The sequence below is a fragment of the Rhizobium leguminosarum genome (genome assembly GCF_002953715.1).
Lineage (GTDB): Bacteria > Pseudomonadota > Alphaproteobacteria > Rhizobiales > Rhizobiaceae > Rhizobium > Rhizobium leguminosarum_V.
On the sequence record NZ_CP025012.1, the window covers coordinates 4,363,220 to 4,420,890 of the forward strand.

At 60.8% G+C, this 57,671-nt stretch carries 50 protein-coding genes (2 of these 50 running past the window's edge); 14 read left to right on the top strand and 36 right to left on the bottom strand.

Annotated features, from left to right (window positions below; translation table 11 throughout):
- Both CUJ84_RS21660 and CUJ84_RS21665 read right to left on the bottom strand, forming a co-directional pair.
- Window positions 1-547 carry the 5' portion of a thiamine diphosphokinase gene (locus CUJ84_RS21660; protein ID WP_199788745.1) on the bottom strand. The gene continues 110 nt to the left of window position 1, outside the view, so the window shows 547 of its 657 coding nt (coding positions 1-547); the start codon lies at window positions 545-547; its stop codon lies off the left edge, out of view.
- Between the two features lie 102 nt (window positions 548-649).
- Window positions 650-1,177, bottom strand: coding sequence for a MarR family winged helix-turn-helix transcriptional regulator (locus CUJ84_RS21665; RefSeq protein ID WP_027682431.1), 528 nt, complete (start codon window positions 1,175-1,177; stop codon window positions 650-652).
- Window positions 1,178-1,293: 116 nt separating this feature from the next.
- Here CUJ84_RS21665 and CUJ84_RS21670 point away from each other — a divergent pair, with 116 nt between their 5' ends.
- Both CUJ84_RS21670 and CUJ84_RS21675 read left to right on the top strand, forming a co-directional pair.
- Window positions 1,294-2,832 carry an MDR family MFS transporter gene (locus CUJ84_RS21670; RefSeq protein WP_105007697.1) on the top strand — a complete coding sequence of 513 codons (1,539 nt, stop codon included), beginning with the start codon at window positions 1,294-1,296 and terminating at the stop codon, window positions 2,830-2,832.
- A gap of 387 nt (window positions 2,833-3,219) precedes the next feature.
- Complete coding sequence (locus tag CUJ84_RS21675; protein ID WP_105007698.1) at window positions 3,220-4,764, top strand: M48 family metalloprotease; 1,545 nt, start codon at window positions 3,220-3,222, stop codon at window positions 4,762-4,764.
- 152 nt (window positions 4,765-4,916) lie between these two features.
- Here the strand turns inward: CUJ84_RS21675 and CUJ84_RS21680 are convergent, their stop codons facing one another.
- The 5 genes from CUJ84_RS21680 to CUJ84_RS21700 form a co-directional block, all read right to left on the bottom strand.
- The gene (locus CUJ84_RS21680) at window positions 4,917-5,780 is read right to left on the bottom strand and encodes an RNA polymerase factor sigma-32 (RefSeq protein ID WP_018244054.1); all 864 of its coding nucleotides are present in this window, start codon (window positions 5,778-5,780) and stop codon (window positions 4,917-4,919) included.
- 377 nt (window positions 5,781-6,157) lie between these two features.
- A complete protein-coding gene (locus tag CUJ84_RS21685; RefSeq protein ID WP_003543775.1) occupies window positions 6,158-6,730 on the bottom strand; it encodes a CarD family transcriptional regulator in 573 nt (190 codons plus the stop codon).
- A gap of 393 nt (window positions 6,731-7,123) precedes the next feature.
- Window positions 7,124-7,462 carry a ferredoxin FdxA gene (gene fdxA, locus CUJ84_RS21690; protein WP_012759433.1) on the bottom strand — a complete coding sequence of 113 codons (339 nt, stop codon included), beginning with the start codon at window positions 7,460-7,462 and terminating at the stop codon, window positions 7,124-7,126.
- A 194-nt stretch (window positions 7,463-7,656) separates the two neighbouring features.
- Entirely contained in the window at window positions 7,657-8,061 is a 405-nt protein-coding gene (locus CUJ84_RS21695) for an RNA-binding S4 domain-containing protein (RefSeq protein ID WP_012759434.1), read from the bottom strand.
- Window positions 8,062-8,063: 2 nt separating this feature from the next.
- A complete protein-coding gene (locus CUJ84_RS21700) occupies window positions 8,064-11,312 on the bottom strand; it encodes a helicase-related protein (RefSeq protein WP_105007699.1) in 3,249 nt (1,082 codons plus the stop codon).
- Window positions 11,313-12,176: 864 nt separating this feature from the next.
- Here CUJ84_RS21700 and CUJ84_RS21705 point away from each other — a divergent pair.
- From CUJ84_RS21705 to CUJ84_RS38390, 3 genes are all read left to right on the top strand, one after another.
- Window positions 12,177-12,332, top strand: coding sequence for a DUF3309 family protein (locus CUJ84_RS21705; protein ID WP_071414346.1), 156 nt, complete (start codon window positions 12,177-12,179; stop codon window positions 12,330-12,332).
- 27 nt (window positions 12,333-12,359) lie between these two features.
- A complete protein-coding gene (locus tag CUJ84_RS21710) occupies window positions 12,360-12,617 on the top strand; it encodes a YMGG-like glycine zipper-containing protein (protein ID WP_018244057.1) in 258 nt (85 codons plus the stop codon).
- A gap of 192 nt (window positions 12,618-12,809) precedes the next feature.
- Window positions 12,810-12,983 (top strand): hypothetical protein, encoded by a 174-nt coding sequence (locus tag CUJ84_RS38390; protein WP_199788746.1) that lies wholly within the window; start codon window positions 12,810-12,812, stop codon window positions 12,981-12,983.
- Window positions 12,984-13,060: 77 nt separating this feature from the next.
- Here the strand turns inward: CUJ84_RS38390 and CUJ84_RS21715 are convergent, their stop codons facing one another.
- Together CUJ84_RS21715 and CUJ84_RS21720 are read right to left on the bottom strand one after the other, a co-directional pair.
- Window positions 13,061-13,786 carry a beta-ketoacyl-ACP reductase gene (locus CUJ84_RS21715; protein ID WP_105007700.1) on the bottom strand — a complete coding sequence of 242 codons (726 nt, stop codon included), beginning with the start codon at window positions 13,784-13,786 and terminating at the stop codon, window positions 13,061-13,063.
- A gap of 71 nt (window positions 13,787-13,857) precedes the next feature.
- Window positions 13,858-15,039 carry an acetyl-CoA C-acetyltransferase gene (locus tag CUJ84_RS21720; RefSeq protein WP_027682425.1) on the bottom strand — a complete coding sequence of 394 codons (1,182 nt, stop codon included), beginning with the start codon at window positions 15,037-15,039 and terminating at the stop codon, window positions 13,858-13,860.
- 239 nt (window positions 15,040-15,278) lie between these two features.
- Here CUJ84_RS21720 and phaR point away from each other — a divergent pair, with 239 nt between their 5' ends.
- Window positions 15,279-15,851: a polyhydroxyalkanoate synthesis repressor PhaR gene (gene phaR / locus CUJ84_RS21725; protein WP_003543798.1), complete on the top strand. Its 573-nt coding sequence runs from the start codon at window positions 15,279-15,281 to the stop codon at window positions 15,849-15,851.
- Here the strand turns inward: phaR and CUJ84_RS21730 are convergent.
- The 5 genes from CUJ84_RS21730 to mtgA form a co-directional block, all read right to left on the bottom strand.
- Entirely contained in the window at window positions 15,846-16,253 is a 408-nt protein-coding gene (locus CUJ84_RS21730) for a hypothetical protein (RefSeq protein WP_105007701.1), read from the bottom strand. The genes phaR and CUJ84_RS21730 overlap by 6 nt on opposite strands.
- A 144-nt stretch (window positions 16,254-16,397) precedes the next feature.
- Window positions 16,398-16,583, bottom strand: a complete 186-nt coding sequence (gene rpmF / locus CUJ84_RS21735) for a 50S ribosomal protein L32 (protein ID WP_003543812.1) — start codon at window positions 16,581-16,583, stop codon at window positions 16,398-16,400.
- Between the two features lie 155 nt (window positions 16,584-16,738).
- Complete coding sequence (locus CUJ84_RS21740) at window positions 16,739-17,386, bottom strand: glutathione S-transferase family protein (RefSeq protein WP_105007702.1); 648 nt, start codon at window positions 17,384-17,386, stop codon at window positions 16,739-16,741.
- A 13-nt stretch (window positions 17,387-17,399) separates the two neighbouring features.
- Window positions 17,400-18,122, bottom strand: coding sequence for a DUF1868 domain-containing protein (locus CUJ84_RS21745; protein WP_105007703.1), 723 nt, complete (start codon window positions 18,120-18,122; stop codon window positions 17,400-17,402).
- 208 nt (window positions 18,123-18,330) lie between these two features.
- On the bottom strand, window positions 18,331-19,068 hold the full coding sequence (gene mtgA, locus CUJ84_RS21750; RefSeq protein ID WP_105007704.1) for a monofunctional biosynthetic peptidoglycan transglycosylase: 738 nt from the start codon (window positions 19,066-19,068) through the stop codon (window positions 18,331-18,333).
- A 135-nt stretch (window positions 19,069-19,203) separates the two neighbouring features.
- On the opposite strand from mtgA, the gene CUJ84_RS21755 reads away from it, so the two are divergent.
- Complete coding sequence (locus CUJ84_RS21755; RefSeq protein WP_105007705.1) at window positions 19,204-20,118, top strand: polyprenyl synthetase family protein; 915 nt, start codon at window positions 19,204-19,206, stop codon at window positions 20,116-20,118.
- A gap of 65 nt (window positions 20,119-20,183) precedes the next feature.
- Here CUJ84_RS21755 and CUJ84_RS21760 read toward each other — a convergent pair whose 3' ends face one another.
- Both CUJ84_RS21760 and CUJ84_RS21765 read right to left on the bottom strand, forming a co-directional pair.
- On the bottom strand, window positions 20,184-20,618 hold the full coding sequence (locus CUJ84_RS21760) for a DoxX family protein (RefSeq protein WP_105007706.1): 435 nt from the start codon (window positions 20,616-20,618) through the stop codon (window positions 20,184-20,186).
- Window positions 20,619-20,687: 69 nt separating this feature from the next.
- On the bottom strand, window positions 20,688-21,182 hold the full coding sequence (locus CUJ84_RS21765; protein ID WP_105007707.1) for a cupin domain-containing protein: 495 nt from the start codon (window positions 21,180-21,182) through the stop codon (window positions 20,688-20,690).
- A gap of 71 nt (window positions 21,183-21,253) precedes the next feature.
- Here CUJ84_RS21765 and CUJ84_RS21770 point away from each other — a divergent pair, with 71 nt between their 5' ends.
- Window positions 21,254-21,853 carry a TetR/AcrR family transcriptional regulator gene (locus CUJ84_RS21770; protein WP_105007708.1) on the top strand — a complete coding sequence of 200 codons (600 nt, stop codon included), beginning with the start codon at window positions 21,254-21,256 and terminating at the stop codon, window positions 21,851-21,853.
- A gap of 17 nt (window positions 21,854-21,870) precedes the next feature.
- On the opposite strand, the gene hisC is transcribed toward CUJ84_RS21770, so the two are convergent.
- From hisC to CUJ84_RS21790, 4 genes are all read right to left on the bottom strand, one after another.
- Window positions 21,871-22,932, bottom strand: coding sequence for a histidinol-phosphate transaminase (hisC, locus tag CUJ84_RS21775; protein WP_105007709.1), 1,062 nt, complete (start codon window positions 22,930-22,932; stop codon window positions 21,871-21,873).
- 16 nt (window positions 22,933-22,948) lie between these two features.
- Window positions 22,949-24,199 carry a flavodoxin-dependent (E)-4-hydroxy-3-methylbut-2-enyl-diphosphate synthase gene (ispG, locus tag CUJ84_RS21780; RefSeq protein ID WP_105007710.1) on the bottom strand — a complete coding sequence of 417 codons (1,251 nt, stop codon included), beginning with the start codon at window positions 24,197-24,199 and terminating at the stop codon, window positions 22,949-22,951.
- 199 nt (window positions 24,200-24,398) lie between these two features.
- Window positions 24,399-25,589, bottom strand: coding sequence for an MFS transporter (locus tag CUJ84_RS21785; protein WP_105007711.1), 1,191 nt, complete (start codon window positions 25,587-25,589; stop codon window positions 24,399-24,401).
- Between the two features lie 62 nt (window positions 25,590-25,651).
- Window positions 25,652-26,428 carry a DeoR/GlpR family DNA-binding transcription regulator gene (locus tag CUJ84_RS21790; RefSeq protein ID WP_027682417.1) on the bottom strand — a complete coding sequence of 259 codons (777 nt, stop codon included), beginning with the start codon at window positions 26,426-26,428 and terminating at the stop codon, window positions 25,652-25,654.
- A gap of 212 nt (window positions 26,429-26,640) precedes the next feature.
- Here CUJ84_RS21790 and CUJ84_RS21795 point away from each other — a divergent pair, with 212 nt between their 5' ends.
- The 4 genes from CUJ84_RS21795 (at window position 26,641) to CUJ84_RS21810 (ending at window position 30,075) form a co-directional block, all read left to right on the top strand.
- On the top strand, window positions 26,641-27,510 hold the full coding sequence (locus CUJ84_RS21795; protein ID WP_105007712.1) for a DMT family transporter: 870 nt from the start codon (window positions 26,641-26,643) through the stop codon (window positions 27,508-27,510).
- A gap of 150 nt (window positions 27,511-27,660) precedes the next feature.
- Complete coding sequence (locus tag CUJ84_RS21800) at window positions 27,661-28,434, top strand: amino acid ABC transporter substrate-binding protein (protein WP_105008272.1); 774 nt, start codon at window positions 27,661-27,663, stop codon at window positions 28,432-28,434.
- A gap of 202 nt (window positions 28,435-28,636) precedes the next feature.
- Window positions 28,637-29,317, top strand: coding sequence for an amino acid ABC transporter permease (locus CUJ84_RS21805; RefSeq protein WP_018244073.1), 681 nt, complete (start codon window positions 28,637-28,639; stop codon window positions 29,315-29,317).
- Entirely contained in the window at window positions 29,314-30,075 is a 762-nt protein-coding gene (locus tag CUJ84_RS21810) for an amino acid ABC transporter ATP-binding protein (protein WP_105007713.1), read from the top strand. The genes CUJ84_RS21805 and CUJ84_RS21810 overlap by 4 nt, the downstream gene beginning before the upstream one ends.
- Before the next feature lie 157 nt (window positions 30,076-30,232).
- Here the strand turns inward: CUJ84_RS21810 and CUJ84_RS21820 are convergent, their stop codons facing one another.
- From CUJ84_RS21820 to CUJ84_RS21830, 3 genes are all read right to left on the bottom strand, one after another.
- Window positions 30,233-30,805 (bottom strand): NADPH-dependent FMN reductase, encoded by a 573-nt coding sequence (locus CUJ84_RS21820; RefSeq protein WP_027682413.1) that lies wholly within the window; start codon window positions 30,803-30,805, stop codon window positions 30,233-30,235.
- 197 nt (window positions 30,806-31,002) lie between these two features.
- On the bottom strand, window positions 31,003-34,467 hold the full coding sequence (pyc, locus tag CUJ84_RS21825) for a pyruvate carboxylase (RefSeq protein ID WP_105007715.1): 3,465 nt from the start codon (window positions 34,465-34,467) through the stop codon (window positions 31,003-31,005).
- A 217-nt stretch (window positions 34,468-34,684) separates the two neighbouring features.
- Window positions 34,685-35,440 carry a helix-turn-helix transcriptional regulator gene (locus CUJ84_RS21830; protein ID WP_105007716.1) on the bottom strand — a complete coding sequence of 252 codons (756 nt, stop codon included), beginning with the start codon at window positions 35,438-35,440 and terminating at the stop codon, window positions 34,685-34,687.
- Window positions 35,441-35,760: 320 nt separating this feature from the next.
- On the opposite strand from CUJ84_RS21830, the gene CUJ84_RS21835 reads away from it, so the two are divergent.
- Window positions 35,761-37,524, top strand: a complete 1,764-nt coding sequence (locus CUJ84_RS21835; protein ID WP_105008273.1) for a glucan ABC transporter ATP-binding protein/ permease — start codon at window positions 35,761-35,763, stop codon at window positions 37,522-37,524.
- Between the two features lie 83 nt (window positions 37,525-37,607).
- Here CUJ84_RS21835 and CUJ84_RS21840 read toward each other — a convergent pair whose 3' ends face one another.
- Entirely contained in the window at window positions 37,608-37,904 is a 297-nt protein-coding gene (locus CUJ84_RS21840) for a helix-turn-helix domain-containing protein (RefSeq protein WP_158686953.1), read from the bottom strand.
- A gap of 478 nt (window positions 37,905-38,382) precedes the next feature.
- Here CUJ84_RS21840 and CUJ84_RS21855 point away from each other — a divergent pair, with 478 nt between their 5' ends.
- A complete protein-coding gene (locus CUJ84_RS21855) occupies window positions 38,383-38,736 on the top strand; it encodes a VOC family protein (protein ID WP_105007719.1) in 354 nt (117 codons plus the stop codon).
- Between the two features lie 49 nt (window positions 38,737-38,785).
- Here CUJ84_RS21855 and CUJ84_RS21860 read toward each other — a convergent pair whose 3' ends face one another.
- The 12 genes from CUJ84_RS21860 to CUJ84_RS21910 form a co-directional block, all read right to left on the bottom strand.
- Entirely contained in the window at window positions 38,786-40,024 is a 1,239-nt protein-coding gene (locus tag CUJ84_RS21860) for an OpgC family protein (protein WP_105007720.1), read from the bottom strand.
- 100 nt (window positions 40,025-40,124) lie between these two features.
- On the bottom strand, window positions 40,125-48,644 hold the full coding sequence (locus CUJ84_RS21865; RefSeq protein ID WP_105007721.1) for a GH36-type glycosyl hydrolase domain-containing protein: 8,520 nt from the start codon (window positions 48,642-48,644) through the stop codon (window positions 40,125-40,127).
- Window positions 48,645-49,216: 572 nt separating this feature from the next.
- Window positions 49,217-49,381, bottom strand: coding sequence for a hypothetical protein (locus CUJ84_RS38395; protein WP_018244083.1), 165 nt, complete (start codon window positions 49,379-49,381; stop codon window positions 49,217-49,219).
- 127 nt (window positions 49,382-49,508) lie between these two features.
- The gene (locus CUJ84_RS21870; RefSeq protein ID WP_105007722.1) at window positions 49,509-49,697 is read right to left on the bottom strand and encodes a hypothetical protein; all 189 of its coding nucleotides are present in this window, start codon (window positions 49,695-49,697) and stop codon (window positions 49,509-49,511) included.
- 162 nt (window positions 49,698-49,859) lie between these two features.
- Window positions 49,860-50,609 (bottom strand): ABC transporter ATP-binding protein, encoded by a 750-nt coding sequence (locus CUJ84_RS21875; RefSeq protein WP_105008274.1) that lies wholly within the window; start codon window positions 50,607-50,609, stop codon window positions 49,860-49,862.
- Window positions 50,606-51,439 carry an ABC transporter ATP-binding protein gene (locus tag CUJ84_RS21880; protein ID WP_018244086.1) on the bottom strand — a complete coding sequence of 278 codons (834 nt, stop codon included), beginning with the start codon at window positions 51,437-51,439 and terminating at the stop codon, window positions 50,606-50,608. The genes CUJ84_RS21875 and CUJ84_RS21880 overlap by 4 nt, the downstream gene beginning before the upstream one ends.
- Entirely contained in the window at window positions 51,436-52,371 is a 936-nt protein-coding gene (locus tag CUJ84_RS21885; protein ID WP_026230976.1) for an ABC transporter permease, read from the bottom strand. The genes CUJ84_RS21880 and CUJ84_RS21885 overlap by 4 nt, the downstream gene beginning before the upstream one ends.
- Complete coding sequence (locus CUJ84_RS21890; protein ID WP_018244088.1) at window positions 52,368-53,435, bottom strand: ABC transporter permease; 1,068 nt, start codon at window positions 53,433-53,435, stop codon at window positions 52,368-52,370. Before CUJ84_RS21890 ends, CUJ84_RS21885 begins: the two co-directional genes overlap by 4 nt.
- Before the next feature lie 19 nt (window positions 53,436-53,454).
- The gene (locus tag CUJ84_RS21895) at window positions 53,455-55,098 is read right to left on the bottom strand and encodes an ABC transporter substrate-binding protein (protein WP_105007723.1); all 1,644 of its coding nucleotides are present in this window, start codon (window positions 55,096-55,098) and stop codon (window positions 53,455-53,457) included.
- Window positions 55,099-55,135: 37 nt separating this feature from the next.
- On the bottom strand, window positions 55,136-56,194 hold the full coding sequence (locus CUJ84_RS21900; RefSeq protein ID WP_105007724.1) for a dipeptidase: 1,059 nt from the start codon (window positions 56,192-56,194) through the stop codon (window positions 55,136-55,138).
- Window positions 56,195-56,461: 267 nt separating this feature from the next.
- Complete coding sequence (locus CUJ84_RS21905) at window positions 56,462-57,487, bottom strand: ABC transporter permease (RefSeq protein WP_105007725.1); 1,026 nt, start codon at window positions 57,485-57,487, stop codon at window positions 56,462-56,464.
- 34 nt (window positions 57,488-57,521) lie between these two features.
- Window positions 57,522-57,671, bottom strand: partial view of a sugar ABC transporter ATP-binding protein gene (locus CUJ84_RS21910; protein WP_027682403.1) — the 3' end only. The gene runs 1,392 nt beyond the window's last position; only the last 150 of its 1,542 coding nucleotides appear in the window; the start codon falls outside the window, past its right edge; its stop codon occupies window positions 57,522-57,524.

Here is a 57,671-nt window from a genome sequence, read left to right on the forward strand (position 1 = left end):
AAGGCAGATGGAAATCCGCCAGCGGATAACGCGCATTCTCGATGGTAAGCCCTCTCAGCTCGCTGAATCCGGGCACGGAAAACAGGCTGCCCTTGGGAAGGTCCAGTTCGATCGTACCGGCAACCAGCGGCACTGCCTCTTCCTTGCCCGAGGTCAGCAGCAGGTCAAAACCCTCTTCCGCCAGGCTGACAGCCGACAGCAGATGCTGAAGCGCATGGTCGGAGCGTTCGCCGCCGAGCGCGCCGGCGAGGATGAGCCGCCGCGCGCCCCGCGCGATTGCTTCCGCCACGGCGATTTCGCCGTCCGTCGCCGCCTTCGCTGCCGGATAAGGCTGTTTCGGCACATTGGGAAATGCATCCGCGAGATCGGCCGGCGTCGAATCGAAATCACCGACCCAGAGCTCCGGCGTAATACCGAGTGCTGCCGCATGCCGCATGCCGCCATCGGCCGCAATGAAGCGGCTGTCGGCGATGGCATGGCGCAGGCGCTCCGTCAGGCTGAGTTCGCCGCCAAGGAGAATGGTGAAGGTGGATTGGCTCATGGGCATTGCCCTTAGCGCAAACGGGGGGTCGAGGGGAAGGGGCGCCGCTTGCCTGAAAGCGCTGCGCGTCCAACACCAACAGGACGCCCGATCACTTTGAACTGCCGCCTAGCCCGGCGTATCCTTGTCGCGCGACAGGAAAACCGCCTCGTAGCCGCCGATGAAGCGCTCGAAAAGCGCTGCGAAGCGCTCGACATCTTCCTGCGGCCAGTCGGAAACGATCTCGGAAATGATCGCAAGCTTCTGCGCGACGATCTCGGCAAGCAGGTCCTGGCCGACCTCGGTCATGACGACGACGATCCGCCGCGCATCGGCCTGCGAGGCCTCGCGGCGCAGCACGTTGCGCCCGACCATGTCGGCGACCACCCGGCTTGCCCGTGACGGATCGATGCGCAGCATCTCCGCGATCATGCCGACCGTGACCTCGCCGGCAGGCTGCGCCCTCCGCACGGCATCGAGCACGTCGAGATGCGAAAGCTCAAGGCCTGGTGCAGCACTCTGGATCGCCAGCCGGCCGATCAGCCGCCGCCCGGTCATCAGCCGCATGCGCGCCATGCTCCGGCCGATACGCGGCACGTTTTCACGATCCGGCTCGGCCGGCTCCGCAGAAAGGGTCTTGGTCAGGACTTCGCTCATCACAGGACCATAACAGAGCCGATTCGAAAATTGAATATGCCGATGTCATTAATGTGCCATTGACAACTATATGCTGTTAGCACATAAAAGCACATCAACCCGGAACGATGCCTCCCATGGATATGCAACTCGCGCCTGCGCCGCTCGTGACGGATCCTCGTCGCCGGCTTATCCTCTTCTTTTTCCTGATGACCGCCATGTTCATGGCGACGCTTGATAATCAGATCGTCTCCACGGCTCTGCCGACGATCGTCGGCGAATTCGGCCACCTCGAGCGCTTCGGCTGGATCGGCTCGGCCTATCTCCTGTCGCTGAGCGCCGTCATGCCGCTCTATGGCAAGCTCGGCGACTTGTTCGGCCGCAAATACGTGATGATGACGGCGATCATGATCTTCACCGTCGGCTCGGCGGTCTGCGGCCTTGCGGTCTCGATGAATACGCTGATCGCCGCCCGCGTGCTGCAGGGCCTTGGCGGCGGCGGCATCATGGTGTCGATCTTCGCCGTCAACGCCGATCTCTTCGAGCCGCGCGAGCGGGCTCGCTACCAAAGCTATTCCAGCCTCGTGCTGATGGCATCGGGCGCGATCGGCCCTGTGCTCGGCGGCACGATGAGCGATCTCTTCGGCTGGCGCTCGATCTTCCTCGTCAACGTGCCGATCGGCTTCCTCGTGCTCACCGGCCTTGCCTTCATGCTGCCCTACCGCAAACCGCATCGCCGCCCCAAGATCGATTATGCCGGTGCGCTCCTGCTTGCCATGACGACGACAAGCATCGTGCTTGCCACCGACAGCAGCGAACTGTTCGGCGCATTGATCTCGCCTGAGAGCATCGGCATCGTCGCCTTCGGCGTCATCTGCGCCGTCACCTGGGTGTTCGTCGAGCGCCGCGCGCCGGAGCCGATCGTTCCCCTGCAGCTGTTTCGCAATTCGACCTTCAGCCTGCTCCTGGTGATCTCGATCATGGGCGGCGCCATCGCCATCGGCATGGTCAATTATCTCGCTCTCTTCCTGCAGACCACGACCGGCCTTTCGCCGTCGGCCGCCGGCCTGCTCTTCATCCTCCTGACCGGCGGCCTCGTCTGCGGATCGCTGACAGCAGGCCGGATCATCTCGAAGACGGGGCGCTACAAGCCCTTCGCCATCGCAAGCCTCACCTGCAGTGCCACCGCCTTTGCCCTGATGTCGCATATCCACGCCGGAACACCGATCGTCTTCATCGGCGCGATCATGATGCTGCACGGCATCGGCATCGGCCTTGCCCAGCAGGTTCCCGTCATCGGCGTACAGAATGCAGCACCGGCCCGCGACGTCGGCGCCGCCACCGGCTCGGTGACGCTGTCGCGCATGGGCGGCGCCTCGATCGCTATTTCCATCTACGGCGCCATCATCGCCTCTGAGCTCGGCAAGGTCGGCGTCTCCATTCCCGGCGTCGCCGATATCGAGCAGCTGACGCCGAAAATGATGGCCGCCCTTCCCGAAGCGAGCCGCCAGGCCGTCGCCGATACCTATGCCGCTGCCTTCTCGCCGCTCTTCATGACCTCCTGCGCCATTGCGCTGATCGGCCTTGCGGCCGCCATCATGCTGAAGCCTGTGCAACTGCCCCGCGCCGGCGAGACGACGAAGCCGCAACCGGCGACGGCGGAAGCTGCCGAATAGTCGAATCGCCCCGCGGAAATGCCTTACCAAGAGGCGTTCCTTCACCAAAAGCACATTACTGGTTGCAATTTTCACGCAAGACTGTCGCTGTCGAGCTGGTTATTTCAATCGGCCCGTTCTTTTTCCGCGCCGTCGACGAATCTCCGCTTTGTGACGGAACTTTCGCCATAATTTCATCCGAGCGAAGGGAGGCCTTAATGCCTGAGGCTTGCCAAAATGCAACGGCGCCACATTTAAGCAGAGTCTCGCTATGCAACCGATGCGTAAATCAGCTACAGCAAAGACTTGTATCGGCCGATTGTGCAGCGCGAGATCAGGGGTGCGCACCTGTTGAATTCCCTTTGCCATGGTCGGTCCGAATCTGCGGCAAACCGGCAAAACAGCGACATGATGCGGAGAAACAGACTGGACAGCTTGACGACGTGGAAATCGCCCGCGCTTTCCAGTGATGCCATCTCCGCGCCGCGGCGCTTCGCGCGTCGCCTGATGCTGCTTTCGGCCGTCGCAATGGCGCTGAATGGCTGCCAAACGCTGATCGACCAATCCTATCAGCCGAGTGTTTCGCCGTCTTCCAATCCACAGATCGTCGACGAGGTGCAGAAGAACGACCCGCGCGCGGCGATGGGCGCCCGCGAGCATCCGCGCATCGTGGCAAGCTACGGCGGCGAATACAAGGACGCCAAAACCGAACGCCTCGTCGCCCGCATCGCCGGCGCACTGACGGCGGTGTCGGAAAATCCGAGCCAGTCCTACCGCATCACCATCCTGAATTCGCCGGCGATCAACGCCTTTGCGCTGCCGGGCGGTTATCTCTACGTCACCCGCGGCCTGCTCGCCCTTGCCAACGACGCCTCGGAAGTTGCCGCCGTGCTATCGCACGAAATGGGCCATGTGACGGCAAACCACGGCATCGAGCGGCAGAAGCGCGAAGAGGCTGAGGTCATTGCCAGTCGCGTCGTCGCCGAAGTTCTTTCCAGCGACATCGCCGGCAAGCAGGCACTTGCCCGCGGCAAGCTGCGGCTCGCCGCCTTCTCCCGCCAGCAGGAGCTGCAGGCCGATGTCATCGGTGTGCGCATGCTCGGCGAAGCTGGCTATGACCCCTATGCCGCTGCCCGTTTCCTCGATTCCATGGCGGCTTACAGTCGCTTCATGTCGGTTGATCCCGAAGCCGACCAGAGCCTCGACTTCCTGTCGAGCCATCCGAATTCGGCGCAGCGCATAGAGCTTGCCCGCACCCACGCCCGCGCCTTCGGCCAGGAAGGCTCAGTCGGCGACAAGGGCCGCGATTATTATCTCGACGGCATAGACGGACTGCTCTACGGCGACAGCCCGGAAGAAGGTTATGTGCGCGGCCAGACCTTCCTGCATGGCGGCCTCGGTATCCGCTTCGACGTGCCGCCGGATTTCCACATCGACAACAAGGTCGAGGCCGTGATGGCCACCGGTCCGAACGACATCGCCGTCCGCTTCGACGGCGTCGCCGACAATCAGAACCAGAGCCTCACCAACTATATCTCCAGCGGCTGGGTAACCGGACTCGACCCGTCGACCATCCAACCGATCACCATCAACGGCCTGGAAGCAGCCACCGCGCGCGCCAGCGCCGACCGCTGGGATTTCGATGTCACTGTGATCCGCAACAATTCGCAGATCTTCCGTTTCCTGACCGCCGTGCCGAAAGGCAGCGACGCCCTCGAGCCAACGGCCAATGTGCTACGCGCGAGTTTCCGGCGCATGACGCCGGCAGAGGCGGCATCGCTGAAGCCGCTGCGTATCCGCGTCGTCACCGTCCGGCCGGGTGAGAATATCTCGACGCTCGCCGCCCGCATGATGGGCACAGACCGCAAGCTCGATCTCTTCAAGCTCATCAACGCCCTGCCCACGGGTGCAGCCGTTTCAACAGGCGATCGCGTCAAAATCATCGCCGAATAAAAAAGGCCCGGCTTACGCCGGGCCAGTCTGTGCTGCTGGAGGGGACAAGCATGTCGCGTAAAACCGTGCAGCGGTTTTGCGATCACGACATGCATAAAACAAACACCTAAAGCGCGACCGGCGAATCTGAAAGATCTCGACGCGCTTTAGGTTCAAGCGTAGGCCGCCATATGCGGATCGGCGCTGACGAGGGCGCTGCGGAGTTTTTCCATCGCCCGGCTTTCGATCTGACGCACACGTTCCTTGGAAATGCCGAGATCGGCACCGAGTTCTTCAAGTGTCGCACCGTCTTCCGCCAGACGCCGGGCGCTAATGATCTTCATCTCGCGTTCGTTGAGATGTTTCAGCGCCGAGGCGAGCCAGACGCGGCGGCGCTCGCCGTCGATCATGTTGGAAACCTGCTCGTCCGGCAGAGGATCGTCGCTGACGAGGAAGTCCATCTTCTCCGCGCTCTCGGCATCGCCGGAGACCGAAGGCGCCTGCAGCGAAGCGTCGTTGCCGGAAAGCCTGGCATCCATCGTCTGCACATCGGCGAGGCTGACGCCGAGGGCCGCAGCGATTTCCTGGTGAATGGATTGCAGCGTCAGCTGTGTGTCACCCTTGGCGAGCTTGGCGCGCAGACGACGCAGATTGAAGAACAGCGCTTTTTGCGCGGAACTCGTGCCACCACGCACGATCGACCAGTTGCGCAGGATATAATCCTGGATCGAAGCCCGGATCCACCAGCTTGCATAGGTCGAAAAACGCACGTCGCGTTCCGGCTCGAAGCGGGCGGCGGCCTCCAGCAGGCCGACATAGCCTTCCTGCACCAGATCGCTCATCGGCAGGCCGAAATTGCGGAACTTGCCGGCCATGGATATGACGAGGCGCATATGGGCCATGGCGATCTGGTTGCGCGCACCGCGGTCGTCGTGATCCTTCCAGCGGGTGGCGAGATCGTGCTCTTCCTGACGGGCAAGATAGGGGGCGGCCATCGCGATTTTGATCATGCGCCGATCTGCAGACATGTTCTTCATTTCGATCTCCCGAAGCAGGCCTCTCGCCCTGAAATGAACAATAAAACTCATATTCCGGAACATCGCTGTCCGGATTGAATGGGTTCTGAATGCATAAAAGCCTCGCCCCTGGACTTTTCAGGGGGAGGCCCTATTTTTCATCATGTGCCGGTAAGACGGCTGGGCCGGACCTGTTTCTTCACCTTGCCGGATGGGCAATATAGAAAAGGCATGATCCGCTCCTCATTGAACATTGACGGAACAGCAGTTCGCTCGTTGAGGCCATTGCCCGACGAGCAGTCCGCAATTACGTATGATAAACGCGGCAGTCGGGAAAAAGTTCCAATAAAAAAACCCGGCACGAAGGCCGGGTTTTTTGACAGAAAAACAGGGTCGCTTTATGCGGCTTCGTCCTGCGAATCGTCTTCTTCAATCGCCTTGCCGCGCTTCGGACCCTTGTTGAGATTGGTCTCGACCAGACGGACGGCTTCGGTTTCCGACATTTTGTTGACAGCGGCGATTTCGCGCGCCATGCGGTCGAGCGCAGCCTCATAGAGCTGGCGCTCCGAATAGGACTGTTCGGGCTGGTTCTCGGCACGATAGAGATCACGCACCACTTCAGCGATGGAAATCAGGTCGCCGGAATTGATCTTCGCATCATATTCCTGGGCGCGGCGGGACCACATGGTGCGCTTGACACGCGCCTTGCCCTGCACGACCTTCAATGCACGCTCGACGAAATCCGTTTCCGAAAGCTTGCGCATACCGATGCTCATGGCCTTCGCAACCGGAACCTTCAGACGCATCTTGTCCTTCTCGAAATCGATAACGAAAAGTTCGAGCTTCATGCCGGCAACTTCTTGCTCTTCGATAGCGGTGATGGTACCGACGCCATGAGCGGGGTAGACGATCGATTCACCGGTCTTGAAGCCGTGACGTGCTGTAGAAGGCTTTTTCTGCTGAGTCGTCATTCTATTCAAAAACTCCCTGTTACGCTTCCGGCGGCGGCCGGAGCCGGGTCAGTCAGGCCCGGGTGAGACGGTAGTATCCGTCGGGTGACTTCACTCTGATCCCATCGGGCAAAAGCAAAGACTTCTTGCGCGCGATCTTGGGACCCGGCGCTCAAAGCGTTGATATGTCACGGAAACCGCGTACGGATTTGTTTTGCTTTCGTGATGGTTTTGGGCATGCGTCATGCCACAAATGGAACAGTAGCCGAAACCTATCATAAAAATATGAGGAAATCAATAATTTGCTTCGCTTGAGTCATGCGGGCAACACATGTCACCCATATGCCTCACGCAACTTTTAAAACGTTTCGGCCCGCGGTCGCCCGAATCCGGCGACCGAATGTAGGCACTGTTTCAATCGCCGGAACCAGGCTTCTCCGAGAAATACTTCTCGAATTTTCCGGTCTCGCCATCCATGTCCTTGGCCTCAGGCAACGGCTCCTTCTTGACCGTAATATTCGGCCAGATCGTCGCGTATTCGGTGTTGATCTTCAGCCATTTGTCGAGGCCAGGCTCGGTATCGGGCTTGATCGCCTCGGCGGGACATTCCGGTTCGCAGACGCCGCAATCGATGCATTCGTCAGGATGGATGACGAGGAAATTCTCGCCCTCATAGAAGCAGTCGACAGGGCAGACTTCCACGCAATCGGTGTATTTGCACTTGATGCAATTGTCGGTCACGACATAGGTCATGAAGAACTCCAGGATTTCCATGCGGATGGGGCCGGGCAACCTGGAACGTCGCGCCTATCCCCGTGCCGGAGGAAAAGCGTGAGCAGGCTTGGGAGGCAAGCACGCTTCCGGCAGGTTGTCAGTGACCTATCGGCTTTATCGCCGGATTTCAAGGATAAACGATCTGCAAAAGCCGCCGCCGCAGACAGAGTTTTCTAATCCTCGTCCGACATCAGCCTGTCGATTGCACGTCTTTCCTTTTTGGTCGGACGGCCGGTGCCGGTCGCCCGGATTGCCTGCTCGTAGGGCGTGAGACGTTTTGCCTCATCGGGCGGCGGGGATTGGTCGTCGTAAAGCAGGCGCGCCTGCTCGTAAGGCCCCCGTCGCTCGCCGGCAAGGCGCACGACGAGAACGACATCGCGCCGCTCCAGCGTCAGCTCGATACGGTCACCCGGCTTGACCATCTGGCTCGGCTGGCTGCAGCGCTCGCCGTTGATGCGCACATGGCCTGATTGGATATGGCTCTGCGCCACCGAGCGTGACTTCGCCATGCGCGCGAAGAACAGCCACTTGTCGATGCGCTGGCGCGAACCGCTTGTCGGCTGTGTCTCCCCGCTCATGACTACTTCTTCATCTGCTCCTTGAGGGCTGCGAGCTTGGCGAAAGGCGAATCCGGATCGATCGGCTTCTCCTTGCGCGGCGGCTTGGCCTCGAAGCGCAGCGGCTGCGAGCCGCCGCGATTGTTGTTGCGGTCATTGCGATCGTTGCGGTCACCGCGATCCTTGCGATCGCCGCGGTCCTGCCGGTCACCACGCGGCTGGTCGCCCCGTGGTTGGTTGTTGCGGTCGCCCCTTGCCTGCTGCGGCCGGCCGCCGTCGCGACCACCACCGTCCTTACCGCGGTTCTGGCGATTGTTGTCACGGCCTTCGCCGCCGCGATTGCCCTCGCCGCCTTCACCGCCGCCGGGCCGGCGATTGCGGTCGCCGCGTTCCTGGTTCTGACCGCGCTGCTCGCCCTGGCCGCCACGGCGTTCGCCATGACCGCCGCGCGCCTGGCGCTGATTGTCGTTGCGGCCGCCGAGACGCCACAGAAGAACCGGCTTCGGTTCCACCGGCTCGCCGGCTTCCCCAGGAGCAGGCGCTGCTTCCTCGGGAGCGTGCACTGCTTCTTTAGACGCTTCCACCGGAGCCGATGCCTCGATCGCTTCGACCGGAGCGGGGGTTTGGACCGCTTCGGCCACGGGCGCGTCAGCAGCTGCCGGAGCCGCCTCGGTTGCAGACGCTTCGGCAGCAGTCTCTTCCGCCGCACCGTCGGCATCGTCGTGGTCGGCCTTTTCGGCTGTCTCTTCCGCAGGCGTTTCCGCAGTGGCAGCAGGCACTGAGGCCGCATCCTGCGTCGCAAGATGTACCGATGCCTCTTCCGCCTTCACGGCATCGGCGCGATAGCCGAGACCCTTGAGGATTTCTTCCATGTCCTCGAGCGTCGCACCGAGGATCGACAGCATCGCCGTCGTCGTCGTGAAGCGGCGGCCGTCATAGGCGCCCTCCGGACGGTTGTTTTGACCGGGCTTCCATTGCAGCAGCGGCCGGATGATGTCGGCAAGCCGTTCCAGAATGTCGATGCGCACGGCACGCTTGCCGAGGAAACGGAAGCCGGCGAGCTTGTAGAACATCCGCTCGAAGCTCGGATCGGTGACGACGGAGGTGCGGCCGGCGGCAAGCACCGGAATGAGATCGCCATAGCCCGCCTTGTCGAGACCGTCATTCTTCAGCGCCCAGAGCAGCGTGATGAGCTCGGCCGGGGCCGGCTTCAGAAGCGCCGGAACGAAGATATGATAGGCGCCGAAACGCACGCCGTAGCGGCGCATGGAGGCACGGGCCTCCTGGTCCAGCGACTTCACCTCCTCGGTCACGTCGCGGCGGAAGAGCACCCCGAGATTCTCGACGAGCTGGAAGGCAAGTCCCTTGGCGAGACCCTGCAGGTCCTCGGCACGCGACAGATCATCGAGCGGCTTCAGCACCGTGCTGATATGATGATTGACGAAGCGCTCGATGCGGGCGGCGACGTGATCACGGGCATTGCCCGTCAGTTGTTCGTCGGCCAGCAGGATCACGCGCGGACGCATGATGTGATCGCTGCCCGAAAGCCGCGCCACCGGGTCGCCCAGCCAACGGATCAACCCATCCGAACCGATCACCAGATCGCTGTTGCCGGCGGCATGCATCCGGGCCGCGCGGGCTTCGAACTCGAGCCCGAGCGCCTTCTGCGACGCAGCCTGAACCGCCTTGGCATCCGGTCCGTCCGTTCCCGCCACCGGCGTGAAACGGAATCCGCTCAACTGCCCTACATGATGTCCTTCAACGAAGACATCGCCATTCACACTGATTTCAGCTTCCAGCATCGCATTCTCTCTCAGGCGCTTCATGAGCACAGATGTCCTGCGATCAACAAAGCGTTTCGTCAACCTTTCATGTAACGCGTCGGACAATCGATCTTCGATTTCCCGCGTCTTTTCCTGCCAGTGTGTCGGATCGGCAAGCCAACCGGGCCGATTCGAAACGTAGGTCCAGGTCCTTATCTGCGCGATTCGCGCCGAAAGCGTGTCAATTTCCCCATCTGTTCGATCGGAGCGATGAACCTGCTCCGCAAGAAACTGCTCGTTCACCGTGCCATAGCGGACGAGATCGGAAAAGAGGGTCGCGATAAGATCGGCATGTTGTGCTGGGGTGATACGCCGATAGTCGGGAAGTGCGCAAGCCTCCCAGAGTTTTTCAACGCGCGCCGGCCTGTCGGCGAGATCGATGACCTCGGGATAGCGCGAAAGCTGTTCCAACGCCTGCTGGTCGACGGCAGGCAGCGCCCGCGTCAGCCCCGGCACGCGCGGTCCCACCTCAAGGCTGGCGCGCAGCGATGCGATTGAGGAGAAGTCCATCTCCGTCGTCCGCCACTGCAAAACCTTGACGTTGTCGAACTCGTGCCCCTCGATGCGCTGCACCAGCTCATCGTCGAAGGGCGAGACCTGTCCGGTGACGCCGAAGGTCCCGTCCCGCACGTGCCGCCCGGCGCGCCCGGCGACCTGGCCGAGTTCGCCTGGATTGAGATTGCGGAACTGGTAACCGTCGAACTTCCGGTCCTGGGCAAAGGCAACGTGATCGACATCGAGGTTGAGGCCCATGCCGATCGCATCGGTCGCCACCAGATATTCGACGTCGCCTGCCTGATAGAGCGCCACCTGCGCATTGCGGGTGCGCGGGCTGAGCGCGCCAAGCACGACCGCCGCCCCGCCGCGTTGCCGGCGGATGAGCTCGGCGATGGCATAGACCTCGTCGGCTGAGAAGGCGACGATGGCCGAACGCTGCGGCAGCCGGGTGATCTTCTTCTGCCCGGCGTAGAAAAGATGCGAAAGCCGCGGCCGCTCGACGATATTGATGCCGGGCAGGAGTTGCAGCAGGATCGGCCGCATCGTCGCCGCACCGAGCAGCAGCGTTTCCTCGCGGCCGCGAAGATGCAGGATGCGGTCGGTGAAGATATGGCCGCGCTCGAGATCGCCGGCGAGCTGCACCTCGTCGATCGCGACGAAGGCGGCTTTGGTCTCGCGCGGCATCGCTTCGACGGTGCAGACGGAAAAACGCGCATTGGGCGGCGAAATCTTTTCCTCGCCGGTGACCAGCGCCACATTCTGCGCGCCGACCTTCTCCACCACCCGCGTATAGACCTCGCGCGCCAGCAGCCGGAGCGGCAGGCCGATCACGCCCGTCCCGTGCGCGACCATGCGCTCGATGGCATAATGGGTCTTGCCGGTATTGGTCGGCCCGAGCACCGCGGTCACACCGCGCCCACTCAGAATCATCGGCTGCGAAGTCAGAGTCATAAGTCCATGCAAATGAGGCGGGTGGCCCCAGGAAAATCTCGGCTCCTCGATGGAAGCCAGAGAACACATGGACAGCTGCCGCCGCAAACGCAAGGGCAGATTTCAAAATGCCTCGGGGATTACGACCTTTGCGAGTCCCGTGGAACGCCCGAATTTCCGATTCGGAACAGCGTGAGAACGAATCAGCGACGAATCGGTGACTCCAGCTGATTCAGCTTTTGTTCACGGCTAAGTATTGATTTTGAATCACTTTTTCCCACTAGATGCTGAATCATGAGACTCTCTCTTGTTCGCATTTTCGCCATCGTGAGTGACCGATTCCCGCCCGATCTTGAACAGGCGAAAATCCGCCCGAAATTAACCTCTCGACCAAAGCCGGAACGAATCGGAGACGAATCGATGACTCAGCCGTTTTCGCCTTTCGTTCGCGGCCACATCTGGTAGCGGCTTCGGGTCCGGGCGCTAGATGCGGATCGGCGGCAGGGGCCTTCATTCCACCTCGCCGCACCGGCATTAATCTTTCGGGAGCCGGATTCAGATCGCGTTAAACTGCGGCAGCCGATAGGGGTGCCGAGTGCAGGCGCCGATCAAAGAGGGAACGAATCGCTGACGAATCGGCGACATCACGATTTTCCCGCTTTGTTCACCGCAACATATTGTATTTAAACGAGTTTTTAACCATACAGGTGATTTCCCGGAATGGTCGAATTCGACCGATGCTGCCGAGCGTTTGCGAAAGCGGCCATGCGCCTCAGAAAACTACAAACAAGGTTTCGTCACATTTCGAGAGCTTAGCCGGGAACAAAAATCGCCAATAAGTGTTTCTCGTCCATTCGAATTGCAGATGAAATGAAGGGAACGCACATGCTCGGCACGATACTTCTTATTATCCTTATTCTGCTTCTGATCGGAGCCCTGCCGAATTGGGGTTACAGCCGCGGCTGGGGCTATGGACCTTCTGGCGGTTTGGGGCTAGTTCTCGTCATTATCATTATCCTTGTACTCATGGGCCGCGTCTAAAGGCCTACTAACCTGGGGAGTTACGACATGATGAAGAAGATTGTTCTTATTGGTGCGCTCGTCGGCGCTCTGGCATCCTGCACAGCGACCGAGCAAGGTACGGCGATCGGCGCCGGCACCGGTGCGGTTATCGGCGGTGTCGTCACCAACAGCTGGGGCGGCGCAGCCGTCGGCGCCGTTGCCGGCGGTCTGACCGGTGCTCTGATCGGTCATTCGGTCGAACGCCGTGGCTACTGCGTCTATCGCGACCGCTACGGCCGCCGCTACGAGGCTCGTTGCCGCTAATCGGCAAAAGCATATCGGACTCCCGACGGGCGCTTCGGCGCCCGTTTTCTTTGCCGGTCCTATCCGTCAACGAGACGTTGACAATCGGTTGCGAAAGTCAAATCTACCGCCGCCCAACGGGCAGGCGCATATTTCCTTCACGAGCGCAATGAGCAGGCAGAGCCGCCCGGCGCACCGGAAAGGAACGTTTCCATGATCCAGATTTTTCTGAATTCCCTCGTCGCCATTCTCATAGCCTCGGCTTTCCTGACGACCGCGATATCAGCCCTCAGCAGCAAAGATCGCTTGCTGCGCAAAGTGCCGGCCAAGATCGGACGGTCGAGGTTCGGACACAGCGACATTCCGAACGCCGACCGCCGCTCCTGATCCAGCAAATAAAATAAGCGAGGCGCGCCCTGCCAGACTCGCCTCGCTTTGAATCTGCGTATAATCCGTATTGTGGCCTAGGCGAAGTACTGCCCACCATTGGCCGTCAGCGTCGAACCGGTGATGAAGCCGGCATCGTCGGAGACGAGGAAGGTGACGCAGCGCGCGATCTCTTCCGGTTCGCCGAGACGACCGACGGGGATCTGCGGAATGATGCGTTCATTCAGCACCTTCTCCGGCACGGCAAGCACCATTTCCGTTCCGATATAACCGGGGCAAATGGCGTTGACGGTGATGTTCTTGTTCGCCCCTTCCTGGGCCAGCGCCTTGGTGAAGCCGAGATCACCCGCCTTGGCCGCCGAATAATTCACCTGGCCCATCTGGCCCTTCTGCCCGTTGATCGACGAAATATTGACGATACGGCCGAAGTTGCGGTCGCGCATACCGGTCCAGACCTGATGCGTCATGTTGAACAGGCCGGTGAGGTTGGTATTGATCACCTCGTGCCACTGCTGCTGCGTCATCTTGTGGAACATCGCGTCGCGGGTGATGCCGGCATTGTTGACGAGGATTTCGACAGGCCCGATCTCGTTTTCGATCCTGGCAATTCCCTCGCCGCAAGCGAGGTAATCCGAAACATCCCATTTGAACACTGGAACGCCGGTGACATCATGGAAGGCTTTGGCCTTCTCGTCGTTGCCCGCATAGCTGGCCGCGACCCTGTATCCGGCGTTTTTCAGTGCCATGGATATTGCCGCGCCGATGCCACGTGTACCCCCGGTGACCACAGCCACTCTGCTCATGCTCCGCTCCCCTTTTGTCTTTTGCCCCGCCGCGTGGCGAGATTTTCAATCAATCATGGATTGTATGCTATTTAAAGCGCTTCAAAGCACATGGCCACACCCATGCCGCCCCCGATGCAAAGCGTGGCAAGACCCTTCTTGGCGCCGCGGCGCTTCATTTCGAACAGCAGCGTGTTGAGAACGCGCGCGCCGGAGGCGCCGATCGGATGGCCGATCGCGATCGCCCCGCCGTTGACGTTGACGATCGACGGATCCCATCCGAGATCCTTGGTGACGGCGCAGGCTTGCGCCGCGAAGGCCTCGTTGGCTTCGACGAGATCAAGATCGCTCACCGACCAGCCGGCCTTCTCGAGCGCCTTGCGCGAAGCCGGGATCGGTCCGGTGCCCATGATCTGCGGATCGACACCCGCCGTTGCCCAGGAAACGATGCGGGCGAGCGGTTGGATGCCGCGCCGGACTGCCTCCGCCTCGCTCATCAGCACCGCCACAGCGGCACCGTCGTTGAGGCCGGACGCATTCGCGGCCGTGACCGTGCCGTCCTTGTCGAAGGCTGGGCGCAATTTCCCCATAGCTTCCAGCGTGGCGCCGTGACGGATATATTCGTCAGCATCGACCGTGACGTCGCCCTTACGTGTCTTGATGACGTAGGGGATGATCTCGTCGACAAAGCGACCGGCCTTCTGCGCTGCCTCCGCCTTGTTCTGCGAGCTGACGGCGAATTGATCCTGGTCGTCGCGCGAAAGCTGCCACTGGCGCGCAACATTCTCGGCAGTGATGCCCATGTGGTAGCCGTAGAAAGCGTCGGTCAAGCCGTCCTTGATCATCGTGTCGATCATCTTCATGTCGCCCATCTTGACGCCGCCGCGCAGATGCGCGGCATGCGGGGCCATCGACATGGATTCTTGGCCGCCGGCAACGATGATCTTGGCGTCGCCGGTGGCGATCTGCTGCATGCCGAGCGCAACCGCGCGCAGGCCCGAGCCGCAAAGCTGATTGACGCCCCAGGCCGTCGCTTCCTTCGGAATGCCGGCCTTCATTGCCGCCTGGCGAGCCGGGTTCTGGCCCTCGCCGGCGGAAAGCACCTGGCCGAGGATCACCTCATCCACCTCGCCGGCATCGACGCCGGCGCGCTCGAGCGCGCCCTTGACGACGGCCGCCCCGAGCTCATGCGCGAGAACCGTCGCGAAAGCGCCGTTGAAGGCGCCGACTGCTGTTCGCCCTGCGCTGGCGATGACGATGGATGGATTGCTCATGGGGACGCTCCTCGTTTTCGTCTCACTTACATAAGTGGAAACTGGCAAAGCTTGGAGCACAAGTCAAACGCGAAGACCGGCTGCCGTCATTTTTCGGCAGCAGCCCGCGAAAGCCCGATTCATCTGCTCTGTGAAAGGTTTGCCGCATCGCACAAAGAGATTGTCACCGGCCTTCTTTTGCGTTTACAGTCTGAAGTGGAGGAATATCCATAAATCAGACGGGGGTTCAGGAGACTGATATGGCGAAGCATGAGGGTCAGATTGTTATCAAGAAATACGCCAATCGCCGCCTGTACAACACAGGCACCAGCACTTACGTGACACTGGAAGACCTGGCGGAGATGGTGAAGAAGGGTGAAGAATTTACCGTACAGGATGCAAAAAGCGGAGATGACATCACCCATTCGGTGCTGACCCAGATCATCTTCGAACAGGAATCGAAGACCGGAAACACACTGCTCCCGATCTCCTTCCTGCGTCAGCTCATCACCTATTACGGCGATCAGATGCAGATGGTCGTGCCGAGCTTTCTCGAACATTCGATGCGCTCCTTCACCGAACAACAGGCCCAGATGCGCGAGCAGGTGACCCGCGCTTTCGGCGAAACGCCGCTCGGCAAGAACCTGCAGTTGCCGATGCAGATGGTCGAGGACCATGTTCGCCGCAACACCGAGCTGTTTCAGCAGGCGATGCAGATGTTTTCGCCCTTCATGACGCCGCCTGCCAAGGAAAGCCGCAAGGCCGAGGCCAAGGATATCGACGAGTTGAAGGAACAGCTCCGCGCTCTTCAGAACAAGCTCGACAACCTATAGTCCGATCGAGACATCCCGCCCGGCGCTTCGGATCGACACGGCAAAACCGCCGATGACATCGATCAGAGCGATCGTCATCAAAATGAAGAATACCTGCGTCGCAGCATCCCGGACGAGCAAAAACTCGACCAGGAAGGCGATGAAGACCAGCATCGACAATATGTGGTTGACGAGATTGCCGGGACCGGTTCTGGTCGCTTTGAGGATTTCGAAGAACAGCACGACAAGTGCGATGACGATGAAAAGATCGCCGAGCGCCATGCTCCAGATCGCGCCCGAGATCATCGACAACACGATGATATCATGCTGCAGTGCCGGAATGCCGCCATCGCCCATCAGGCCCAGCATCGCCAGATTGTACAGAATAAACGGAATAATCATCAGGGGCATGGCATTTATCATCGGCAAATCTCCTCGGCGCCGAAAGAATACTGCCGTAAGTCGTTGCCCCACCGCAAGTCATTGCAAATATTATATCGTCGAAATGCAAAAGGCCGGCGTGACGCCGGCCTTAAAACTTTCGATCGGACAAGCCGGATCGGGAAATTATGCGCTTTCCTTCGGCGTCAGAACCTGGCGGCCGCGATACATACCGGTCTTCAGGTCGATATGATGCGGGCGGCGCAGCTCGCCGGAGTTCTTGTCTTCGACGTAAGTCGGAGCCTTCAGTGCGTCTGCCGAACGGCGCATACCGCGCTTGGACGGGCTTGTTTTTCTCTTCGGTACAGCCATTTCTCTTACTCCACTTGCGGGCAAAACATTCCCACGGCCAGACTGGCGGCCGAAACGGACATGTCGCGATTTCGGAATTTGGCGCGCTTATACATGCAAGGGGTGACCTTGACCAGTCCCCATGCGTATTTTTTGCGAAGCCGATGATTCCAGGCTCAGACTTCGTCTTCCGCCACGATCCAAGGCTCGGCGCGGGCCGCCTCTTCCCATTTCCGCCAAGCCGGATGCGCCTTCATGGTCTCCATATAGGCCAGCGTATCGTTTCGGCTGACGAGATCATAGATGTCGAACCGGTTGACGACAGGCGCAAACATCGCATCCGCCCCGCTGAACGCGCCAAACAGAAACGGTCCGCCGGATTGCTGCAGGAGGTCGCGCCAGATCGTCTCGATGCGGCTGATATCGGCGTCGACACCATCCGGCAACGCGATCTTGCCCTTCGACCGGCGGATATTCATCGGGCAGGCGCTGCGCAGCGCCCGGAAGCTCGAGAGCATTTCCATCGAAACCGAACGGGCGAGCGCCCGCTCGGCGCGGTTCCTCGGCAGAAGGCCGGCGTCTGGATAAAGCTCGGCGGCATATTCGATGATCGCCAGCGATTCCCAGATCTTCAATGCGCCGTGCTTGAGAAGCGGCACTCGCCCGGTCGGCGAAACGGCCTTGATATCGGGATTGCCGCCAGGATAGTCGAAAGGGATCAGAACTTCCTCGAAATCGACACCGGTGCCGGTCAGCGCCATCCAGGGCCGGAACGACCAGGAAGAGTAGTTCTTGTTGGCAATGTAGAGCGTCGGTTTGTCCATGGGCCTCTCCCGTTCAGGCTTCGAAATCGAAAATCAGCAATTCGTGGAAATGGTTCATATCCTCGAACACGCAGAATGCCGGCGGGGTAAGCTCGAGAACAGGGGCCTTGCGGCGGATATCGTCGGCCACGTCATCGAGCATCGCCTGCCAGCGCGGCAAGGCTTCGTCCTCCAGCCGTTCGATCGCGTAGGCAAAAGTCATGTGGAACTTGTAATCCTCATGGCTCGGCTGGCGATAGCCCAGAAGATCGGCCAGCGCATTGCGCCAGGCGCGCATGACCCTGCGGTCGTTCTCGGTCGCCCCGTCGACGAGCAGGCCTGACGGGCGAGCGTCGACGATGGCGACCTTGAAGGGATCGAACATCGAGAAACCTTCGAGCCTGGCCGCCATCAGCGCGGTCATGTCTTCGATCGGCGCATCGAGAGGGAGGTCGCCCGGCCAGCAATCCTGTCGGCGTCTGGTCTCGATGACACCTTCAAAAAGCGTCATGTGAATGCTTGATATCGGCGTGAAGAGGAACTGCGGGGCCTCGGGCATCGCCAGATATTTCTCACGCGCCTCGATCAGCGCCATCTGCGTCTGCGAGCCCTTCTCGAGATGGCAGACGATGGTGTTGCCGGCTTCCGGTAGAAATCCGCCGACCTTGCGATAGCGGCTACCGAGATGGGCGGGCGGGTTCGAATTGTGCGTCTTCGAGTAGAAGAGAAGTTCGGGCGAAAATGTCGTGGTGGTCATGGGCGAGTCGGGGCTCCGGTTGGACTGCATTCGCCCATACGGCAGAACCAAGAATGTCAGATGACGCTTGCCGCTTCTAGAGCATGATGCCGAAAAGCGTGAGCGGTTTTCGGACGACATCATGCTCTAACTATATAATTTAGAACAGGATTCAGATTTCAGGCCGACCACGGCCTAAAATCATCCTGTCTAACGACAAGTTCTGATCTCAATCATAGATGCACCTGATGTAATCGCCCGAACCTTGCGCGCGTCTCTCGATGACGCCGGCGAGCCGGCGAAGGCCTCGTCCGGGTTTACCGGCATTGCGGTCGATCGGGTTTGGCAGCGAGACGGCAAGCAGCGATGCCTGTCGCCGCGTCAGCTTCGAGGCCGGCACCTTGAAATGATGCTGGGCCGCCGCCTCGATGCCGTAGATGCCGGGACCCCATTCAGCGATATTGAGATAGATTTCCATCAGCCGCCGTTTCGACAGGACGAAATCGGTGGTCACCGCAAGCGGAAGTTCCAGTGCCTTGCGCACGAAGGAGCGGCTGTTCCAGAGGAAGAGGTTCTTCGCCGTCTGCATCGGGATGGTACTGCCGCCGCGTGTCGCCTGACCTTTCAGCGTATCCTCGACCAGCATGCGCATTTCCGCCCAGTCGACACCGCCGTGAAAGCAATATTGTCCGTCCTCTGACATCATCACCGACTGCACCACAACCGGGGCGATATGATCAAGCGACACCCATTGCCTGTCGTAACCGCGCAGCAGCACGAGATCGCGCAGCATCAGCGTCGAGACGGGGTGAATGAAGGGCAGCAGATAGAAAAAGATCAGCGCATAGGGAAGGATCAGCATGATCAGCACGGCAAGAACAATGCGTTTCAACACACGCCGGTCTTCGAACCATCGCCGACGAGCCGGCATGTCGACGCTATCCTCTCTCTCTGGCGCTATATCCAATGTCCCCAGTCCGATTTCGCTCCTGTCGTTCTCATAACGCCTGTGCAGAGCTTATGCCAGAGTGGGTGGCGAATCTTGCTGCCGTCATCGACAATTCCGTTGCAAGCCCGTGGGCGCTCATGCCAAACAGCGCCCATGGACGCGAACCGGGACACTTTCGAGACGAGGCTGAAGAACAACGCCCACGAGATCGAGGCGCTGCTCGACCTATTGCTTTCGCCGAGCACCCTTTCCGATGAAATCGCCAGACCAGCAACGCTGCGCGATGCCATGCATTATGCCGTGCTGAACGGCGGCAAGCGGCTGCGCCCGTTTCTCGTCGTCGAAAGTGCAGCCCTTCTCGGCGGCGATCCAGAGGCGGCACTTCGCGTCGGCGCCGCACTTGAATGCGTCCACTGCTATTCCCTCGTGCATGACGACCTGCCGGCCATGGACGATGACGACCTGCGCCGCGGCAAACCGACGGTACACATAAAGTTCGACGAGGCGACGGCAATCCTCGCAGGCGACAGCCTGCTGACCTACGCCTTCGACATTATCGCCGCGCCGGAAACGGCCCTTCCCGATACGAGCAAGGCATCGCTGGTGCTGGCCCTTGCCCGTGCTGCCGGTCTCGGCGGCATGGCCGGCGGCCAGGCGCTCGATCTCGCAGCGGAAAGACAAGCGCCTGACGAAGCCGGCATCATCCGCCTGCAGGCGATGAAAACAGGCGCGCTGATCCGCTTCGCCTGCGAAGCCGGCGCCGTCATCTCGGCAAGCCCGCCGGAAGATCGCCGTCGCCTGCGCGCCTTCGGCGAAAAGATCGGTCTTGCCTTCCAGCTTGCCGACGACATTCTCGACCTGACCTCGGACACCGCGACCATGGGCAAGGCAACCGGCAAGGATGCGGCCCGCGGCAAGGGAACGCTTGTGGCCCTGCGCGGCATGGAATGGGCCGAGAGCCAACTCCACCAGCATGTCCGCGATGCCGAGGCGCTGCTTGCCCTCTACGGCCCTCGCGCCTCGATCCTCACCGCTGCGGCGCATTTCATCGCCGACCGGAAAAGCTGACATCCCCAGACCGCCTCCGGCGTTGGGGAGCTTTGACTGTTCCCCGACACCGATGATCCGATCGTTCAGATGCCGGCTAAAACAGGCGCCTGAACCGTAGCGGTTCGCCGCCCCAGGATCGCAACGATCATCAGACCGCCGACGACGCTCAGATGCTCGATCGCAAACAGCATCTCGAAAAAGGCGGCTTTGCCGCTCATCGACCAGAAGGCGTGCGCGATCGGGATCGTCAGCACGGTAAAGACGCCGAGAGCGCCCGCCCCGAGCCAGATATGCCGACCGGAGATGACAAGGGCGGAGCCGGCAAGCTGCACGAATATAACGGCAATCGCAGTCGGCGCAGCAGGTGCAAGGCCGTAGTGCTCCATCTCTGCGATCGCGGTCGGGAAGTCGAAGAGCTTCGCAAGCCCGCTCGACCAGAAGACCAACGTCAGCAGGATGCGGGCGAAGATCCGAAAGCTGCTCGATGCCAGCAGGCGATCGACATGATGCATTCTCATTGTTGATTCCTCGATAGTCGAAAAGATTGTGATCGGCGTCGCAGCGCTTGCTCCCCCGGGGCCGGGGGCTCACGCCTGCGGCGGCGGCGGCGGCGGAATGTCGATGCCGAAACGGGCGGCCGTCGCGACGATCTTCGGAACATCGGGCGCGCTCATCGGCGGAAAGGCTGTCGTGCCAGGTGCGACCGGCTCGCCGATCGCCATGAAGAATTCCTCATGCAGATCGCCGGGAAAATTGATCAAAAGCAGCTTCGAGGGCGTCTCGGCAATATTCCGGAAGGAATGCAGCGTGCCCGGAGAGACGTGGACGAAATCGCCGGGGCCGCAATGCTTGATCTCGTCGCCGACGACGATCTCGTAACGGCCTTCGAGGATGAGAAAGGCTTCCTGGTCCGTCTGCGTGTGCGGCGGCGGGCCGGCGTTCGGAGCCGTATAGACCTCGATGACGGTGAAGCTGCCTTTGGTATCCGCGTAGCGGGCACGAAAGGTGAGGATATTGCCAAGAAAATGTACGGTCATCGGCGCTGAGGCGTCGGACCGGCCGGAAAGGGGAGCGGAATTCATCGACTTGTGCCTTGATTTGATTGTGATACACTAAACTCTTAATGAGACACAAATCTCATAACGAGGCATGAATGGACAGTCAAGGAAAAAGATTCGAGAGGGTCAATCAAAAGCGTCGCACGCGTGTCGAGTTGCTGCGTGCCGCGCGCGAGATCATAGAGAAAGGCGGCCACCCCTCGGTCGCCGAAGTGGCCGATCTCGCTGGCATTTCTCGCGCGACGGCCTACCGCTATTTCTCGACGCCGGATGAAATCATCCGGGAGGCGGTCCTCGATGGCGTTGCGGATGTGATTAAGATCCCGCCAGCGCGGAACGACATGGGCGACGCGGAGGTCGGCCATCGGCTCGACGACCTGGTCTCGCAGGTCTTCAAGATGGTCATCGACAATGAGGGCGTCTTTCGCGCGCTTCTCGGCAGTTCTGCTGCCGGCCAGGCACAGGTTCGCCGTGGCGGCCGCCGCATCGCGTGGCTGAAAGAGGCGATGTCACCGCTGCAGGCAACCATGCCGCCGAAGAATTTTCAGCGCCTCCTCCACGCACTGTCGCTGGCGGTTGGCGTAGAGGCACTGGTGGTAATGCGTGACATCTGCGAGCTGGAGCCTAAGGAAGCGGAGAAGGTTCTGCGCTGGACCGCAAAGACCTTGCTTGCCGGCGCCATGGCCGAAAGCTGAGGAAATCGGTGGGTTGCTCAGGCCGCCAGCATGTCCTCGAAAGCGGAAATCAGACGCGCACACTCCTCATCCGTGCCGATGCTGATGCGCAGGAAATCCGAAATACGTGGCTTGGCGAAATGCCGGACGAGAATGCCGCGCTCCCGCAGGGCGGCTTGAAGCGCTGCCCCCGAACAGCTTTCGTGCCTTGCGAAAACGAAATTCGCCTGCGACGGCAACACCTGGAAATCCAACGTTTCGAGTTTGGAGACGAGGCCTTCCCGGCTGGCGACGATTTTCCTCCGGCATGTCTCGAACCAAGCCTCGTCCTTGATCGCCGCCGTCGCGGCAAGCTGCGCCAGACGATCGAGCGGATAGGAATTGAAGCTGTCCTTGACCCGCTCCAGCGCCTCGATCAGCGGCCGCTGGCCCAGCGCGAAGCCGATGCGCAGACCTGCAAGCGAACGGGATTTCGACAGGGTCTGGATCACCAGCAGATTGGGATGCGTGGATATCAGCGGGATGGCGCTTTCACCGCCGAAATCGATATAGGCCTCGTCTATGACGACGACTGCATCCGGATGAGCGGCAAGAAGTGCCTTGATGCCGGCAAGCGGCAGGCCGATCCCGGTCGGCGCATTCGGATTGGGGATGATGATTGCACAGCATGGCCTGTCGTAATCCGCCAGCCGGATCTGGAACCTGTCGTCGACCGGCACCTCGATCGCCTCGACGCCGTATAGCAGGCTATAGGTCGAATAGAAGGCGTAGGTCACATCGGGGTAGAGAAGCGGCCGCTCGTGTTTCAGCAGCGCCTGGAACGTATGCGCCAGAACTTCGTCGGAGCCGTTGCCGACGAATACTTCTTCCGCCGTCAGGCCGAAACGGGCCGCGATCGTCTCGCGCAATTCCGTGGCAGAGGGATCTGGATAGAGCCGCAGACGATCGTCCGCCGCCTCCCTGATCGCCTCGAGCGCCTTCGGAGACGGCCCGTAAGGGCTTTCGTTGGTATTGAGCTTGACCAAGTTCGCGATACGGGGCTGCTCGCCTGCGACATAAGGCTGAAGCTTGCTGACGATTGGCGACCAGGACTGGCTCATCCGAACTTGCGGGCGCTCATTCCGCCGCCGTCCGCTGGCCGAAACGCTTCTCGATATAGTCGACAACCAGCGCCTCGAAATCGGCGGCGATATTGGGACCGCGCAGCGTCAGCGCCTTCCGCCCGTCGATGAAGACGGGGGCGGCCGGCGTCTCGCCGGTGCCAGGAAGCGAAATGCCGATGTCGGCATGTTTGCTTTCGCCCGGGCCGTTGACGATGCAGCCCATGACGGCGACGTTCAGCGCCTCGACGCCAGGATATTTCTCGCGCCAGACCGGCATGTTCTTGCGGATGTCGTTCTGGATGTTCTGGGCAAGTTCCTGAAACACGGTCGACGTCGTGCGTCCGCAGCCCGGACAGGCCGCAACGACGGGTATGAACTGGCGGAAGCCCATGACCTGCAGGATCTCCTGCGCCACCTGGACTTCGCGCGTGCGATCGCCGTTCGGCTCGGGCGTCAGCGACACGCGGATCGTATCGCCAATGCCGTGCTGCAGCACGAAGCCCATGGCCGCCGACGAGGCGACGATGCCCTTGGTGCCCATGCCGGCTTCAGTCAGGCCGAGATGCAGCGCATGATTGGAGCGTTCGGCGAGCATGGAATTGACGGCGATCAGGTCCTGCACCTGGCTGACCTTGGCCGACAGGATGATGCGGTTGCGCGGCAGGCCGATCTCTTCGGCAAGGGCTGCAGAAAGCAGCGCCGACTGCACGATCGCCTCACGCGTCACCTGCCGGGCCGAAAGCGGCGATCCGGCTTCGGCATTCTGGTCCATCAGCGCCGTCAGCAGATCCTGGTCGAGCGAGCCCCAATTGACGCCGATGCGCACCGGCTTGTCATAGCGGATCGCCATCTCGATGATCTCGGCGAACTGCTTGTCCTTCTTGTCCTTGAAGCCGACATTGCCGGGGTTGATGCGGTATTTCGCCAGCGCCGCGGCGCAATCAGGATGATCGGCGAGCAGCTTGTGGCCGATATAATGGAAGTCGCCGATCAAGGGCACGTCCATGCCGAGACGCAGCAGCCGCTCGCGGATCTTCGGCACGGCGGCCGCACTCTCGTCGCGGTCGACGGTGATGCGCACAAGTTCCGAGCCCGCCCGGAACAGGGCGGCGACCTGCGCGACGGTCGAATCGACATCGGCCGTATCGGTATTCGTCATGGATTGCACGACAACCGGCGCCCCGCCGCCAACGATAACACCGCCGACATCGACGGCAACGGAAGCACGGCGCGGTTTCGGATCAAAATCGGCGGCTGACAACATGAAGAGTTCTTGCACCCCTAAAGCATGTCGCGCAAAAGTGTGCAGCGGTTTTGCGATAACGACATGCGAAAAATAAAAACCTAGAGCGCGAGGAGCAAATCTGAAAGATTGCGACGCGCTTTAGAAACAGTGCTTTTCAGGTGGATCAAGGCCGGCTGCTTGTCAACCGCCCCTGATATCACTTTTGTTGGGAGGCGGCTTAGTGACCGCCTCCGGAGGTCCCATCGGCATAGTGGGCCAGCTTGGAGAGCAGGAGAACGACGAGCAGCAGCACCGGCAGCGCCATGAAAACGACGGCAAAGCCGATATGCTCGGCGACGAAGCCAATCAACGATGGCGCAACCAGCATGCCGGAATAGCCCATGGTCGTGACCACCGAGATGGCGATGCCGGGCTTGAGGCCGGGTATGTTGCCCGCCGCCGAGAAGGCGATCGGCACCATGTTGGAAATGCCGATACCGCAAAAAGCAAAGCCCAGGATGGCAACCTCGGCATTGGGCGCCAGGCCTGCAAGCAGCATGCCGACAATGGCAAACAGCGTGCAGATGCGCAGCGTCTTGACGCCGCCCAGACGGTCGCGCACCAGGTCGCCGGCAAAGCGCATAGTTGCCATGGTCCCCGAAAAGGCTGCGAAACCAAGGCCGGAAAGTGCCACGGATGCATCCATTTCCTGCCGAAGATAAAGCGCGCCCCAGTCCAGAACCGCGCCTTCCGGCACCATGCTGAACAGCGCCATCAGTCCGAGCAGCCAAGGCAGCGGCACCATCGGCAGCTTCGTCTTTTCCTTCTTGGTGTCGGGATGCGGCGGATCCGCAAGGACCATCGGCCAGGCGACGGCAACGAAGATTGCCGCCAGCACCGTCGCCAGTTGCGCATGACCGAGCACGCCGAGTTTGGAGATCACGATGCCGCCGAGACCGGAGCCGATCAGTCCGCCAAGGCTCCAGAAAGCGTGGCAGGAAGACATGATGGCGCGGCGCATGGATTTCTCGACCGAGACCGCATTGGCATTCATCGCCACATCCATTGCGCCGATGAAGCCGCCGAACAGGAAGAGCGAGATTGCCCCGGTGAGCACATTTGGCGAGAGCGTCAATGCCAGCAGCAACGGCAGCACGCAGACGGCCAGGACTTGAACGACGATACGAGAGCCGTGTTTGGCGATCTGCGCACCGGCGATCGGCATCATGACCAGCGAGCCGACGCCGAAGACGAGGATCATCAGCCCAAGCTCGAACTTGGTCAGCGCCAGACGCTCGGCAAAATCCGGGATCTTCGGCGCCCAGCAGCCGACGACAAAACCGTTCATGAGAAAGAGCAGGGAAACCGCCGCTCTGCTTCTGGTAATGAAGCCGCTCCGGGCTCCCGGCGCACTTACATGACTGTCCATTTCGGTCTTTCCTCATTCCCGGGCTTGCTTGGCCCGGTTTCCCTAAACTCTATGACGTCGCCTCAGTTCGTTTTCTCGGCGAGAACAGTCCTGCATCCGCGCTCGCGATAACGGGCGAGAATGGCCGGATCGGCATCGTGCTCGACGACCAGGCATTCGCAATGCGCAACCGGCAGGATGCTATGGGGGGCAGCGGTGCCGAATTTCTCCGAGGTTGCAGCCACCAACACCCTTTTGCTCCTGGATGTCGCAAACCGCTTGAACTCCGCATCCTCGAAGCCGAACACCGTGATGCCGGCCTCGAGATCGACGCCGCAGGCGCCGAGAATGCAAAGATCGGGCGAAATCTGCTCCATGTCCCGCAAGGCCTTGGCGCCGAGCGCACCGCCCGTCTGCCGGTCCACCATTCCGCCGATCAGGATGACGTTGACGGCAGGCTTGTCGATCAGCGCTGCGGCAATCGCCGGCGCATTCGTCGCAGCCGTCAGTGCAAGTTCGGCCGGCAATGCGTTGGCAATCGCCAGATTGGTGCTGCCGGCATCGAAGAACACGGTCGAGCCGGCGGCAATCTGCTTTGCTGCAGCGCGCGCCAGCGCCTGTTTCCGGTCAGCGGCAAAGCCGATGCGCTGCGTCAGGCTTCCGTGCGCCGGCGAGACCGGTAATGCACCGCCATAGACCCGCTCGCAGAGCCCTGCCGCTGCCATCTCGCGCAGGTCCCGCCGCACCGTATCCTCGGAGACGCCGAATTCGAGCGCAAGCTCCGTCGCCAGCACGCGACCATTCAGCCGCAGCCTCTCGGAAATCACGCCTTGGCGCTCTCGCAACAGAAAATCCTGCATGTTTCTACCGGGTCCGTAGCTTACAAATTAAAAACGTGCATAAACGCTTACGATCATGCAGGCAATATGCACGGTCACACGTTTTCTGACGTTTGGAAATAAAGCTCCACGACCGGAAGGAATAAGCCCTATTGACCGCTCCGGGAGGCGGGAATATCGATTAGTCATTCCCGATTCCCGCCGGCATATCCGCCACCTGGTGCGTTCTCCCCGTGAAAAACTCCGTCAGCCTGGGCATCCTGCTCACGACCGTCGCCTATATGGCGTTCACCTTCCATGACGCGATCATCAAGATCCTGGCTTCAAGCATTCCTGTCTGGCAGATCCTGTTTTTCCGCAGTCTTACCATCCTCGTCGGTTGTCTCGCCTATGGTCGCGGCAAGCTCGTCCATCAGACGATGACATCACCGATCGTCAAGCCGATGATCGCCCGCAGTATCCTTCTGCTCTGCGCCTGGCTTTCCTATTATTCCGCCGCAAGCCGCCTGCAGCTTGCCGAAGTGACCACGCTTTATTACGCCGCACCTGTCGTCGGCACCTTGCTGGCTTGGTTCATCCTGAAGGAGAAGGTCACGCCGACGCGTTGGCTGGCCGTCGGCGTCGGTTTCGTCGGCGTCCTTATCGCCTGCAATCCGATCGGCCTCACCATCTCCTGGCCGGTCTATCTGGCGCTGCAGGCAGCCGTGCTCTGGGCCTCCGCCATGGTGCTGCTGCGCAAGAACTCGCTGCACGAGAAGACCATTATCCAGCTCACCGTTTCCAACGTCTTTTTTCTTGCCGTGACCGGCATTGCCGTGATCTGGACATGGCAGACCCCGGATATGACGCAGCTCGCGCTCCTCATTGCCACCGGCGTCGTTGCCGGCTGCGCGCAGTTCGCCCTTTTCGAAGGCATGCGTCGGGCGCCTGTCTCCGTGCTTGCGCCATTCGAATATACCTCTCTCGTCTGGGCCTTCCTCTTGGGTTATCTGATCTGGGCCGACATCCCCACGCCCAATGTGGTCGTCGGCGCAGCCATGATCCTCGGCGCCGGATTGATCATCATCGTCAGCGAAAAACTGCGCCGCCGCGTCACCGCCTGATGCCTGTTTCGGCAGGATTCATGGTTCGAGCGGCCGTTTGAGAAAAATATTTGCAGTTGCTGCTTTTATTCGCAGTTTTCTACGCTTCCGGTGCCGTAATTTTCTGCCAACTATCGCCATCCGAAACACCTCCCAAGGATGGATGAAACAATGATCTGGTTGAAAACCGTCGCCGCCGCCGCCTTCATTCAGGCTGCGGCCCTCCTGCCCGCCCATGCCGGTGAAAACCTCGCCGCCATCAAAACGGCCGGCGTCTTCAAGATCGGCACCGAAGGCACCTATGCGCCCTTCACCTATCATGACGAAAGCGGCAAGCTCGTCGGCTTCGACGTCGAGATCGGCGAAGCGATCGCCGCCAAGCTCGGCGTCAAGGCCGAGTTCGTCGAAGGCAAGTGGGATGGCCTGATTGCCGGCCTCGATGCCAAGCGCTACGACACCGTCATCAACCAGGTCGGCATCACTGAAACCCGCAAGCAGAAATATGATTTCTCCGAACCCTATATCGCCTCCAAGGCAGTGCTGATCGCCCGCGACGGCGACGACAGCATCAAGTCCTTCGCTGACCTGAAGGGCAAGAAGGCCGCCCAGTCGCTGACCAGCAACTTCGGCAAGCTTGCAACCGAAGCCGGTGCCGAGCTCGTCGGCACCGACGGTTTCGATCAATCGATCCAGCTGGTGCTGACCAAACGCGCCGACGCCACGATCAACGACAGCCTCTCCTTTCTCGATTTCAAGAAGCACAAGCCGGACGCGCCGGTGAAGATCGTCGCCGAGCAGGAAAATGCCGATTACTCCGGCGTCATCATCCGCAAGAACGAGCCGGAGCTTCTCGCCGAAATCAACAAGGCGCTTGCCGACATCAAGGCCGACGGCACTTACAAGAAGATCGCCGACAAGTATTTCGGCCAGGACGTTTCCAAGTAAGTTCAATTGAATAAAACTCTCCTCCCCACAAGGGGGGAGGGGCTTAGCCGGGACTGCCTCATCTTCAAATAATCGTTTCGGCCTGCCGCTTGGTCGCTATTTCTTGCGAGACGGCACCTGGATAAGTCCCTCCCCCTTGTGGGGAGGGGTTGGGGAGGGGTATTTCGAGATATCACGACCCAACCGACGAGAGGGAACTCCCTTGGCGCACTGGCTCCAACTGATGGCGGAATCGCTGCCCTCGCTCCTGTGGGCGGGGCTGATCTTCACCATTCCGCTGACCCTGCTATCCTTCGTCTTCGGCCTGGCCCTCGGGCTCGCCACCGCGATCGCCCGGCTCTTCGGGCCGATGCCGCTTTCGGCCATCGCCCGCTTCTATGTCTGGGTCATCCGCGGCACGCCGCTGCTCGTACAGCTCTTCGTTATCTTCTACGGCCTGCCGAGCCTCGGCATCCTGCTTGATGCCTTTCCGGCCGCCCTCATCGGCTTCACGCTGAATATCGGCGCCTACAGCTCCGAGATCATCCGCGCGGTCATTTCCTCAGTGCCAAAGGGCCAGTGGGAAGCCGCCTATTCGATCGGCATGAGCTGGCGCCAGGCGATGAGCCGCACCATCCTGCCGCAGGCCGCCCGCGTCGCCGTGCCACCTTTGTCGAACACCTTCATCTCGCTGGTCAAAGACACCTCGCTTGCCGCCGCCATTACCGTGCCTGAGCTCTTCCAGGCGGCGCAGCGCATCGTCGCGACCACCTATGAGCCGCTGATCCTCTATATTGAGGCGGCGCTGATCTATCTCGTCCTGAGCTCCGTCCTTTCGCAGCTGCAGGTGCGGCTGGAACGCCGCTTCGCGCGTTATGGCGGCATGCTGGAGGCAAATGCATGATCGAGCTTTCCAACATCGAAAAACGCTTCGGCGACGCCGTCATCCTCAAGGATATCAGCATCCGTATTCCCGAAGGCAGCGTCACCGCGCTGGTCGGGCCTTCGGGCGGCGGCAAGAGCACGCTGCTGCGCTGCATCAACCTGCTCGAAATTCCGACCGCCGGCTCCATCCGCCTCGGAGAGGAAACGCTGGCCTTCGCCCCGGGCAAACGAACGAGCTGGTCGGCGATCCAGAAGATACGCCGCCAGACCGGCATGGTCTTCCAGAATTTCCAGCTCTTCCCGCATCAAACCGCGATCGAGAATGTCATGGAAGGCCTGGTGACAGTCCTGAGATGGCCGAGGGAAAAAGCGCGCGAGCGTGCGATGGAATTGCTGACCAAGGTCGGCATGACCCACAAGGCCGATGCCTGGCCTTCGACACTATCGGGCGGCCAGCAGCAGCGCGTCGCTATCGCCCGGGCGCTGGCGCCGTCGCCGCGTGTGCTTCTGTGTGACGAGCCGACATCCGCCCTCGATCCCGAGCTTTCGGCCGAAGTGGTCGATGTACTCGGCAAGCTTGCCAGCGAAGGCACGACGATGGTGATGGCGACCCACGATCTCCGGCTCGCCTCGAAGATCGCCAATGACGTGGTTTTCCTGGAAGCCGGGAGCGTCGTGGAAACGGGCAGCGCCAGAGCAATCTTCAGTGCGCCGGAGCGCGAACGCACCAAACGTTTCATCTCGACGATCAACGCCGCCCATACTTACGATATCTGAGCTAGAGCATGAAGCCGAAAAGTGTGAGCGGTTTTCGGACGACATCATGCTCTATTTCTTTGATTTAGATCCGGATTCAGATTTTAGGCCGACCTGGCCTAAAATCATCCGGATCTAATGCCGGGATGCGAACATCCCGGCATTGCTGGAACTCCAATCAGGAGGCCGTGACGACCGAGCGCGCAGCCTTCAGCGCATTGCCCCACCAGGTGAGCTGGTCGAGCTGGTTCTTCGCCGCTTCGTTGAGATGCGCGTAATCGCTGAGGCTCTTGCCTTCCTTGAGGACGCCGAGATATTCGCCAAGCGCGATATGCACGCCCGTTTTCACCGAAGCCGCACCCATTTCCACGAAGATCAGGCGAAGATGCTCGACCGCACGTGCGCCGCCGACGCCGCCGTAACCGACGAAACCGACCGGTTTGTGGATGAACTCGCCGAGGTCGATGGCGTTCTTCAGAACCGCCGTCGGAGCGTGATTGTACTCGGCAACGGTGAAAATGAAGCCGTCGAATTCACGCAGCTTCTTTTTCCAGCGCTCTGCCGTTTCGCTTTCAGCGGTCGTGGCACGCTGCTCACCGAAAAAATGCATGGGGTAGTCGAGCAGGTCGAGAACCTCGACCTCGATGTCCTGGCGCTCGGCGGCGATAGCGGCAATCCACTTGGCCGGATGCTCGGAAAAACGGCCAATACGCGTGCTGCCGACGATGACGGCAATCTTCAATTTGCTCATGGAGATGATTTCCTGATGGCTCTTGGGGGCGGGTGGTAAGAGTGCAAGTCTATGAGAAAGCCTCCGCGCCGGGCAAGGCGCGAAGGCTGCGGACATTCGAAAAATCAGCTTTTTGACAGGCCGATCGTACACAATCGAGTGAATGGAGCCGGCTCGCAAAGTCGGCTGATGGGCGTCTTTGCGAGGATGGCCGCCATTCAACCTGCGTAGACGACGAGCAGGTCCTTGGCGTCGATCTGGTCGCCGGCCCGCACCAGCACCTCGGAAATGGTGCCGTCCTTTTCCGCATGCAGCGCCGTTTCCATCTTCATCGCCTCGATCGAGACCAGCACGTCGCCGGCATTGACGGCCTGGCCGGGAGAGACGAAGACACGGCTGATGACACCCGGCATCGGCGCGCCGACATGAACGGCATTGCCCGGCTCCGCCTTGCGGCGGACGGCCGCACCTGTCGCCCCATGGGCCCGGTCAGGCACCTTGATGCGGCGCGGCTGGCCGTTGAGCTCGAAGAAGATGGTCACCATGCCCTGGCTGTCGGTGGCGCTCATCGCCTGATTGACGATGACGAGCGTCTTGCCGCGCTCGATATCGGCAAACAGTTCCTCGCCGTCCTTGAGACCGTAGAAATAGGCGGGCGTCGGCAGCACCGAGACCGGGCCGTAGGTATCGGAGGCGAGCGCGAAGTCGGTGAAGACCTTCGGATACATCAGGTAGGAAGCGAATTCGAAGTCGCTGATCTCGCGTTCGAGCTTCGTCTCGATGACTTTACGCTCCGCATCGAGATCGGCCTCCTTGAGCAGTGAGCCGGGACGCACGGTATAGGGCTTGTCGCCCTTCAGCGCCTTCTTCTGCAGCGCTTCGGGCCATCCTGACGGCGGCTGGCCGAGATCGCCTTTCAGCATCGAGACCACCGATTCCGGGAAGGAGACTTCCTTGTCAGGGCTGACGACGTCGGCAACCGTCAGGTCCTGGGACACCATCATCAGCGCCATGTCGCCGACGACCTTGGAAGACGGCGTCACCTTGACGATATCGCCGAACATCTGGTTGGCGTCGGCATAGGCCTGTGCCACCTGATGCCAGCGGGTCTCGAGGCCGAGCGAGCGGGCCTGTTCCTTGAGGTTGGTGAACTGGCCGCCCGGCATTTCGTGCAGATAGACTTCGGATGCCGGACCCTTCAGATCGCTTTCGAAGGCGGCATACTGGTTACGCGCCGCTTCCCAATAGAAGGAGATACGGCGGATCCATTCCGGATCGAGGCCCGGATCACGCTCCGTACCGCGCAACGCCTCGACAATCGAACCGAGACAGGGCTGCGAGGTATTGCCGGAAAGCGCATCCATGGCTGCATCGACGGCATCGACGCCGGCATCGACAGCGGCAAGAACGGTTGCGGCTGCAATACCCGATGTATCATGCGTGTGGAAATGGATCGGCAGGCTGGTCGCCTCGCGCAGCGCCTTGAACAGAACCTTCGCAGCCGCAGGCTTGAGGAGCCCCGCCATATCCTTGAGCGCAATGATATGCGCGCCGGCCTTCTCGAGCTCAACCGCAAGGTCGGTATAGTATTTCAGATCGTATTTCGGACGGGCCGAGTTCAGGATATCGCCGGTATAGCAGATCGCTGCCTCGCAGAGCTTGTTCTCCTCGGCAATGGCATCCATAGAGACGCGCATGTTCTCGACCCAGTTCAGGCAATCGAACACGCGGAAGAGATCGATACCGCCCCTGGCCGCCTGGCGGACGAAATATTTGACGACATTGTCGGGATAATTGGTGTAGCCGACGCCGTTGGCGCCGCGCAGCAGCATCTGCAGCAGAAGGTTCGGTGCGCCCTCGCGGATCAGCGCCAGGCGCTCCCACGGGTCCTCTGTCAGAAAGCGCATGGAGACGTCGAAGGTCGCTCCGCCCCAGCATTCGAGCGACAAAAGGCCTGGCAGCGCATGCGCATAAGTGCCGGCGATACGGGCGATGTCATAGGTGCGCATACGGGTGGCGAGCAGCGACTGGTGGCCATCGCGCATCGTTGTGTCAGTCAAAAGCACGCGCTTTTCGTTGCGCATCCATTCGCCGAATTTTTTCGGGCCGAGCGTGTCGAGAAGCTGCTTCGTGCCATCCTTGACCGTATTGCCGTTGGCATAGGGAACCACCGGCTCGGCTGCGTTTTCCAACGGGCTCGGCCTATCCTTGGCCTCGGGATGGCCATTGACGGTAACGTCGGCGAGATAGGTCAGGAGCTTCGTGGCGCGATCCTGGCGCTTCACCTGCTGGAAGAGCTCCGGCGTCGTGTCGATGAAGCGTGTCGTGTAGCTGTTATCCCGGAACTTCGGATGGCCGATGATCGCTTCGAGGAAGGTCAGGTTGGTTGCCACGCCGCGAATACGGAATTCGCGCAGCGCACGATCCATGCGGGCGATCGCTTCGGACGGATTGGGCGCCCATGCCGTGACCTTGACGAGAAGCGGATCATAAAAGCGGGTGATGATGGCGCCCGAATAGGAGGTGCCGCCATCGAGGCGGATGCCGAAACCGGACGCCGAGCGATAGGCGGTGATGCGGCCGTAATCCGGAATGAAATTGTGCTCCGGGTCTTCCGTGGTGATGCGGCACTGCAGTGCATGGCCGTTAAGGCGGATATCCTCCTGCCGCGGCACGCCCGATTCCGCCGTGCCGATCGCAAAACCGTCCAGAATGTGGATCTGCGCCTTGACGATGTCGATGCCGGTGACGACTTCGGTCACCGTATGCTCGACCTGGATGCGCGGATTGACCTCGATGAAGTAAAATTTTCCGGTATCGGCATCCATCAGATATTCGACGGTACCGGCGCCGATATAATTGGTCGCGGCTGCGATCTTCAGCGAGTAGGCGGCGAGTTCCTGGCGCTGCGCCTCCGAGAGATAGGGCGCCGGCGCGCGCTCGACGACTTTCTGGTTGCGGCGCTGGATCGAGCAGTCACGCTCGAAGAGATGCACGACATTGCCGTGCGTATCGCCGAGAACCTGGCTTTCGACATGGCGGGCGCGCTCGACGAGCTTTTCCAGATACACCTCGTCCTTGCCGAAGGCCGCCATCGCCTCGCGTTTGGCTTCCGTCACCTCGCGGGCAAGATCCTTTGGATCGCGGATCGCGCGCATGCCGCGTCCGCCGCCGCCCCAGGAAGCCTTCAGCATCACGGGGTAGCCGATTTGTTCCGCCATCTTCGCCACTTCGGCCATGTCCTCCGGCAGAGGCCCGGTGGCCGGCACCACAGGCACGCCGACCGAGATCGCCAGGTTGCGCGCCGCGACCTTGTTGCCGAGCTGGCGCATCGTATCGGCCTTCGGGCCGATGAAGATGATACCGGCCTTGTTGCAGGCATCGACGAATTCGGGGCTTTCCGACAGCAGGCCGTAGCCAGGATGGATGGCATCGGCGCCGGAGAGTTTCGCGACGCGGATCACCTCTTCGATCGACAGATAACTCTCGATCGGACCCATGTCCTTGGAAAGATGCGGGCCGCGGCCGACCTGGTAGCTCTCGTCCGCCTTAAACCGGTGCAGCGCCAGCTTGTCCTCTTCCGCCCAGATCGCCACGGTTTTTATTCCAAGCTCGTTGGCCGCGCGGAACACGCGAATGGCAATTTCGGAGCGGTTGGCAACGAGAATCTTGGAAATGGGCAAAACGGTCTCCTCAGACGTTCAGGCGCGGGCAATGCTGCACCCGCGAAGAAAATTCTTAACTTCTTGTTACAGAAAGTTCAATTTCTCTTGCGACTGCGAAATGCAATTTCTCGCCATGCTGGAGCAACTCCAGGAAAAGTGCGAATCGGTTTTCCGTCTGGAGTTGCGTAAAAATGAAAACCAGATCGATTTCGCTTCGATGAGAAGCGGAATCGATCTAACTTATCAGGCCGTGGCGGAAGGCAAGCGCCACCGCCTGCTGCCTGTTTTTCGCCTTCAGTTTATCCTGCAGACCGTTCATATACCAATCGACCGTGTGGTTTGAGATCTTCAGCATCTTGCTGATCTCCATCGAAGTCATGCCTTCGGCGAGATAATGCAGGATTTCCATCTCGCGCCGCGTCAGCGGCGTGTCCGCAGGCAGGACGGTTTCCAGCGCCTGCGTCTCGCCTTTCAGATCGAGCAACCGCCAGAAGGCCTTGCGCGCCACCGCCTCCAACAATGCGATCTCCACCGGCGACAACTCGATCGGCTTGCCGGCGAGACTGAGGCTGGCGAGAGTGCCGTTGCGTCCGTGGATCGGAAAGATGTAGCCGTCCTCCAGTCCATGGCCGAAGGCATCGACCATCATCTGCTCCATACGGCGCTGATGCGCATCCTTGTGGAAGGCCGCCATCGCCTGCCGCCAGCGGAAAGGCCGCTGCGCGTGGGCGAGATAGCGCAGCATCGGATCGATCAGAGCATATTTTTTCGCGGCATATATCTGCGGCCATTGTTCCGGCCAGCGGCCGGCAAGCGCCGCCGCCCAGGGCTCTGGATTCGGCTGTACCGGATTCTGCGGCAAATGGCGCAGCAGACCGTAATATTCGAAACCACAACCGTAGAGGATCTGCTCCAGCTCGGTGACGACGGCTTCAGGATTTGAGCATTCTTCCAGAATTACAAGTAATTGAATTAACGAATTAATATTCACAAAAATGCCCCTTGCCCGGACCTGATGCCTGCATGAGGCCGTCGGCGGCTGGTCAAACTGGTCGCGAAACGGTCTTCTTCAATAAATGCAGTCTGTAATTTAATGCTGTGCTAAACATTTAATAAAATGCAAGCGCAAATTGTTGCGAGATATGGCCAGACGGCAATTTCGGCGTCATGGCCACTCGTCGCATCCTGCCATAATACGATCGCGGCAATCATCACATCGATTGAACCCTGAATACTCCGTTAATCGCCCGTTCAGGTAACCTTTTGTAGCATCGCATCATCCCGTTTTCGCAGATGCACAAGAGGTTCGACGTGACGCTATTCAAGGTCTATGCAAGGGCTCTGCGCTATCTTGGCGCCTACAAGCTGCGCGTATCCCTAGTCGTTGTCGCAAACATTGTTCTTGCGACGATCACCATCGCGGAGCCGATCCTGTTCGGTCGCATTATCGATGCGATTTCGGGCAAGGGTGAGGTCAAGCCCATCCTCTTCATGTGGGCGACTTTCGCCGTCTTCAACACCATTGCCTTCGTCCTGGTGGCCCGCGAGGCCGACAGGCTGGCCCATGGCCGGCGAGCGACACTGTTGACGGAAGCCTTCGGCCGCATCATTTCCATGCCACTCGGCTGGCACCATCAGCGCGGCACCTCCAACGCGCTGCATACATTGCTGCGCGCCTGCGAGACGCTGTTCGGCCTCTGGCTGGAATTCATGCGCAACCATCTGTCGACGGTCATCGCGCTTGCCCTTCTGATACCGACCGCAATGTCGATGGACCTGCGCCTTTCCGGCGTACTCATGGTGCTCGCCATCGCCTACTGGCTGATCGGCCGCGTCGTCATGAGCCGCACCAAGGATGGCCAAGCTTCGGTCGAGAACCATTATCACACCGTCTTCTCGCATGTCAGCGACTCGATCAGCAACGTTTCGGTCCTGCACAGCTATAACCGCATCGAGGCCGAAACCAGGGCGCTGAAATCCTTCGCCGACCGTCTGCTCGAAGCTCAGTATCCGGTGCTCGACTGGTGGGCGATCGCCAGCGCACTGAACCGCATGGCGTCGACCATTGCGATGATGGTGGTCCTGATCATCGGCACCATGCTCGTCCAGGCCGGCCAGTTGCGCGTCGGCGACGTCATCGCCTTCATCGGCTTCGCCAACCTTCTCATCGGCCGTCTCGACCTGATGCGTCAGTTCGCTACGCAGATTTTCGAGGCCCGTTCCAAGCTCGAGGAATTCTATGCGCTGGAAGACTCGGTGCGTGAACGTGAAGAGCCGGCCGGCAACGGCGAGATCAAGGACGTCAGGGGTGCGATCGAATTCCGCGACGTCTCCTTCGGATTCGGCAACAGCTCGCAGGGCCTGCATAACGTCTCCTTCTCGGTGAAGGCAGGCCAGACAGTCGCGATCGTCGGTCCGACCGGCGCCGGCAAGACGACGCTCGTCAACCTGCTGCAGCGTGTCTACGATGCCCAGGGCGGCAAGATCCTCGTCGACGGCACCGATATCACCAAGGTCACCCGCAAGTCGCTGCGTCGCCACATCGCTACCGTCTTCCAGGATGCGGGCCTGCTGAACCGTTCGATCAGCGACAATATCCGCCTGGGTCGTGAAGGCGCCAGCGAAGAGGAAATGCGCCGTGCGGCCGAAGCCGCTGCCGCCGCCGACTTCATCGAGACCCGTGAGGATCGCTACGATACGCATGTCGGTGAACGCGGCAACAAGCTCTCCGGCGGCGAGCGCCAGCGCATCGCGATTGCCCGCGCCATTCTGAAGGACGCGCCGATCCTGGTGCTCGACGAGGCGACCTCGGCGCTCGACGTCGAAACCGAAGCCCGCGTCAAGGCCGCAATCGACAACCTGCGCCAGAACCGCACCACCTTCATCATCGCTCACCGCCTGTCGACGGTCCGCGAAGCCGATATGGTGCTCTTCCTGGATGACGGCCGTGTCGTCGAACAGGGCAGCTTCGACGAACTCAGCCACAGCAACGGCCGCTTCGCCGCCCTGCTGCGCGCCAGCGGCATCCTGACGGACGAAGAGGTCCGCAAGGCCCATACCACCGAAGCCGCCTGATCGGCTCGGGTTTCAAGATAAAGGCCGGAAGGGTACTCCTTCCGGCCTTTTTGTTTGCTCTGGGACCTGGCAGGCGTTCCGGGTCAGATTGAAGCATTCGGTTGGTCCAAACGGAGCCAGATGGTCGAGCGGCCGACCCCCGTCGTCGCCGACGGCGGCTCGGTCCAGAGATCCTGCAACCGCATGCTCGAGATCGGCTCCCGTGCACCGTGGGTGGCATGCGGCCGGTGGGAGCAGTCCCCTCCTACCGGCTCACCCGCCCGCAGGCGCCTCAGCCAGACATAGCCCGTCTGTCGGGTGATGCCGTGGCGCTGGCAAAGCTCAGATACGTTCTCCCCCTCAAGCGCTGCCAGCCGGCAGAATTCCAAACGCTCGTCCACAATCGACCTCGGCCGCTAGAGCCTTTCCTGGTCAGATTGAAACATTCTGTTGGCTCAAGCGGAGTCGGATGCTCGATCGGCCGGCGCGCATCGTAGCCTGGCTCTACGGCATAGCCGGCCGGTTGAGGCAAATCTGCAAGACCTAGAATCGCCGGAGGCACCCTATTGCTTCGCATGGCGAAGCAGTGCGGCCGGTGGGCGGGTATCTTTCCACCAGGGCAGAGGCGATCGGCTCAGGCGGAATGCTTCAATCTGACCGGGGAAAGGCTCTAAACCATGGCGACCTCCCGAGAAATCATCACGGAAGTGTCAGGCATGTCTCCGAACATCTGTCAGTATGTATCAAGGCCGTGGGGGAGATGCCCGGCATGGCCGACGGGTATCCGACGCCGCAACGTCTCCGCAGGACTTGGACGATTGATCCCCTCGCCGATCTTCCCTAACCTCCGCCGGTCGAAGAGCAACGGGGAGCGAAGCCATGAAGGTCCTGCGCATCGTCGCCAATATTCAGGCACCGGATATCACCCTGGCCCGGCGTTTCTATCAGGATATCCTCGGTCTTGACGTCATCATGGATCACGGCTGGATCACGACGTTCGGCGCCCCGCGCTCGATGAACGTTCAGCTCAGCATCGCCAGCGAAGGCGGTTCGGGAACGGAGGTGCCCGCCCTCTCGATCGAGGTCGACGATCTCGATGCTGCTTTCGCGGCGATGTCGGCCTCAGGCTTCCCGATCGAGTACGGCCCCGCCGAGGAGCCTTGGGGCGTCAGGCGCTTCTATGTGCGCGATCCCTTCGGCAAGCTGGTGAACATCCTCGTTCATAAAAATTGAGCCGGCGGCCATCGGCCACCGGCTCCTTTATCTCGGGTAAATCCGAGCCCTATTTCCGATCGTTCTGGCGATAGGCATTTGCCGTCCCGCCAATGCGGACGGGAACGGGGATAGAGGCGGTATCGGCGACAAGTTTCCCCTTGAGCCTGCCCTGCTGGCGCTTGCGCTCGAGATAGTAGGCATAGGCGAATTGTGTCGCGACCCCAGCGATCACGAAGAGCGGACCCGCCAGTTGGTCCTTGTTGGTGATGTAGAGCACCACCTGGCCGATCATGGCGAGAATCGTGCCGGCGACGAAGATGTTCAGCGAGTGGCGGCCGAGGATCGTCAGCGGATGGTCCGCAGGACGGCGCAGGATACGCGAGAGTGCCGGGATGCTGATAACGAGATAGGTCAGCGCCAGCACATGCAGCAGCCGCGGCAGCGACAGGAAAGTCTTGTCGAAGCCGGTGATGACAGGCGGCAGGCCAAGTGCTGCCAGCGAGTTGCCGAAAATCCAGAGATGGCCGGTCACCCAGATGAAGGACAGCATGACGTACCCGGCAGCGGCCGTCAGCAGCAGCGGATGCTGCGGGATCGTGCCGCCGCGCTTGATATGCAGCATCGAGACGATGCCGATCGAAAACAGGAACTGCCAGGAGAGCGGATTGAGGAACCAGTAGCCCTCGATCAGCATGTTGTGCGGCGCCACTTCGTAGATGCCCGCAAGCAGCCAGACCGTGCCCGAGACGCCGAGCGCCAGCCACGGGCTCCGCGCATTCAAGAACAGGATGATTGGCACCATCAGCATCAGCGCCCCGTACATCGGCAGGATATTGTTGTAGCCGATCTGGTGGCCGAGCAGGAGCAGCGCCGGAATGCCTTCCTTCAGGTTCATCAGAACCGCCAGGATATTGATTTCGACCAGCAACCCCGGCCTATGAAACAGCCAGGCACCGCAGATGAAGAGCGCCAGCGTCATGAAGGTGGTAATCATATGGGCGAGATAGAGCGTGAAGGCGCGCTTTGCCGCCTTGATCGCCACCGTGAGCCGGTTGCCCGGCTGGAAACGGCCCCCATAGGCAAGGCCGACAGCAATGCCCGAGATCAGCACGAAGGCCTCGGCGGCATCGGAGAAACCGAAATTCTTCGTCGTCACATATTCAAAGATTTGTCCGGGAACATGATTGATGAAGATCATGATCAGGGCCACGCCGCGCAAGACGTCGAGCCTCGTGTCGCGCACTTGCGCAGCTGCGGATAGGGAGCTGCGCCCCGTGACGATGGCTTGGGTCGGCGTGCTTGCCATTGGTCTCTCCTTATTATCCGATTTGCAAACGCGACGACGGCCAAAAGGGTTCCCTTTTGGCCGTCGCGAATCGCCGTGTTTTTCAGCGTGGAGAACGCTGTTATCCGAGCGGATATCCCTCTTCGGGATCGGTGACTTCGCAGCCGTTGATCGACAGAGTGTAGCCGCTGTCATTGGACGCTTTTGAGACCGAAATGCGGTATTTGCCGCCGCCCTGCTCCACCTCTGCCGCAAAACCGTCCCATTCCGAAGGGAGCGACGGGCGCACATAGAGCCGGCCGTCCTTCAGCCGGATACCGAGGATGCCCTCGACGGCGGCGCGATAGAGCCAACCGGCTGACCCGGTATACCAGGTCCAGCCGCCGCGCGACGTATAGGGCTCGTTTCCGTAGACGTCGGCCGCCACGACATAGGGTTCGACGCGGTATTGCTCCGCTGAAGCCTTGTCGAGCGCATGGGTGATCGGGTTGAGGATCTGGAAGCAGCGGAAGGCATCGTCGCCCCGCTTCAGCTCCGCCAGCGCCATCACGACCCAGGTCGCGGCATGGGTATATTGGCCGCCGTTTTCGCGCACACCCGGCGGATAGGCCTTGATATAGCCGGGATCCCTTGCAGAATTGACGAAAGGCGGCGTGAACAGCCGGATGATGCGGGCATCCTCGTCGACCAGCTGATCGAGCACCGCATCCATCGCCGTGACGGCGCGGGCCGGATCGCCCTCGCCCGACAGCACGCTCCAGGACTGCGCGATTGAATCGATCCGGCATTCGGGGCTTTCCCTGGAGCCGAGCAGTGCACCGTCGTCGAACGTGCCGCGGCGATAGTAGCCGCCATCCCAGGCCGCGGTTTCGAGTGCCTTCTTCAGCTCGGTGAGATGCGCCGACCAGCGCTCTGCACGGGCCGTGTCGCCGCGCTCTTCGGCATAGGGAATGAAGGAGCGCAATGCCCCCGCCAGGAACCAGCCGAGCCAGACGCTGGTGCCGCGCCCGCCGATGCCGACGCGGTTCATGCCGTCGTTCCAGTCGCCGCCAAGGAACAGCGGCAGGCCGTTAGTCCCCTTGCGAGCGATGGCGAGATCGAGCGCCAACGCCGCGTGTTCGAAGACGCTCGTCTTGTCCTCGGAAATCTCCGGCTTGTAGAACGAGTCATGCTGGCCTTCGAGCAGTGCCGGCCCTTCCAGGAAGGCGATCTCCTCGTCGAGCACGTTTTTATCGCCGGTGACGCTGCAATAGTGATGAATCGCGTAAGCGAGCCAGACGACGTCGTCCGAGATCAGCGTACGCACGCCCGCACCCGTTCCCGGCAGCCACCAATGTTGTACATCGCCTTCGCGGAATTGCCGCGAAGCGGCATTCAGGATCTGGCGGCGGGCAAGTGAGGGTTCGTGCAGCACGAAGGCCAGCGTGTCCTGCAGCTGGTCGCGGAAGCCGAAGGCACCGCTTGCCTGGTAAAAGGCGGTGCGGGCCATGATGCGGCAGCCGAGGCTCTGATAGGGCAGCCAGGTGTTGACGAGATTATTCATCCCGCGATCCGGAGTCGATATCTGCAGCCTGCCGGTGAAGTCCCGCCAGAATTCGCGGTTTGCCTCGACGGTCTCGTCGAACGAAGCCTTGCGGATATCGGCGATAACAGTGCGCGCTTCTTCTTCCGTCGGCGTATCGCCGAGGAAGAAGGTGAAGTCGCGCTCCTCGCCGGCGCCGAGCTCGATGTCGATTGCAAGCGCCGCGGCCGGATCACCATCGAGTTCCGTCGCGCCGGAAAGGGCGGCGGCGGAAGTGACGGCCTGCGGTGCCTGGATCGTCCCCGCCTTGCCGATGAATTCGCGCCGGCTTGCCGAGAAACTCGAAAGTGTCTCGCTCGCCGCGAAGAAGGCGGTGCGGTTGGAAAAATCGATGCTGTAGGGATTGGTGGCAAACAGCGCCCCCGTCTCCTCATCATGGCTCGACAGGATGAAAGGCACCGTGCGTCCCGGATTGCTGCCGAGAATCCATTCGACATAACCGTAGAGACGCAGCTTGCGGCCCGTCGAACCGGTGTTGCGCAGGCGCAGGCGCTGCAGTTTCACCGGCTTTTCGCGGTCGATCGTCTGCGTCAGTTCGAGCGCAATATCGTGTTGAACGCTGGAGAAGACGGAATAACCGAGCCCGTGGCGGGCTTCGAAACGGATGTCCGGCCGGCGGGAAAGCGCTGCAAACGGCGTCATGACGGCACCGCTGTCCAGATCGGTGAGATAGAACGCCTCGCCCGAACGGTTGACCACCGCATCGTTCGACCAGGAGGTCAGCTGATAGTCGCGCGAATTGACGCTCCAGGTGAAACCCGAGCCCTCGGCCGAGACGTGGAAGCCGAAGCTGTCGTTGGAAATGACATTGATCCAGGGCTGCGGCGTCGCATGACCTCCAGGCAGCCGAACGACATATTCGCGTCCGTCGCGGGCAAAGCCGCCGATGCCGTTCCAGAAGTCGAGATCGCCTTCCTCCTCGATGACGACGGCGGGCACGACAGGTGGCGGCACCGGCACAACCCGCTTGACGGGGGCCTTGTTGCGCTCGGCCCGTTCCATCTCCTGCAGTTCCTCCTTGGAGGGTGCAAACAGCGCGACGGCGCGGTTGATCTGGTCGACCACCTTGCCGTTCTTGGTGTGCAGCGTGACGCGGGAAGCCGCGATCAGCGCATGATAGGTGGCTTCCTCCATCAGGTCCTTGCGAACCGCAAAGATATGTTGGCGCAGCCCGTCGGCCTGGCCCATGCGGCGCACGTTTTCGCACATGGCGTCGAGCGCATGCTGCATGTCCTGCGCATAGGACGAAGCGCGTTCGTTCATGATGACGAGATCGGCGGTGACGCCGCGCGAGCGCAGATATTCCTGCGCCAGCAGCGCCTCGCGGGCGATGTCGAGGTCCATGTCGTCGTTGATGCGCAGCGTGAAGATCGGGAAGTCGCCGGAGATCGCCAGTGGCCAGAGCGCCGATTGCGACTGCAGGCCGGCCTCGACGGTCGCCTCGTCCTTGCGCAGTTGCATGTCGGGATAGACGAGATAGCGCCCGAGATGCTGGAAGGCGGCCGCCTGCTGGGAGGTGACGCCGACATGGCGCATCTGCACCTGCGTGCGTGTCCATGCCTGGACGAGCTCGTGGGTGAAGGCGTCGGGATGACGGTAGCGATTGACCGCCTTGTCGACTTCCTCGCGGCTTGGCGCCGCAATCGTCCAGAAGATCACGCTGACTTTCTTGCCGGCCGGTACACGGACGGTGCGACGCAGCGACATGACGGCATCGAGCATGAAGCCATCGCTGCCTGAAAGCGTTGCACCCGGATCGAAGGCCGCTGCATCGGCAAGGCTGCGGCCGCGGCCGATGAACTTGCGCCGATCGGTCTCGAATTCGGTATGGCGAGTATCGCCGGCATTGTCGACGATCAGATGTGCGATGCTGATGTTCGGCTCGTTCGGATCGCGCTTGTTGCGTTCGGCGCGGATGACGTCGCCGCGCTTGCCGATCTCGGTCTTGACGAACATGCGGGCGAATGCCGGATGCGCATTGTCGGTATCGTCGGAGGTGATCACCGGTTCGAGATAGGAAGTGACCTCGATGAAACGGTCTTCCGTGCCCATGTTGAGCAGGGTGACGCGGCGGGCCTCGGCATCATGCTCAGTCGCGACGATGCATTCCACCTCGCTTGTGAGGTCACCGACCATCTTGGTGAACTGCGCCTTCTCGTCGGCGAATTCGACCTTGATCTTTTCGCCTTCGACGCCCTTCGGCTCTGATGTCGCCGACCACCATTCGTTGGTGGCGGTATCGCGGAGAAAGATGAAGCTGCCCCAGCGGTCCTCGGTCGGATCAGGCTTCCAGCGGGAAACGGAAAGATTATTCCAGCGGGAATAACCGGCGCCCGTCGCCGTCAGCATCACCGAATAATGACCATTCGACAGGAAGACGAGTTCGCGGTCGCGCGAAGCCGGATCGTTGATCTTCCGGAGCTCCGGCCGCAGGAGATCGTCCTGGATACTGGCGGGCGTATCGGATTCATGCTTGCCGCTCATGACGGGAATGTCGCGCGGCGCCTTTTCCTGCAGCAGCAACTCCGCCGCCTCGATGACGGGATCGGCATGGAAGAGTTCGCGCAGATGACCATTGAAGGCGACGTTGGCGACCGCCGCGATCGACATGCCGTGGTGATGGGCATAATAATTGTAGACTACTGCGCATTTCTTGCCTTCCGGCACGCGCGTCGGCGTGAAATCGACGGCGTCGTGGAAGCCGAACTTGCCGAGTGCGCCGAGCTTGCGCAGCTTCTGCAGGTTTTCCAGCGCAGCCGGCGGATCGTACTGGCTGGCAAGCAGCGAGGCATAGGGCGCGATGACGGCATTGTGGCCGAGGCCGCGCTTCAGGCCGAGCGTGGGCACGCCGAAATTCGTGTACTGATAATTGAGGTTATGGTCGCGGGCATTGAAGGCCGCTTCCGAAATGCCCCACGGAATACCGAGCTTGCGGGCGTAATTCATCTGCTCGACGACGACCAGATTGTTGGTCTGGTTGAGGATACCCCCGCCGCGCTCCTGCATGACGAGCGGCGGCATCAGATATTCGAACATCGAGCCGGACCAGGAAACCAGCGCACCGCGCGACCCCACAGGCACGACCTGGCGGCCGAGGCGGTACCAGTGTTCCGTCGGCAGGTCGCCCTTGGCGATGCCGAAGAGGCTGGTCAGGCGGCATTCAGATGCGAGAAGGTCATAGCAGGCCTGGTCGAGTTCACCGCTTTCGACGCGATAGCCAATCGACAGTAGACGCCGCTCCGGCCGGAACAGGAAGCCGAAATCCATCGAGAAGGCGATATCGCGCGCCTTGTCGCGCAGCGCAACCAGGCGCGGCCTCAGCGCATCGACTTTGGAAAGGTCGAAAGTGCTGTCGGAAATATGCGCCTCGCAGACCTTCACGAGAGATGCCGCCCATTGGGTGACCTCTTCGCTCTGCTTCGACTTGACCTCATGGTCGAGATTGGCGGCGAGCTTCTCGATGTCGCGCGCGAGAACCGCAAGGTTGATGATGCGGATCGAGGCGAATTCGTGCTCGCGTTTGACGGCGGCGAGTGCGTTCTGGAAGCCGACGATGCGCTCCTCCAGGCGCCGGCGCAGCGGGCGCACGGTCTTGCGGTCATCGGGCAGATCCGCCAGCACTTCGCGGAGGATGCCGGCGGTGTCGCCGACGCCGTCAAGATTGCCCTGCATATGGGCGGACGGCGCCTCGGCCCAGTTGCGGCAGGCCGACGAAATGGCGATCAGATGGCCGGCGAGATTGCCGCTGTCGACGGCCGAGACGTAACGAGGCCCAAGCGTCTGCAGCGTATCGGTGTGATACCAGTTGAACAGATGGCCGCGGAATTTCTCCATTCTGTCGATCGTCGCGATCGTCTGCTCCAGCCGCTCGAGCGTCTCCTCGAAGGAGAACCAGCCGAAATGCCGGCCGGAAACGACGGAAAGCAGATAGACGCCGATATTGGTCGGCGAGGTGCGCGCCGCGACGATCACATGCGGCGTTTCCTGGATATTGTCCGGCGGCAGATAGTTCTGCTCGGCCGTCGTGAAGGTCTCGAAATAGCGCCAGGTGCGCCGGGCGATCTTGCGCAGTTCGCTCGACACGGAATCGGCGACCTCGAGCCGGTCCTCGGTCTCCGCCGACTGGCTGACATACCAGGCGACAACAGGCGACAGGATCCACAGCAGCGCAAAGGGAATGCCGACGAGAAAGGCGTTGTCACCGGGAAGGGCTGCGAAACCGAGCGCCAGCAGCGCCAGCGCCGGCGCATGCCACATCGCCTTGTAATAGGAGATCAACGTGCCCTGGCCACCGGCCTGAACGCTGGCGGCGGTCCGCCACTGCAGCATCAGCTTGCGGCTGAAGAACAAGCGGTAAAGCGAACGGCCGATCGCATCCGCCATCATGCAGGCCGAATCGGCGATGAAGACGATACGCAGTGCAACCTGAGCATTGGCGGCGGTGATATCGGACCAGACCGTATAGAGATGGGCGCGGGCGATGATATCGCTGGTGCGCGGGATGATGCCGTTGATGAGCGACAGCGTCGGCGCGACGAAGAGGCAGAAGATCAGCAGAATCTGCCAGATCAGCGCGCCGAGCGGACCCATGAAATACCAGCCGAGCACGGAAGCGAAGAACCAGGCGATCGGCGTCAGCGAGCGGCGCAGATTGTCGAACATCTTCCAGCGGCCGAGTGCCGTGACGCCGTATTTCGGATTGAACATGTAGGGAAGAAGCTGCCAGTCGCCGCGTGCCCAGCGATGCTGGCGCGAGGTTTCCACCTCGTAGCGGATCGGGAAATCCTCCACCAGTTCGAGATCGGTGACGAGCGCGCAACGCGCCATCGAGCCTTCGAGAAGATCGTGGCTGAGCACGGAGTTCTCGTCGATCCGGCCCTTCAACGACGCTTCGAAAGCATCGACATGGTAAAGGCCCTTGCCGGTGAAGGTGCCTTCGCCGGCGAGATCCTGATAGACGTCGGAAACGGTGAAGACGTAAGGATCGAGGCCGCGGTTGATCGAAAAGACGCGCTGGAAGACTGACGCGTCCTTGCCCGTCGTCAGCGACGGCGTGACCCGCGGCTGCAGCACGCCATAGCCGCTTTCGACGCGGCCGGTTTTCGGATTGATGACCGGGCGGTTGATCGGATGATAGAGCTTGCCGACGAGCTTGGTGACGGCATCGCGCATCAGGCGCGTATCGGCATCGAGCGTCATGACATATTGCACATTGGCCGGCACGGTATTGGCGCCCGGCAGGTAGGTCGTGTCGCGGTCGCCGCGCAGAAGCATGTTCAGCTCATGCAGCTTGCCGCGCTTGCGCTCCCAGCCCATCCAGACGCCTTCCGAGGGATTGTAGAGGCGGCGGCGATGCAACAGATAGAAACGCGTCTTGCCGTCATAGGCATAGCGGGCGGAAAGATTGGCGATCTCGCGCCTGGCATAGTCGAGAACCTCGAGATCGGCAGGCGTTTCCTCGGCCTCGCTGTCCGGCCAGTCGCTGAGCATCGCGAAATAGATCTCGCCGCGCGGATTGGCGAGATAATGAACCTCGAGATTGCGCACATGATCGTCGACACTGTCGCGGTTCGAGATCAGGCAGGGCACGACGAGCAGCGTGCGCGCATCTTCCGGAATGCCTTCCTTGAACTCGTAGCCGACGAGGCGCGCCGGCGTCACGAAGAAGGATAGCAAGGTGTTGAAGAGACCCGTCGCCCCCTCCGACGCCGGCACGGAGAACATGATCAGCAGCAAGGCGATTTCAAACGCACCCATGCCGGCATTGGCCATGAACTTGCCGACGATCGCCATGGCGATGATGGTCAGCAGCATGACGGGCACGGCAATCGCCAGCCAGTTGAACCGGCGCACGGCGCGCACGAAATGCTGGATGATCGTCGGGCGATAGTTCGCCCGCGCCTCGAGCTTCGGCCGTTGCGCGCCGGACAGGAAGCCGCCGACATTCGGTTCGTGCGGCTGCGGCTCGTTGGAGGCCTTGGCGGCGTCAGTCATGTCAAGCGCCAGCTGGGCGATTTCCATTTCCGTCAGCGGCGAGCGCTTGGCCAGCTTCTCGATCTGTTTGCGATATTTGTTGCGCGATCCGGAATCGAGGATGCCGTAATCCGAATGCTCCCAGAGCAGCTTGTCGACATGGCTGACCTGCTCGACCCAGACCGACCATTCGGCATCATCGATCTCGCGAAGGCTGCGGATGATGTTGCCCATCGTCACGTTGCCGGAAGAGAGCCGGCTGTGTTCGGCCGCCGTCGTCTCTTCGGTATTGCGGCCGAGCTCTTCCAGCCGCGCGTCGAGCCAGGTGATCGCCAGGCTCGACGTCTGCGAGCCGTCGCGCAGGCGATAGAGGAACTGCGTCGAGAAGGTATTGTCCTCGGCAAGCGATTCCAGCGTCTTCAGATAGGCGGTCGCCCCGGCTGGATCGGTCAGGCGCACCAATTCGTCGGCCGCCTCGTTGGCGCGGCGGCGCAGGCGGCGGCTGGCTTCGACACGGCTCGAAATGCGGCGAAGATTTTCTACGAGCACGTAGCGCACCAGAGAGGGCAACGCCCAGAGTTCGCCGATCCTGAGCGTCTCGCTGGCCTGGAAGCCGTCGACCAGCGCCGTCAGGCTTTCCTGCGAGATCGTGCTGTGGGTATGAGCGACATAGAGCCAGGCAAGCACGAGGGTGCGCGGCACCTCGACGCCGCCGACGACCATGGTCGGCAATTCGCGATAGAAGCGGCGAGGGAAGTCACGCCGCACCTCCTGGATCGCCTCTTCGACGATATAATGATTGTCCAGCAGCCATTCTGCCGCCGGCGTGATCGTCTCACCGGCTTCGACGTCAGTCGCCGTGGTCCGGTAGACGCGCAGGATTTCCTTCTCGTTTTCCTTATGGCGCGCGAAGAAATCGAAGGGGGCGAAAGCCGGCAGCTTGTCGACGCCGTTGCGGGCGACCGCATCGCCCATCGCCTTGATGTCCTCGATGGAAAGATAGGTCGAGCGGATCGAATCATTATGATCGATCTGCTTCGTCTCGGGTTCGCGCGAAAGGCTCGGAGAAAGATTGGAAATAGACATGGGTTCGGTTCTGGATCCAAACGAAGTTATGGCTGTTTTGCTCAGCCTTTTGCACTGCTTATCATGACTGCTACATGAACGGAGCCCTATTCTTCAAAGATCGATGAAGTGGGGGGTGAACGACACTTGGCAAGCGATGCAACGGGCTAAGCCCTGGTTCAGGACGCGGCCCGAAAGGATCGAGACCATCGATACTCTCTCCGCGAAAGCCATGTCGAAAATTTGGACACTATCGGGATAATTCAAGTCAAGAGGCGTTCACCGCTTGCCCGGCGAGCTTGTCTGGGCGGTGGAAATGACGAAAATGCCGGCACGGGATCCCGCCGATCAACAGCTTCGATTTCAGAAAAAGGAAAGAAGACGATCGCCAGATCATGCGCCTGACAGCGATTTGGGCGAGCTTGCGCCCCGCGCATGAGCAAGTTCGCTGCGGCGCGCTTTGGATGGCGTGAAAAGAATAGAAGAATGATGATGAGGCTGGGAAAGCCGAGACAAATTGAATGTTCCGGAATTCAACAAAGGCGGAAACCGCCGCAGCGCCGGCAGCTGCCGACGCTTAGTCATCCGCCGGATTATCCGACGACACCGCAAACCATGGCCACGACGAACAGGAACGCCGCGGTGAAGATCGCTCCATGAAGCACCGTCTGAAGCCTGTGGCGCGTGGTGAGCGGCTTCTTGGTCGGTACGGAACCATACTGGTTCACGTGAGCATGCGAAATACCCAGATCTGCCATATGTCGCCTCCGTTGTTCTCGTGCGGCCGGTTGTGCGGCTCGCGCTTATATTCTTATTTTCTCTATCAAGTAGGTAGAGATAAAATTCCGTCCAGAGCGAACGGAAGAGAAAATTCAACCAGCCCTTTTAGCAGAGCGTGCGCCATGCCCACATCAACGAGCGCTCGACGGCACTCTCGTTCTCAGGCGGGTTGGAGGAAGTCTCGATCAGCCGACGGTCCTTTTCCGTGGGAAGGGATACCGAAATCTGTTCCCGGCGATCGGCTCTTACGGGAGGATCGAGATAGCCCATGGTCATCCCACCGAGAAAGAACATGCTTCAACCTCCATCGATCACGAAAGCTAACAAACGTTAACAGGATCATGACAGAAGCAAGGCAGCTGTCAATAGTCTAGTTGAATGGTCGTCTTTTAGGGAAACATTATCCTTAACATTGCCGCCCATCTTTTCTTTTCAAAGGTTTGAAAAGATTGGCCCTCAAGCTTTGACGAAACCCTTGCTCGCGATCATCAAATTTCTCGTATAGTCCTCGTGAACCGCACCCGTCGCCAGTTCCTGCGAGCTCAACCGCTCGACGACGGCGCCGTTGCGCATCACGGCCAGCCGTTCACACATATGGGTGACGACACCGAGATCATGGCTCACCATCACGAAGGTGAGCTTGCGGTCGCGTCGGATCTGCTCCAGCAGGTTCAGCACTTCGGCCTGCACCGAGGCGTCGAGCGCCGATGTTGGCTCGTCGAGCAGCAGGATCGACGGTTCCACGATCAAAGCCCGGGCGATCGCCACGCGCTGGCGCTGGCCGCCGGAGAGCTGGTGCGGGTAGCGGAAACGGAAACCATTGCCGAGGCCGACCTCGTCAAGCGCGCGGGCGATGCGCTTCTCGCTGTCGGTGATGCCGTGGATTGCAAGCGGTTCGAGCAGAAGCCGGTCGATCGTCTGGCGCGGATGCAGCGAACCATAAGGATCCTGGAAGACCATTTGCACGCGCCGGTAGAAAGACTTGCTGCGTTTTGATCCTTTCAATACTTCGTCGTCGATGTGGATCGCGCCGCCGCTTATCGGCGCAAGTCCGGCAACGGCCCGCAGCAAGGTCGATTTTCCCGAGCCGGACTCACCGACAAGGCCAAAGGATTCGCCGCGTTCGACGCCGATGCTGACATCCTTCAGGGCATGAAAATGGTCGTAGACGACGCTGAGATTGTCGACTTGGAGAGCTGCGCTCATGCCGCCCACTCCGGCTTTCGGTCGAGCACCGGCAGCGGATGGCGGTTTGCACCGATCTCGGGCATGCAATTCAGCAGTCCCTGCGTATAGGGATGCTGCGCATGTTTGAGATCGGCCGCCGCCAATTCCTCGACGATCTTTCCGGCATACATGACGATGACGCGGTCGCAGAAGGAAGAGACCAGCCTCAGATCGTGGGAGACGAAGATCAGCCCCATGCCGCGCTCGGACACCAGCTTGTCCATGATCCTCAGCACGTCGAGCTGCACCGTCACATCGAGCGCCGAGGTCGGCTCGTCGGCAATCAGCAGCTCAGGTCCGGCAATCAGCATCATGGCGATCATCGCCCGCTGCCCCATACCGCCCGAAACCTCGTGCGGATGCAGGTCGAAGACGCGTTTCGGGTCGCGGATCTGCACCGCTTCCAGCATGGCGAGCGCGCGCTCGCGCGCCTCCGCCTTGCCGACCTTCTCATGCGTCCGCAGCGTTTCGCAGATCTGCCGTCCGATCGACATGACGGGATCGAGCGAATATTTCGGATCCTGCAGGATCATGGCGATGCGCTTGCCGCGCAGCCTGCGTCTTTCGCCGGCGGAGGCGTTGATCAAATCGATGCCGTTGAAATTAAGCCTGTCGGCCGTGACGATGCCGTGTTTCGGCGTCAGGCCCATGATCGCCCGTCCGGTCTGCGACTTGCCGGAACCGGATTCGCCGACGATGCCGAGCCTTTCCTTGCCGAGCGTGAAGGAGACGCCGCGCACGGCCTCGATCACGCCGGTGCGCGTGGGGTAGCTGACCTTGAGCTTGTCCACCGTCAGAAGTGTCGTCATTGGCCGCTCTCCTTCGGATCGAGCGCGTCGCGCAGGCCGTCGCCAAGGAGATTGAAGCCGAGGCTGACGATGAGGATGGCGATGCCGGGCATCGCTGCAACCCACCATTGATCGAGGATGAAGCGCCGTCCCGAGGCGATCATCGCACCCCATTCCGGCAGTGGCGGCTGCGCGCCGAGACCGAGGAAACCGAGACCGGCGGCCGTCAGGATGATGCCCGCCATGTCGAGCGTCACGCGCACGATCAGCGAGGAAATGCAGAGCGGCATGACATGGCGCACGACAATGCGAAGCGGCGAGGCTCCCATCAGCTTCACCGCCGAAATATAGTCGGAACGCCGCACCGCCAGCGTCTCGGCGCGCGCGATACGGGCATAGGGCGGCCAGGAGGTGATGGCGATGGCGATGATCGCATTCTGGATGCCGGGACCGAGGGCTGCGACGAAAGCGAGCGCCAGCACCAGCTTCGGAAAGGCAAGGAAAATATCGGTGATGCGCATCAGCGTCGCATCCACCCAGCCTCCGGCATAACCGGAGACGGTGCCGACGATCAACCCGATCGGAGCCGAGATGACGGCGACGAGCGCAACGACAAGGAGCGTCAATCGCGATCCGTAGATCAGCCGGGAATAGATATCACGGCCCTGGTCATCCGAACCGAGCCAGAATTCCCCCGTGCCGGGCGGCAGCAGGCGGGCATTGCGCAGATCGCCGATCACCGGATTATGCGTTGCGAGCACATCGGCAAAGGCGGCGATGAAAAGCAGCGCCACGATGATCAGCAGACCAACGACGGCAAGTCGGTTTGCCGTGAACTGCCGCCAGGTAACATAGGTGCGGCCGAGGCGGGCCTGCAGGCGCGATTGCGGCCGGTCGGAGAGCAGCCATTCGCGGCGGCTCATCGGCTGGGATGGGCTGGCGGTCACCGTCATCGGTTTCGCGTCCTCGGGTCGAGTGTCCGGTAGAGAAGATCGGACAGAAGGTTGATGCCGATGAAGACCGTACCGATGACGATCGTGCCGCCGAGCACGGCATTCATGTCGGCATTCTGGAGCGAATTGGTGATGTAGAGCCCGATGCCCGGCCAGGAAAAGACGGTCTCGGTCAGCACCGATCCTTCCAGCAGGCCGGCATAGGAAAGCGCAATGACGGTAACAAGCGGCACGGCGGCATTGCGCAGCGCATGGCCCCAGATCACCCGCGTTTCCGAAAGCCCCTTGGCACGCACGGCGACGATATATTCCTGGGAAAGCTCGTTCAGCATGAAGCTGCGCGTCATGCGGCTGATATAGGCGAGCGAGAAGTAGCCGAGCAGTGAAGCGGGCAGGATGATGTGGCGGAACACGTCGTAGAAGACATCCCATTGCCCCTGCCAGGCACTGTCCAGCAGATAGAAGCCGGTGATCGGCGTGAACGTATATTCGAAGACGATATCGATGCGGCCGGGAAAGGCCACCCAGCGCAATTGCGCATAGAAGATGACGAGCGAGATCAGCGCCAGCCAGAAGATCGGCACCGAATAACCGATCAGACCGATGACGCGCACCACCTGGTCGACGATGCTGCCACGACGCACCGCGGCGAGAACACCGAGCGGCACGCCGACGAAAGCGCCAATCAGCGTTCCGAGCGTCGCAAGCTCGACCGTCGCCGGAAATGCACGGCGAATATCGACCATGACGGGATTGGTCGTCAGGACCGAATTACCGAAATCGCCGGACAGGATGCCTTTGATATAGATGAAGAACTGCTGATAGAGCGGCAGGTTGAAGCCCATCTCCTGGCGTACACGCTCGACGACATGGTTGGGCGCGCGGTCGCCGAGGATGGCGAGCACGGGATCGATCGGCACGACGCGGCCGATGAAGAAGGTCACGGCCAGCAGGCCGAGATAGGTGGTGACGGCGGCAAACAGAAACCGCCCCAAAGCCTTCGCAAAGGCGCCGGCACGGCCCTTCCGGGGCCGCGCCTCCTGCGTTGTTTCGACGGTGCTCAAGTCACTCAATCCTGCCGGACTATTCCTTGGCGATCGGACCGACGAAATTGGTGTCGAAGCTCGGACCCAGCTTGAAGTCCTTCACGCTCTTGCGGTAGCCGGCCACCTCGGTCTGCTGGAAGATGAAGACAAAGGGGCTGTTTGCCAGGTACTTCTTCTGGATGTCCTGATATATGGCGGCGCGCTTGGCGGCGTCGCGTTCCAGAAGTGCGGCCTTGGCTTGCTTGTCCAGTTCCGGCGCTTCCCAGGTGTTGCGCCATGCGAGCGTCTTCACCGTGCCGGCATCGGAATTGTCGGGATTGCCGGTAAAGGTATCGGCATTGGAATTCGGATCGAAATAGTCCGAACCCCACTGGCCGATATACATGTCGTGGGTGCGGGCGCGGTACTTGGTCAGCGTCTGCTTGCCGTCGCCGGGGATGATTTCCATCTTGACGCCGGCTTGCGCCAGCGTCTGCTGCATGGATTCGGCGATACCCGTCACCGGCTGATTGTTGCGCACATCCATGGTGATCGAGAAACCGTCGGGTACGCCGGCCTTGGCGAGCAGTTCCTTGGCCTTGGCGACATCAAGCTTGTAGGGGTTCTCATCGAGCGCGCCGAGCTGGCCCTTCGGCAGGAAGGTCTGGTGGATCTCGCCGATACCCTTGATCAAGGTTGCGCCGATCGCATCGTAATCGACTAGATACTTGAAGGCTTCCTGAACTTCCGGCTTTTTCAGGTTCTCGTTCTTGTTGTTCAGGCTGACATAATAAATCGTGCCCTTCGGCGCACTCGTTGTCGCGAGATCGGCATTCTTCGAAACAGCGTCGATGTCGCCTGGCTCGAGGTTGCGGGCGATATCGATGTCGCCGGCTTCGAGCGCCAGCCGCTGGGCCGAGCTTTCCTTCATGTAGCGATAGATGACGCGGTTGAGCTTCGCCTTGTCGCCATAATAATTGTCGTTGCGCTCCAGCACGACGACTTCGTTGGCGCGCCATTCGCGCAACTTATAGGCGCCGGAGCCGGCATAGCCGGTCTTCAGCCACTCATTGCCGAAATCATTGTCGTATTTGTGCTCGGCATCTGGCGTCACCGCCTTCACATGCTCCAGCACCAGCTTCTTGTCGACGACGGAAGCGACGGTTGCCGTCAGGCAGTTGAGCACGAAGCTCGGCGCATAGGCCTTGTCGACGGTGAAGACGAAAGTGCCGGCATCGGCCGCCTTGGCTTTTTCCGTGACGTTGTCGCCGGTCAGGCCGAACTGGGTAAGGATGAAGGCCGGGCTCTTGTCGAGCTTGACGGCGCGCTCGAACGACCAGGCGACGTCTTCGGCGGTGACCGGGTTGCCGGAGGCGAATTTCAGGCCTGACTTCAGCTTGAACGTATAGGTGAGGCCATCATCGGAAACGCTCCAGCTCTCGGCCAGATCGCCCTTCACCTTCGACGTATCGTCCATGTCGAGACGAACAAGCAGGCTGTAGCTGTTGGTGGTGATTTCAGCCGTCGAAAGCTCGAAAGCCTCGCCCGGATCCATCGTGATGATATCGTCGATGGCGAATCCTTCGACCAGCGTATCCTTCGGCGTCTCGGCGAAAGCGGAGGGTGCCGCCATCATCAGGAGCGAAAGAGCGGCTCCCGCGGAAAGCATGCGAAAATTGCGGCTGAGTTTGGTCATCATCATGGTCTGTTCCCCTGTTTTTTGATTGGATACGAAAGGCTTAGGCGTGATCCTCCCGCCAAGCTTGGGCCAGAATGCGAAGCCAGTTTTCGCGGGCAAGTTTTGCCAGGTCGGCGTCAGCATAGCCAACCTCTCTGAGAGCGGCAATCAGCTTCTGATTGCCGGCTGCATCACCGATTTCCTCGGGAATGGTGGCCCCGTCGAAGTCCGATCCGAGCGCCACGCAGTCGATGCCGATGCGGTTCACGAGATAGTCGATATGGCGGATCATGTCGGCAAGCGGCGTATCGCTGTCCGATCGGCCGTCGGCACGCAGCATGGCGGTGGCATAATTGATGCCGACGAGCCCGCGGCTTTCGCGGATCGCATCGAGCTGCTTGTCCGTCAGGTTGCGCGCGACCGGCGTCAGCGCGTGAGCATTGGAATGAGTGGCGACCAGCGGCTGGTCCGTCGTCTTCGCCACGTCCCAGAAACCCTTCTCGGTGATATGAGCAAGGTCGACCAGGACGCCGAGACGATTGCACTCCCTGACCAGCGCGAAGCCGGCATCGGTGAGACCGGGTGCCGTGTCCGGCGACATTGGGAAGGCGAAGGGCACGCCGTGACCGAAGACATTGTGCCGGCTCCAGACCGGCCCGAGCGACCGCAGCCCCGCCGCGTAGAATACTTCGAGCGCCGAGAGATCGGCGCCGATCGCCTCGCAGCCTTCCATATGCATGACGGCGGCAAAAATGTTATCCGCCATGGCGCCGCGAATATCCTTCACCGTCCGGCAGAGCCGCCAGGCGCCCGCCTGATCGAGCCGCAGCGCGATCGCGGCCATTTCATTGGCAATGGCAAGAGAAGGCAGCGGATCAAGAGGTGCTGCCATCGGTGTGATATAGCGACCGCTAGCATCGGGATCGGCGAAGACGAGATCGCCCGAGGGAATGTAGATGGCGCACAGACCGCCCGAAAGACCGCCCTCTCTGGCGCGACGCGCATCGATATGGCCGACCGTCGTGCCGTCTGCGAATTCCGCGATCGGGTCGCTGCCGTCTTTTGAATGTGTCCAGAGTCGAAGGAGAACGTCGTTGTGACCGTCAAATACGAATTGCATCTGTCTTCCTGCGCTGCCCGAGCGGGCGAGTGAAGCGGCAGAATAGAAAAGCTGACGGAATTCGCCACCTCTTTTTTTAGAAATCCGCCATCGGCGCTAGAACAGGATGATTTTCGGCCGGATCGGCCCAAAATCTGAATGCTCTTCTAAGTTAAATAGTTAGAGCATGACGTTGTCCGAAAACCGCTGACACTCAACGGCATCATGCTCTCAAAACGGAACGGGGGCCGAGGCCCCCGCAAAAACTATCGGATCACCGGCCGGAAATTAGTGCTTGCGGCGCTTTTTCTGTCTGTAGACGTCGATGACAACAGCCGCGACGATGATGAGGCCCTTGACGATCTCCTGGTAATAGGCGTCGATCCTGAGGAACGTGAAGCCGGAAGTCATGACGCCGAGGATGATGGTGCCGATGACAGTGCCGGTGATGCGCCCGACGCCGCCGGTGAGCGAGGTGCCGCCGATGACAGTCGCGGCGATCGCATCGAGTTCATATCCGACACCCATGCTGGCCTGTGCGGTTTCCGCACGGGCCGCCGTGACGATACCGGCAAGGCCGGCAAGCAATCCCGCAATCACATAGACCTTGACGAGATGCGCCTCGATGTTGATGCCGGAAACGCGCGCGGCCTGCGGGTTTGCGCCGATGGCATAGGTGAACTTTCCATAACGCGTATAGCGCAGCGCAATGTGAAAGATCAGCGCAACGACCAGGAAGACGACAACCGGCCAGGCTTTCGTTCCGATGAAATGAAACTGCTCGGTGATCCCGGAGACCGGCTGTCCCTTCGTATACCACTTCGCCACGCCTCTGGCCGAAACGAACATGCCAAGCGTGGCAATGAACGGCGGGATCTTCGTGTAGGCGATGAGCGCGCCGTTCGCGAGGCCGGCGGTCGCCCCGATCAGCAGACCAACGACGATCGGCACGAAAGCCGGCAGGTCGGTCAGCGAGGGAAAGACGGCCCGTCCCCAGGTCGAGGACTGGGCAAAGCTCGTTGCGATCATCGCCGTCATGCCGACGACCGACCCCGACGAAAGGTCGATGCCGCCGGTGATGATGACCTGCGTAACGCCGACGGCGATGATGCCGATGACGGAGACCTGCAGGATCATGATCGTCAGACGCTGCGAATTCATCAGGAAGCTTTGGCCGATGAACATCCAGCCGAGCACTTCGTAGATGAGGGCGATGCCGACGAGCACGAGGAAAATGCTGAGTTCCGTCGGTATGCGCCGCCGCCTTTGCCGGGTTGCGAGCGGAGCCGCGCCCTCTGCTGCCTTGGTAGTCATGTCAAACCTCCCTTGGGCGATCGCCGTCAACGCATCACTGCGCAGCGAGCTCCATCACCTTGATCTGCGTTGCTTCATCGCGATTGAGGAAACCGGTCACGCGTCCCTCGTGCATGACCATGATGCGGTCGCTCATCCCGAGAACCTCGGGCATCTCGGACGAGATCATGACCACCGCCACACC

Excerpts from the sequence above, each read along its gene's own strand:
- CUJ84_RS21785 (WP_105007711.1), bottom strand. The coding sequence starts at position 25,589 with ATGGACAGTCATGTAAGTGCGCCGGGAGCCCGGAGCGGCTTCATTACC.
- CUJ84_RS21680 (WP_018244054.1), bottom strand. The coding sequence starts at position 5,780 with ATGAAGAACATGTCTGCAGATCGGCGCATGATCAAAATCGCGATGGCC.
- CUJ84_RS21895 (WP_105007723.1), bottom strand. The coding sequence starts at position 55,098 with ATGATGATGACCAAACTCAGCCGCAATTTTCGCATGCTTTCCGCGGGA.
- CUJ84_RS21710 (WP_018244057.1), top strand. The coding sequence starts at position 12,360 with ATGATGAAGAAGATTGTTCTTATTGGTGCGCTCGTCGGCGCTCTGGCA.
- CUJ84_RS21790 (WP_027682417.1), bottom strand. The coding sequence starts at position 26,428 with ATGCAGGATTTTCTGTTGCGAGAGCGCCAAGGCGTGATTTCCGAGAGG.
- CUJ84_RS21875 (WP_105008274.1), bottom strand. The coding sequence starts at position 50,609 with ATGAGCGCAGCTCTCCAAGTCGACAATCTCAGCGTCGTCTACGACCAT.
- hisC (WP_105007709.1), bottom strand. The coding sequence starts at position 22,932 with ATGAGCCAGTCCTGGTCGCCAATCGTCAGCAAGCTTCAGCCTTATGTC.
- CUJ84_RS21665 (WP_027682431.1), bottom strand. The coding sequence starts at position 1,177 with ATGAGCGAAGTCCTGACCAAGACCCTTTCTGCGGAGCCGGCCGAGCCG.
- CUJ84_RS21675 (WP_105007698.1), top strand. The coding sequence starts at position 3,220 with ATGATGCGGAGAAACAGACTGGACAGCTTGACGACGTGGAAATCGCCC.
- CUJ84_RS21700 (WP_105007699.1), bottom strand. The coding sequence starts at position 11,312 with ATGACTCTGACTTCGCAGCCGATGATTCTGAGTGGGCGCGGTGTGACC.
- CUJ84_RS21695 (WP_012759434.1), bottom strand. The coding sequence starts at position 8,061 with ATGAGCGGGGAGACACAGCCGACAAGCGGTTCGCGCCAGCGCATCGAC.
- rpmF (WP_003543812.1), bottom strand. The coding sequence starts at position 16,583 with ATGGCTGTACCGAAGAGAAAAACAAGCCCGTCCAAGCGCGGTATGCGC.
- CUJ84_RS21870 (WP_105007722.1), bottom strand. The coding sequence starts at position 49,697 with ATGTTCTTTCTCGGTGGGATGACCATGGGCTATCTCGATCCTCCCGTA.
- CUJ84_RS21800 (WP_105008272.1), top strand. The coding sequence starts at position 27,661 with ATGATCTGGTTGAAAACCGTCGCCGCCGCCGCCTTCATTCAGGCTGCG.
- CUJ84_RS21720 (WP_027682425.1), bottom strand. The coding sequence starts at position 15,039 with ATGAGCAATCCATCCATCGTCATCGCCAGCGCAGGGCGAACAGCAGTC.
- CUJ84_RS21760 (WP_105007706.1), bottom strand. The coding sequence starts at position 20,618 with ATGAGAATGCATCATGTCGATCGCCTGCTGGCATCGAGCAGCTTTCGG.
- CUJ84_RS21745 (WP_105007703.1), bottom strand. The coding sequence starts at position 18,122 with ATGACCACCACGACATTTTCGCCCGAACTTCTCTTCTACTCGAAGACG.
- CUJ84_RS21715 (WP_105007700.1), bottom strand. The coding sequence starts at position 13,786 with ATGAGCAGAGTGGCTGTGGTCACCGGGGGTACACGTGGCATCGGCGCG.
- CUJ84_RS21685 (WP_003543775.1), bottom strand. The coding sequence starts at position 6,730 with ATGACGACTCAGCAGAAAAAGCCTTCTACAGCACGTCACGGCTTCAAG.
- CUJ84_RS21770 (WP_105007708.1), top strand. The coding sequence starts at position 21,254 with ATGGACAGTCAAGGAAAAAGATTCGAGAGGGTCAATCAAAAGCGTCGC.
- CUJ84_RS21705 (WP_071414346.1), top strand. The coding sequence starts at position 12,177 with ATGCTCGGCACGATACTTCTTATTATCCTTATTCTGCTTCTGATCGGA.
- CUJ84_RS21820 (WP_027682413.1), bottom strand. The coding sequence starts at position 30,805 with ATGAGCAAATTGAAGATTGCCGTCATCGTCGGCAGCACGCGTATTGGC.
- CUJ84_RS21740 (WP_105007702.1), bottom strand. The coding sequence starts at position 17,386 with ATGGACAAACCGACGCTCTACATTGCCAACAAGAACTACTCTTCCTGG.
- CUJ84_RS21885 (WP_026230976.1), bottom strand. The coding sequence starts at position 52,371 with ATGACGGTGACCGCCAGCCCATCCCAGCCGATGAGCCGCCGCGAATGG.
- CUJ84_RS21860 (WP_105007720.1), bottom strand. The coding sequence starts at position 40,024 with ATGGCAAGCACGCCGACCCAAGCCATCGTCACGGGGCGCAGCTCCCTA.
- CUJ84_RS21765 (WP_105007707.1), bottom strand. The coding sequence starts at position 21,182 with ATGAATTCCGCTCCCCTTTCCGGCCGGTCCGACGCCTCAGCGCCGATG.
- phaR (WP_003543798.1), top strand. The coding sequence starts at position 15,279 with ATGGCGAAGCATGAGGGTCAGATTGTTATCAAGAAATACGCCAATCGC.
- CUJ84_RS21810 (WP_105007713.1), top strand. The coding sequence starts at position 29,314 with ATGATCGAGCTTTCCAACATCGAAAAACGCTTCGGCGACGCCGTCATC.
- CUJ84_RS21670 (WP_105007697.1), top strand. The coding sequence starts at position 1,294 with ATGGATATGCAACTCGCGCCTGCGCCGCTCGTGACGGATCCTCGTCGC.
- CUJ84_RS21855 (WP_105007719.1), top strand. The coding sequence starts at position 38,383 with ATGAAGGTCCTGCGCATCGTCGCCAATATTCAGGCACCGGATATCACC.
- CUJ84_RS21730 (WP_105007701.1), bottom strand. The coding sequence starts at position 16,253 with ATGATAAATGCCATGCCCCTGATGATTATTCCGTTTATTCTGTACAAT.
- CUJ84_RS21900 (WP_105007724.1), bottom strand. The coding sequence starts at position 56,194 with ATGCAATTCGTATTTGACGGTCACAACGACGTTCTCCTTCGACTCTGG.
- CUJ84_RS21865 (WP_105007721.1), bottom strand. The coding sequence starts at position 48,644 with ATGTCTATTTCCAATCTTTCTCCGAGCCTTTCGCGCGAACCCGAGACG.
- CUJ84_RS21880 (WP_018244086.1), bottom strand. The coding sequence starts at position 51,439 with ATGACGACACTTCTGACGGTGGACAAGCTCAAGGTCAGCTACCCCACG.
- ispG (WP_105007710.1), bottom strand. The coding sequence starts at position 24,199 with ATGTTGTCAGCCGCCGATTTTGATCCGAAACCGCGCCGTGCTTCCGTT.
- fdxA (WP_012759433.1), bottom strand. The coding sequence starts at position 7,462 with ATGACCTATGTCGTGACCGACAATTGCATCAAGTGCAAATACACCGAT.
- CUJ84_RS21755 (WP_105007705.1), top strand. The coding sequence starts at position 19,204 with ATGGACGCGAACCGGGACACTTTCGAGACGAGGCTGAAGAACAACGCC.
- CUJ84_RS38390 (WP_199788746.1), top strand. The coding sequence starts at position 12,810 with ATGATCCAGATTTTTCTGAATTCCCTCGTCGCCATTCTCATAGCCTCG.
- CUJ84_RS21905 (WP_105007725.1), bottom strand. The coding sequence starts at position 57,487 with ATGACTACCAAGGCAGCAGAGGGCGCGGCTCCGCTCGCAACCCGGCAA.
- CUJ84_RS38395 (WP_018244083.1), bottom strand. The coding sequence starts at position 49,381 with ATGGCAGATCTGGGTATTTCGCATGCTCACGTGAACCAGTATGGTTCC.